Origin of the sequence: Rhodococcus sp. SMB37, from assembly GCF_004345605.1 — a bacterium.
Lineage (GTDB): Bacteria > Actinomycetota > Actinomycetes > Mycobacteriales > Mycobacteriaceae > Rhodococcus.
On record NZ_SLVY01000015.1, the window covers coordinates 115343 to 173013 of the forward strand.

The 57671-nt window shown below is 66.0% G+C and carries 53 protein-coding genes, 1 tRNA gene and 1 pseudogene (2 of these 55 running past the window's edge); 37 read left to right on the forward strand and 18 right to left on the reverse strand.

Translation table 11 applies throughout. The annotated features are described in order from the left end of the window. From nuoI to nuoN, 6 genes are all read left to right on the forward strand, one after another. Nucleotides 1–509, forward strand: partial view of an NADH-quinone oxidoreductase subunit NuoI gene (gene nuoI / locus EV641_RS22020; protein WP_054719372.1) — the 3' portion only. It extends 46 nt beyond the left edge of the window; 509 of the gene's 555 nt are visible here — the last part of the coding sequence; its start codon lies beyond the left edge, outside the window; it ends in the stop codon at nt 507–509. Then, complete coding sequence (locus EV641_RS22025; protein WP_132474547.1) at nt 506–1339, forward strand: NADH-quinone oxidoreductase subunit J; 834 nt, start codon at nt 506–508, stop codon at nt 1337–1339. The genes nuoI and EV641_RS22025 overlap by 4 nt, the downstream gene beginning before the upstream one ends. Beyond that, nucleotides 1336–1635, forward strand: a complete 300-nt coding sequence (gene nuoK / locus EV641_RS22030) for an NADH-quinone oxidoreductase subunit NuoK (RefSeq protein WP_054719375.1) — start codon at nt 1336–1338, stop codon at nt 1633–1635. The genes EV641_RS22025 and nuoK overlap by 4 nt, the downstream gene beginning before the upstream one ends. A gap of 124 nt (nt 1636–1759) precedes the next feature. Beyond that, on the forward strand, nt 1760–3652 hold the full coding sequence (gene nuoL / locus EV641_RS22035) for an NADH-quinone oxidoreductase subunit L (protein WP_132474549.1): 1893 nt from the start codon (nt 1760–1762) through the stop codon (nt 3650–3652). A gap of 15 nt (nt 3653–3667) precedes the next feature. After that, entirely contained in the window at nt 3668–5368 is a 1701-nt protein-coding gene (locus EV641_RS22040; protein ID WP_132474551.1) for an NADH-quinone oxidoreductase subunit M, read from the forward strand. Then, nucleotides 5365–7005, forward strand: a complete 1641-nt coding sequence (nuoN, locus tag EV641_RS22045; protein WP_132474553.1) for an NADH-quinone oxidoreductase subunit NuoN — start codon at nt 5365–5367, stop codon at nt 7003–7005. Before EV641_RS22040 ends, nuoN begins: the two co-directional genes overlap by 4 nt. A gap of 136 nt (nt 7006–7141) precedes the next feature. Here the strand turns inward: nuoN and EV641_RS22050 are convergent, their stop codons facing one another. After that, nucleotides 7142–7813 (reverse strand): hypothetical protein, encoded by a 672-nt coding sequence (locus tag EV641_RS22050; RefSeq protein ID WP_054717829.1) that lies wholly within the window; start codon nt 7811–7813, stop codon nt 7142–7144. A gap of 150 nt (nt 7814–7963) precedes the next feature. On the opposite strand from EV641_RS22050, the pseudogene EV641_RS30295 reads away from it, so the two are divergent. Both EV641_RS30295 and EV641_RS22060 read left to right on the forward strand, forming a co-directional pair. Beyond that, a pseudogene (locus EV641_RS30295) lies at nt 7964–8062 on the forward strand (helix-turn-helix domain-containing protein); the annotation flags it as partial. 179 nt (nt 8063–8241) lie between these two features. After that, the gene (locus EV641_RS22060) at nt 8242–9522 is read left to right on the forward strand and encodes a hypothetical protein (protein ID WP_132474555.1); all 1281 of its coding nucleotides are present in this window, start codon (nt 8242–8244) and stop codon (nt 9520–9522) included. Nucleotides 9523–9568: 46 nt separating this feature from the next. On the opposite strand, the gene EV641_RS22065 is transcribed toward EV641_RS22060, so the two are convergent. Then, nucleotides 9569–9645, reverse strand: a tRNA-Leu gene (locus tag EV641_RS22065). A 111-nt stretch (nt 9646–9756) separates the two neighbouring features. Here EV641_RS22065 and EV641_RS22070 point away from each other — a divergent pair. After that, nucleotides 9757–10368 (forward strand): response regulator, encoded by a 612-nt coding sequence (locus tag EV641_RS22070; protein WP_054717835.1) that lies wholly within the window; start codon nt 9757–9759, stop codon nt 10366–10368. 66 nt (nt 10369–10434) lie between these two features. After that, entirely contained in the window at nt 10435–13167 is a 2733-nt protein-coding gene (gene polA / locus EV641_RS22075; protein ID WP_132474632.1) for a DNA polymerase I, read from the forward strand. Nucleotides 13168–13224: 57 nt separating this feature from the next. Here the strand turns inward: polA and trxA are convergent, their stop codons facing one another. From trxA to EV641_RS22090, 3 genes are all read right to left on the reverse strand, one after another. Then, nucleotides 13225–13596: a thioredoxin gene (gene trxA / locus EV641_RS22080; protein WP_054715998.1), complete on the reverse strand. Its 372-nt coding sequence runs from the start codon at nt 13594–13596 to the stop codon at nt 13225–13227. A gap of 111 nt (nt 13597–13707) precedes the next feature. Further along, nucleotides 13708–14721 carry a helix-turn-helix domain-containing protein gene (locus EV641_RS22085; RefSeq protein ID WP_054715995.1) on the reverse strand — a complete coding sequence of 338 codons (1014 nt, stop codon included), beginning with the start codon at nt 14719–14721 and terminating at the stop codon, nt 13708–13710. Nucleotides 14722–14796: 75 nt separating this feature from the next. Beyond that, nucleotides 14797–15315: a 2'-5' RNA ligase family protein gene (locus EV641_RS22090; protein WP_054715992.1), complete on the reverse strand. Its 519-nt coding sequence runs from the start codon at nt 15313–15315 to the stop codon at nt 14797–14799. Here EV641_RS22090 and EV641_RS22095 point away from each other — a divergent pair. The 4 genes from EV641_RS22095 to EV641_RS22110 all read left to right on the forward strand — a co-directional run bounded on the left by EV641_RS22095 (nt 15314) and on the right by EV641_RS22110 (nt 19246). Then, nucleotides 15314–16447, forward strand: coding sequence for an isocitrate/isopropylmalate family dehydrogenase (locus tag EV641_RS22095; RefSeq protein WP_132474557.1), 1134 nt, complete (start codon nt 15314–15316; stop codon nt 16445–16447). The two genes, EV641_RS22090 and EV641_RS22095, sit on opposite strands and share 2 nt — an antisense overlap. A gap of 178 nt (nt 16448–16625) precedes the next feature. Further along, nucleotides 16626–17462 (forward strand): ABC transporter substrate-binding protein, encoded by an 837-nt coding sequence (locus EV641_RS22100; protein WP_132474634.1) that lies wholly within the window; start codon nt 16626–16628, stop codon nt 17460–17462. A gap of 12 nt (nt 17463–17474) precedes the next feature. Then, nucleotides 17475–18452 carry an amino acid ABC transporter permease gene (locus EV641_RS22105; protein WP_132474559.1) on the forward strand — a complete coding sequence of 326 codons (978 nt, stop codon included), beginning with the start codon at nt 17475–17477 and terminating at the stop codon, nt 18450–18452. 38 nt (nt 18453–18490) lie between these two features. Further along, a complete protein-coding gene (locus EV641_RS22110; protein WP_132474636.1) occupies nt 18491–19246 on the forward strand; it encodes an amino acid ABC transporter ATP-binding protein in 756 nt (251 codons plus the stop codon). Nucleotides 19247–19262: 16 nt separating this feature from the next. Here EV641_RS22110 and EV641_RS22115 read toward each other — a convergent pair whose 3' ends face one another. Continuing rightward, on the reverse strand, nt 19263–20159 hold the full coding sequence (locus tag EV641_RS22115) for a class I SAM-dependent methyltransferase (protein ID WP_132474561.1): 897 nt from the start codon (nt 20157–20159) through the stop codon (nt 19263–19265). A 177-nt stretch (nt 20160–20336) separates the two neighbouring features. Between EV641_RS22115 and EV641_RS22120 the strand changes: the two genes are divergently transcribed. From EV641_RS22120 to rpsA, 3 genes are all read left to right on the forward strand, one after another. Continuing rightward, on the forward strand, nt 20337–21866 hold the full coding sequence (locus EV641_RS22120; RefSeq protein WP_132474639.1) for a hypothetical protein: 1530 nt from the start codon (nt 20337–20339) through the stop codon (nt 21864–21866). Beyond that, entirely contained in the window at nt 21863–22528 is a 666-nt protein-coding gene (locus EV641_RS22125; RefSeq protein WP_241997400.1) for a DUF305 domain-containing protein, read from the forward strand. Before EV641_RS22120 ends, EV641_RS22125 begins: the two co-directional genes overlap by 4 nt. Before the next feature lie 182 nt (nt 22529–22710). Beyond that, nucleotides 22711–24177, forward strand: coding sequence for a 30S ribosomal protein S1 (gene rpsA / locus EV641_RS22130; protein ID WP_132474563.1), 1467 nt, complete (start codon nt 22711–22713; stop codon nt 24175–24177). 187 nt (nt 24178–24364) lie between these two features. Here rpsA and EV641_RS22135 read toward each other — a convergent pair whose 3' ends face one another. After that, complete coding sequence (locus tag EV641_RS22135) at nt 24365–24577, reverse strand: hypothetical protein (protein WP_132474565.1); 213 nt, start codon at nt 24575–24577, stop codon at nt 24365–24367. Nucleotides 24578–24791: 214 nt separating this feature from the next. Between EV641_RS22135 and coaE the strand changes: the two genes are divergently transcribed. The 3 genes from coaE to EV641_RS22150 all read left to right on the forward strand — a co-directional run bounded on the left by coaE (nt 24792) and on the right by EV641_RS22150 (nt 27953). Beyond that, complete coding sequence (gene coaE, locus EV641_RS22140; protein ID WP_199233352.1) at nt 24792–26009, forward strand: dephospho-CoA kinase; 1218 nt, start codon at nt 24792–24794, stop codon at nt 26007–26009. 127 nt (nt 26010–26136) lie between these two features. After that, on the forward strand, nt 26137–27276 hold the full coding sequence (locus EV641_RS22145; RefSeq protein WP_132474568.1) for an LLM class flavin-dependent oxidoreductase: 1140 nt from the start codon (nt 26137–26139) through the stop codon (nt 27274–27276). Then, entirely contained in the window at nt 27273–27953 is a 681-nt protein-coding gene (locus tag EV641_RS22150; protein ID WP_132474570.1) for an FMN reductase, read from the forward strand. Before EV641_RS22145 ends, EV641_RS22150 begins: the two co-directional genes overlap by 4 nt. A gap of 85 nt (nt 27954–28038) precedes the next feature. Here the strand turns inward: EV641_RS22150 and EV641_RS29930 are convergent, their stop codons facing one another. The 3 genes from EV641_RS29930 to EV641_RS22160 form a co-directional block, all read right to left on the reverse strand. Beyond that, nucleotides 28039–28170, reverse strand: a complete 132-nt coding sequence (locus EV641_RS29930) for a putative transporter small subunit (RefSeq protein ID WP_241997401.1) — start codon at nt 28168–28170, stop codon at nt 28039–28041. Beyond that, nucleotides 28167–29864 carry a sodium:solute symporter family protein gene (locus EV641_RS22155; protein WP_132474572.1) on the reverse strand — a complete coding sequence of 566 codons (1698 nt, stop codon included), beginning with the start codon at nt 29862–29864 and terminating at the stop codon, nt 28167–28169. Before EV641_RS22155 ends, EV641_RS29930 begins: the two co-directional genes overlap by 4 nt. A gap of 495 nt (nt 29865–30359) precedes the next feature. After that, nucleotides 30360–30869 carry a DUF402 domain-containing protein gene (locus tag EV641_RS22160; RefSeq protein WP_054715657.1) on the reverse strand — a complete coding sequence of 170 codons (510 nt, stop codon included), beginning with the start codon at nt 30867–30869 and terminating at the stop codon, nt 30360–30362. A gap of 93 nt (nt 30870–30962) precedes the next feature. Here EV641_RS22160 and uvrB point away from each other — a divergent pair, with 93 nt between their 5' ends. From uvrB to EV641_RS22175, 3 genes are all read left to right on the forward strand, one after another. Next, nucleotides 30963–33122 (forward strand): excinuclease ABC subunit UvrB, encoded by a 2160-nt coding sequence (gene uvrB / locus EV641_RS22165; RefSeq protein WP_054715665.1) that lies wholly within the window; start codon nt 30963–30965, stop codon nt 33120–33122. 89 nt (nt 33123–33211) lie between these two features. Continuing rightward, nucleotides 33212–34084, forward strand: coding sequence for a hypothetical protein (locus tag EV641_RS22170; RefSeq protein WP_132474574.1), 873 nt, complete (start codon nt 33212–33214; stop codon nt 34082–34084). A gap of 158 nt (nt 34085–34242) precedes the next feature. Beyond that, entirely contained in the window at nt 34243–34695 is a 453-nt protein-coding gene (locus EV641_RS22175; RefSeq protein WP_054715656.1) for a universal stress protein, read from the forward strand. Between the two features lies 1 nt (nt 34696). Here the strand turns inward: EV641_RS22175 and EV641_RS22180 are convergent, their stop codons facing one another. The 7 genes from EV641_RS22180 to EV641_RS22205 all read right to left on the reverse strand — a co-directional run bounded on the left by EV641_RS22180 (nt 34697) and on the right by EV641_RS22205 (nt 41581). After that, on the reverse strand, nt 34697–35071 hold the full coding sequence (locus EV641_RS22180) for a DUF732 domain-containing protein (RefSeq protein ID WP_241997402.1): 375 nt from the start codon (nt 35069–35071) through the stop codon (nt 34697–34699). 50 nt (nt 35072–35121) lie between these two features. Beyond that, nucleotides 35122–37482 (reverse strand): ATP-binding domain-containing protein, encoded by a 2361-nt coding sequence (locus tag EV641_RS22185; protein ID WP_132474576.1) that lies wholly within the window; start codon nt 37480–37482, stop codon nt 35122–35124. A gap of 132 nt (nt 37483–37614) precedes the next feature. Further along, on the reverse strand, nt 37615–38640 hold the full coding sequence (locus tag EV641_RS22190) for a DoxX family membrane protein (protein ID WP_199233353.1): 1026 nt from the start codon (nt 38638–38640) through the stop codon (nt 37615–37617). A 307-nt stretch (nt 38641–38947) separates the two neighbouring features. Then, nucleotides 38948–39364: a TIGR03667 family PPOX class F420-dependent oxidoreductase gene (locus EV641_RS22195; protein ID WP_054713657.1), complete on the reverse strand. Its 417-nt coding sequence runs from the start codon at nt 39362–39364 to the stop codon at nt 38948–38950. 79 nt (nt 39365–39443) lie between these two features. Next, nucleotides 39444–40610 (reverse strand): N(5)-(carboxyethyl)ornithine synthase, encoded by a 1167-nt coding sequence (locus EV641_RS22200; RefSeq protein ID WP_054713655.1) that lies wholly within the window; start codon nt 40608–40610, stop codon nt 39444–39446. Nucleotides 40611–40656: 46 nt separating this feature from the next. Continuing rightward, nucleotides 40657–40791, reverse strand: a complete 135-nt coding sequence (locus EV641_RS30195) for a hypothetical protein (protein WP_277874517.1) — start codon at nt 40789–40791, stop codon at nt 40657–40659. A 100-nt stretch (nt 40792–40891) separates the two neighbouring features. Continuing rightward, nucleotides 40892–41581, reverse strand: a complete 690-nt coding sequence (locus EV641_RS22205) for an MBL fold metallo-hydrolase (protein ID WP_054713654.1) — start codon at nt 41579–41581, stop codon at nt 40892–40894. Between the two features lie 126 nt (nt 41582–41707). Here EV641_RS22205 and uvrA point away from each other — a divergent pair, with 126 nt between their 5' ends. Then, nucleotides 41708–44641, forward strand: a complete 2934-nt coding sequence (gene uvrA / locus EV641_RS22210) for an excinuclease ABC subunit UvrA (protein ID WP_132474580.1) — start codon at nt 41708–41710, stop codon at nt 44639–44641. A gap of 27 nt (nt 44642–44668) precedes the next feature. Here the strand turns inward: uvrA and EV641_RS22215 are convergent, their stop codons facing one another. After that, the gene (locus tag EV641_RS22215; RefSeq protein ID WP_132474582.1) at nt 44669–45025 is read right to left on the reverse strand and encodes a DUF1844 domain-containing protein; all 357 of its coding nucleotides are present in this window, start codon (nt 45023–45025) and stop codon (nt 44669–44671) included. Nucleotides 45026–45373: 348 nt separating this feature from the next. Here EV641_RS22215 and infC point away from each other — a divergent pair, with 348 nt between their 5' ends. The 13 genes from infC to EV641_RS22280 form a co-directional block, all read left to right on the forward strand. After that, on the forward strand, nt 45374–46072 hold the full coding sequence (gene infC, locus EV641_RS22220; RefSeq protein WP_132474584.1) for a translation initiation factor IF-3: 699 nt from the start codon (nt 45374–45376) through the stop codon (nt 46070–46072). A gap of 73 nt (nt 46073–46145) precedes the next feature. After that, a complete protein-coding gene (rpmI, locus tag EV641_RS22225; RefSeq protein WP_054807968.1) occupies nt 46146–46340 on the forward strand; it encodes a 50S ribosomal protein L35 in 195 nt (64 codons plus the stop codon). Between the two features lie 63 nt (nt 46341–46403). Further along, nucleotides 46404–46784 carry a 50S ribosomal protein L20 gene (rplT, locus tag EV641_RS22230; RefSeq protein WP_132474587.1) on the forward strand — a complete coding sequence of 127 codons (381 nt, stop codon included), beginning with the start codon at nt 46404–46406 and terminating at the stop codon, nt 46782–46784. A 38-nt stretch (nt 46785–46822) separates the two neighbouring features. Further along, on the forward strand, nt 46823–47635 hold the full coding sequence (locus EV641_RS22235; protein ID WP_132474589.1) for an RNA methyltransferase: 813 nt from the start codon (nt 46823–46825) through the stop codon (nt 47633–47635). An 81-nt stretch (nt 47636–47716) separates the two neighbouring features. Then, nucleotides 47717–48787 (forward strand): phenylalanine--tRNA ligase subunit alpha, encoded by a 1071-nt coding sequence (gene pheS / locus EV641_RS22240; protein WP_132474591.1) that lies wholly within the window; start codon nt 47717–47719, stop codon nt 48785–48787. Nucleotides 48788–48902: 115 nt separating this feature from the next. Beyond that, the gene (gene pheT / locus EV641_RS22245; RefSeq protein ID WP_132474594.1) at nt 48903–51389 is read left to right on the forward strand and encodes a phenylalanine--tRNA ligase subunit beta; all 2487 of its coding nucleotides are present in this window, start codon (nt 48903–48905) and stop codon (nt 51387–51389) included. A gap of 40 nt (nt 51390–51429) precedes the next feature. Then, the gene (locus tag EV641_RS22250; RefSeq protein ID WP_054720954.1) at nt 51430–51846 is read left to right on the forward strand and encodes a hypothetical protein; all 417 of its coding nucleotides are present in this window, start codon (nt 51430–51432) and stop codon (nt 51844–51846) included. Between the two features lie 56 nt (nt 51847–51902). Further along, nucleotides 51903–52976 carry an N-acetyl-gamma-glutamyl-phosphate reductase gene (argC, locus tag EV641_RS22255; RefSeq protein ID WP_132474596.1) on the forward strand — a complete coding sequence of 358 codons (1074 nt, stop codon included), beginning with the start codon at nt 51903–51905 and terminating at the stop codon, nt 52974–52976. Further along, the gene (gene argJ, locus EV641_RS22260) at nt 52973–54229 is read left to right on the forward strand and encodes a bifunctional glutamate N-acetyltransferase/amino-acid acetyltransferase ArgJ (RefSeq protein ID WP_054717198.1); all 1257 of its coding nucleotides are present in this window, start codon (nt 52973–52975) and stop codon (nt 54227–54229) included. Before argC ends, argJ begins: the two co-directional genes overlap by 4 nt. Before the next feature lie 41 nt (nt 54230–54270). Then, nucleotides 54271–55182, forward strand: coding sequence for an acetylglutamate kinase (argB, locus tag EV641_RS22265; protein WP_054717195.1), 912 nt, complete (start codon nt 54271–54273; stop codon nt 55180–55182). Beyond that, on the forward strand, nt 55179–56369 hold the full coding sequence (locus EV641_RS22270) for an acetylornithine transaminase (protein WP_132474598.1): 1191 nt from the start codon (nt 55179–55181) through the stop codon (nt 56367–56369). Before argB ends, EV641_RS22270 begins: the two co-directional genes overlap by 4 nt. A 2-nt stretch (nt 56370–56371) precedes the next feature. Continuing rightward, nucleotides 56372–57301, forward strand: a complete 930-nt coding sequence (gene argF / locus EV641_RS22275) for an ornithine carbamoyltransferase (RefSeq protein WP_132474601.1) — start codon at nt 56372–56374, stop codon at nt 57299–57301. Nucleotides 57302–57303: 2 nt separating this feature from the next. After that, on the forward strand, nt 57304–57671 hold the 5' portion of the coding sequence (locus EV641_RS22280) for an arginine repressor (RefSeq protein WP_054717193.1). It continues 142 nt past the right edge of the window; only the first 368 of its 510 coding nucleotides appear in the window; the start codon lies at nt 57304–57306; the stop codon falls past the right edge of the window.

Genomic DNA, 57671 nt, shown 5'->3' on the forward strand with positions numbered 1-57671 from the left:
CGACGATGTTCAAGAAGCCGAACACCGAGTTCTATCCCGAGGTGAAAACACCCACCGCACCCCGCTATCACGGTCGGCACCAACTCAACCGCTATGCCGATGGACTCGAAAAATGCATCGGCTGCGAGTTGTGTGCCTGGGCGTGCCCCGCCGACGCGATCTTCGTCGAGGGCGCCGACAACACCGATACCGAACGCTACTCGCCGGGCGAAAGGTACGGCCGGGACTACCAGATCAACTACCTTCGCTGCATCGGGTGCGGCTTGTGCATCGAAGCGTGCCCGACGCGCGCGCTGACCATGATCAACGACTACGAGATGGTCGACGACAACCGCACCGACCTCATCTACACGAAGGACCGGCTGCTCGCGCCACTCGAACCCGGAATGCAGACCCCACCGCATCCGATGGCACCGGGAACGACCGACGACGACTACTACCGCGGCACCGTGCCGGCGCCCGACGCTCCCCGAAGCGGAGCCGGCAGCGACGAAGAGCAGGCGTCGTGACCGCCGCCGTGCTCGCGGCCGACGCGACGTCGACCGGTGAAGCGGTGCAGTTCTGGATTCTCGGCACCGTCGCGGTGATCGGGGCGCTCGGTGTCGTGGGAGCAGCGAAAGCGGTCTATTCCGCGATCTTCCTCGCCATGACCATGATCGTGCTCGCCATCTTCTACATCGCGCAGGGTGCGCTGTTCCTCGGCGTCGTCCAGGTGGTTGTCTACACGGGCGCCGTCATGATGCTGTTCCTGTTCGTGCTCATGCTGGTCGGCATCGACTCGTCCGACTCGCTCGTGGAGACCCTCCGGGCGCAACGCGTGCTCGCCATCGTGGTCGGACTCGGATTCGGGATCCTGCTCATCGGCGGTCTCGGTAATGCTGCGACCACCGCAGTAATCGGTCTCGACGACGCGAACGCGGCGGGCAACGTCGAAGCGCTCGCCGAACTCCTCTTCCTCGACTACGTGTGGGCCTTCGAACTCACCGGCGCGCTCCTGATCACCGCAACGGTCGGCGCGATGGTGCTCGCACACCGCGAACGCGTCAGGCCTCGGGAAACGCAACGGGAACTCGCAGAGCGCCGGTTCCGGGAGGGCGGTCGGGTCACACCGCTGCCCTCGCCCGGCGTATATGCACGGCACAACTCGGCCGACGTCCCGGCCTTGTTACCCGACGGTTCCTTCTCCGACGAGTCCGTCGGCCCACTGCTTCAACGGATCGGCCGCGACTGGGGGCCTACGGATCTGGGAGTTCCCGGTCCGGCGGAGCCTCGTGATGCGGAAGGCGCGAAGGCGGACGGCCCGGCGCAGACGACCACGGGGAAGGGGGATCGGGTGTGAACCCGGAGAACTACCTGTATCTGTCGGCACTGCTGTTCACGATCGGTGCATCCGGAGTGTTGCTGAGGCGCAACGCTATTGTCGTGTTCATGAGCATCGAGTTGATGCTCAACGCCGCCAATCTGGCATTCGTCACGTTCGCCCGGATGCACGGGAACCTGCACGGCCAGGTTTTTGCGTTCTTCACGATGGTCGTCGCCGCCGCAGAAGTGGTGGTGGGACTTGCGATCATCGTCACGATCTTCCGGAGCCGCCGTTCGGCGTCCGTCGACAACGCCAACCTCCTCAAGTACTGACCGTCAGGACGGTGAGTGTGACCGCGACAGCGTGTGAAGCAGCAACAACCGAAGTAGCCACAACCGAAGCAGTGACAGCCTACGAATCGGTAGCGGACCCCGCGATGGTGAGAGGACGTGCGTCATGAGCTCGTCGATCTCCTCGATCATCTGGCTGATTCCGGCGCTTCCGCTCGCCGGTGCGGTGGTGCTGCTGCTGGCCGGGCGACGAAGCGATCCGTGGGGGCATCTGCTCGGATGCGCCACGGCGATCGCTTCGTTCGTGCTCGGACTCGTCGCCTTCGCCGATATGCTCGGCGCCGCCACCGCCGAAAGGACGGTGCAGGAGACCCTGTTCGTGTGGGTGCCCGTCGAGAGCCTGCAGGTCGACTTCGGGCTGCAGCTCGATCAGCTGTCGATGTGCTTCGTCCTGTTGATCACGGGGGTCGGCTCGCTGATCCATCTCTACTCGATCGGCTACATGGCGCACGACGCCGCCCGTCGTCGCTTCTTCGCCTACCTGAACCTGTTCCTCGCCGCGATGCTGCTCCTCGTGCTTGCCGACAACTTCCTCGGCCTCTATCTCGGCTGGGAAGGCGTCGGATTGGCGTCGTACCTACTCATCGGGTTCTGGCAGCACAAACCCACCGCTGCGACCGCCGCGAAGAAGGCGTTCGTCGTCAACCGAGTGGGCGACATCGGTCTACTCGTCGCCCTCATGGTCATGTTCACGACCTTCGGCACGCTGTCGTACGACGAGGTGTTCGCCGCAGTGCCCGCGGCGGGCGAAGGCACGACCACCGCACTCGGGTTGGCGCTGCTGCTCGCCGCATGCGCGAAATCCGCGCAGCTGCCGCTCCAGTCGTGGCTCGGCGACGCGATGGAAGGCCCCACACCGGTGTCGGCGCTCATCCACGCCGCGACGATGGTCACTGCAGGGGTCTACCTCATCACCCGCGCGCATGCGATCTTCGACGCAGCACCCGTGGCGCAGCTCGCCGTCGTCATCGTGGGCACCGCGACGCTCCTGTTCGGTGCGATCATCGGCTGCGCGAAGGACGACATCAAGAAGGCGCTCGCCGCGTCGACCATGAGTCAGATCGGGTACATGGTCCTCGCAGCAGGCCTCGGTCCAGCCGGCTATGCCTTCGCGATCCTGCACCTGCTCACCCATGGATTCTTCAAGGCCGGGCTCTTCCTCGGCGCCGGATCGGTGATGCACGGGATGAACGACGAGACCGACATGCGACGCTACGGCGGCCTGCGCGCATTCATGCCCCTCACCTTCATCACGTTCGGGCTCGGGTATCTCGCGATCATCGGTATCCCACCGTTCGCGGGTTTCTTCTCCAAGGACAAGATCATCGAAGTGGCATTCGCCGAGCCCGGCGCGAAAGGCGTGACCCTCGGCGTTGCCACACTGCTCGGCGCCGGCCTGACCGCCTTCTACATGAGCCGCGTGATGATCATGACGTTCTTCGGGGAGCGTCGCTGGCGCGGCGATGCCGATCCCCACGAATCCCCGGGCATCATGGTGTGGCCGATGATCCTGCTTGCGGTGGGCTCCGTCGCCGCCGGTGGGCTGCTCGTTCTCGGTGGTTCGCTGCAGCATTGGCTCGAACCGGTCGTCGGATCCGTGCATCACGAAGGTGGCCTCCCGGTGTGGCTGATCACGCTCATGACGCTCGCGGTGGTCCTGGTGGGTGTCGGGTTCGCCTACCGCGAGTACGCGACCCGGGAGATCCCCGGCACGGCTCCCGATGATGTGTCGGCGCTGACCGTCGCCGCGCGCAACGATCTCTACGGCGATGCATTCGACGAGGCCGTGTTCATGCGTCCCGGTCAGGGGATGGTGCGCACGCTTGTCGCAGTCGAGAACACCGGTGTGAACGGCGTCGTCTCCGGAGTTTCGGGTGTTGTCGGGGCGCTGTCGAGCTCGCTGCGACGCCTGCAGACCGGCTTCGTCCGGTCGTATGCCCTGTACATGTTCGCCGGTGCGGCCGTTGTGGTCGCAGCGCTGATGCTGGTGCGGTTGTGAGGGGGTGAGCCGAGCATGAACGAATTTCCGTGGTTGACGATCCTGTGGGTGCTCCCGGTTGTCGGTGCCGTCGTCGTTCTCGCGTTGCCGGCGCGGATGCGGACCCTCGCCAAGAGCGTCGCCGTCGTCGCCGGGCTGCTGACCCTCGCGGTTGCGGTGGTGCTCGCGGCGTTGTTCGAACCCGGTGGCGAGCAGTTCCAGTTCGTCGAATCGCACACGTGGATCCCCGCGTTCGGCGCCGGCTACACGCTCGGCGTCGACGGCATCGCGCTGGTACTCGTGCTGTTGACCGCGGTGCTGGTACCGCTGCTCCTCGTCGCCGGATGGCACGACGACCGGCATGCCATAGCGGAAGCCGCCCCCGCTTCCCGCCCCCGCGCCGCGCACACCTACACAGCGTTGATCCTGCTCGTCGAGGCGATGGTGCTCATCTCCTTCGTCTCCCTCGACATCCTTCTGTTCTACGTCTTCTTCGAAGCGATGCTCATCCCGATGTACTTCCTCATCGGCGGGTTCGGTGGTCGCGGCAGTGAACGGGCCCAACGCTCCAGAGCCGCGGTGAAGTTCCTGATCTACAACCTGTTCGGCGGTCTGATCATGCTGGCCGCGGTCATCGGCCTGTATGTGGTCACAGCGCAGGCCGGGCTGGGGGAGTCGGGCACCGTCGGCACGTTCGACTTCCGGCGCATCGTCGAAGCAGCATCGTCGGGTGAGCTCGGCGCGACCCCCGCCGTCCTCAACGCGCTGTTCCTCGGTTTCATGTTCGCGTTCGCCGTCAAGGCCCCGCTGTGGCCGCTGCACAGCTGGCTTCCCGACGCGGCGGTGCAGACCACTCCCGTATCCGCGGTGCTGATGATGGCGGTGGTCGACAAGGTCGGCACATTCGGGATGCTGCGGTACTGCCTGCAACTGTTCCCCGACGCCTCGGTCTTCTTCGCACCGCTTGTCGTGACGCTGTCGGTGATCGGCATCGTCTACGGCGCGATGCTCGCGATCGGGCAGACCGACGTGATGCGACTGATCGCGTACACCTCCATCTCGCACTTCGGGTTCATCATTCTGGGGATCTTCGCGATGACCAGTCAGGGCCAGGCCGGGTCGACGCTGTACATGGTCAACCACGGCATTTCCACCGCCGCGCTGTTCCTGATTGCCGGGTTCCTGGTGTCGCGGCGGGGATCCCGGGCGATCGCCGCGTACGGCGGAGTCCAGAAGATCGCACCGATCCTCGCCGGCACGTTCCTCATCGCGGGGCTCGCCACGCTCTCACTACCGGGCCTCGCGCCGTTCGTCAGCGAATTCCTCGTCTTCGTCGGCACCTACCCGCGGTATCAGGTCGCAGCGATCATCGCGACCATCGCGCTTGTCCTGTCCGCGCTCTACGTGCTGTGGCTCTACCAGCGCATGATGGGCGGACCGGTACGCACAGACCACGGATTGGCACCGAGCGATCCTCCGGACGAGGGGTCGGGCGAGGGGCACGGAACCTCGATCACCGATCTCGTCCCCCGCGAAATCCTCGTGGTCGCACCGTTGATCGCCCTGCTGATCGTCCTCGGGGTCTATCCGAAACCGATGCTGGACGTGATCACTCCCGCTGTGGACCACACCCTCATCACCGTCGGCGAAGAGGATCCCACACCACGCGTCCCAGCCGAGACACCGGTCGCCGACGGTGACACCGCCGTCGGCTCCGGAGGAGGTGCCCACAGATGAAGAATCTGGACAGCAATGTCGTTCTTGCGCAGGCGCTTCCCGCACCCGACATCGACTACGGTGTGCTCAGCCCGATGCTCATCGTGTTCGGGGTCGCGGTGGTGGGTGTCATCGTCGAGGCGTTCGCACCCGCCCGCGCCCGCTACGTGAGTCACCTCGTGCTGGCCTTCGCGGGCCTGATCGCGGCGCTCGTGGCGGTCATCCTGCTCGCGGGAACCGAGACCACCACCGCCGCCGGCGCGGTCGTGATCGACGGCCCGGCCCTCTACCTGCAGGGCGCGATATTGGTCGTATCGATCCTCGCGGTCGCGCTCATCGCCGAACGCGGTGTCGAGGGTGCACGAACGACGGTGGATGCCGCGGCGGCCTTGGATACCGCAGGAGCCGCAGTCGGTACGGGATCGACCCGGACGAGAACCGACGCGTTCGCTCCGCAGGCTGCGGCGGTACCCGGAAGCGCCGCCGAACGTGAAGCCACCGATGCGGGTATCACACGCACCGAAGTGTTCCCGCTGGCGTTGTTCGCAGTCGGTGGCATGATGCTCTTCCCCGCGTCCGATGACCTGTTGACGATGTTCATTGCACTCGAAGTGCTCTCCCTGCCGCTGTATCTGCTGTGTGGGCTGTCGCGTCGACGTCGTTTGCTGTCGCAGGAGGCGGCACTCAAGTACTTCCTCCTCGGCGCGTTTTCGTCGGCGTTCTTCCTCTACGGTGTCGCGTTGCTCTACGGCTACGCGGGAACCATCTCGCTGGCGGGTATCGCCGACACTGTGGAGTCCGGTGGCGGCAGCGACATCACCGCCCTGATCGGTGTCGGTCTACTGTCCGTGGGCCTGCTGTTCAAAATCGGTGCGGTGCCGTTCCATTCGTGGACACCCGACGTCTATCAAGGCGCACCCACCGCGGTGACCGCGTTCATGGCCGCGGCGACGAAGATCGCGGCGTTCGGAGCGCTGCTCCGCGTGCTCTACGTCGCGGTGCCGGGACTGAGCGACGAGTGGCGCCCGATCCTCTGGGCAGTGGCCATCGCCACCATGCTGGTCGGCGCCGTCCTCGCGGTGACACAGACGGACGTCAAACGAATGCTGGCGTATTCGGCGATCAGCCATACCGGCTTCGTGCTCACCGGTGTCGTCGCCGCCAATGAGCAGGGCATCTCGTCGACGCTGTTCTATCTGGTCGTCTACGGGATCGGCACCATCGGAGTGTTCGCGGTGGTCACCCTGATCCGCGACCCCGACGGCGAAGCCTGGGACCTGTCGCGCTGGGAGGGAGTGGGACGTCGTTCACCGGTGCTGGGAGGCATCTTCGCACTGTTTCTGCTGTCGATGGCGGGGATCCCGCTCACCGGCGGATTCATCGCAAAGCTGAGCGTGTTCAGCGCCGCGATCTCGGGCGGTGCGGTGCCGCTGGTGATCGTCGGCGTGGTCGCGAGCGCGATCGCCGCCTACTTCTATGTGCGGGTGATCGTGCTCATGTTCTTCCGCGATCCACCGTCCGATGCGCCCGCGATCGTGCTGCCGAGCGTGCTCACAACGGTCACTATCGCGGTGACCGCCGTGATCACGCTGCTGCTCGGTATCGTGCCGCAACCGTTGCTCGATCTGGCCGGGCAGGCAGCCGTCTTCCTGTCCTGAGCGGTCCGGCCACGTGACAGATCGGTCCGAGGACTCCTCGCGGTCCTGCGTCAGCCGCTCGACACGCGCGAGATCGGAGCTCGGTGGGCAGGACGGAGTGAGACCAGGTGTGGCGCAGCCGGTCACGCTGCAGACGTCATTCTTCGCGGCCGAGTGGATTCCGATACACGGTGGAGCAGCCGCTCTCGCGTACGAGAACATCGTCGAATGCAGCGATCAGTCCGTCCGGGAACCACCGCGCGCCATGATCGCTGCTGGTCGCGACGACGGTGAGGTTGCGGGTTCGTGCCGTGGTCACCAGTCTGGTCAGACGCTCACGGTCGGGGAGATCCAACTTCGCGATCGTCGTGGAGAGTCCTGCGAGGAGCAGTAGTCGTTGGGGCCCGGCGCCTGCTGAGTCCAACTCGGCGAGCATACGACCGATCTCATCCGGGGTAGCTGCCCAGGATGAGACCCCGTCTCCTGCGTCGCGATACCCGGCGAGCCAGTGGTGGCGATGATGCGGATCGGCGACGAACAACTCGTGGGTGCGTCTGGACAGGACGCCCGTTGCCATGAGGGTGAGCGGCAGATTGGGGAAGTTCTCCGTGTCGCGTTGGTGCACGAGGAGGTTGCGTCCGGCAGTCACTGTCCACGCCACGGTGTTGCCCTCGCCGTCGCGCCCGAACGGGATGACGAGACTGTCCGCCCGATCCTGTGAGCGGCACACCGTGTTGATCCGGGCGTTGTCGGCGCGGGGCCGGCCGGAATGCGACCGAACCGCGTTTGAACAGCTTCGATGCGTGGGCGGGATGACGGGATGCGCCATGTCGTGGTCCGTTCCATGTCGGCGATGTCCGAATCTGTGTTCGATACCGCAGTCAGGCTAACCGTCGCCACCGACATGCAGGTGCGCCAGGCTCGAGGGCGGATTCCAGCGATCGTCGCAACACTCATGGTTCGGCAGAAGTATGGCCGTCCCGGTGCTACGGCCAAGGAGATCGCCCGCTTCGCGGGTGTCGCACCCACCGCCGCCTATCGGATGCTCAACCTGCTTGCCGCAGAGGGTTTCCTGGTGCCGAGGTGGTCGGGGGCCTGTGTCTGCAGGGCTCGCCGCTTCGGGTATCGCCGTCGGATTTCGAGCAGTTGCGGTTTCTCTACGAGGGGTCTCGTAGGCTCACCGGCCTGCGGTAGGTGCGACCCGTGAGTTCCGGCGTGTCGGCGACGTGTGTGCGCGATGCTCGGCGAAGGTGAGGTGTGGCAGCGTGGATCAAGGTCGTACTGCTCATTGTCGGCGGCTACACAGCGGCGGTCGTCCTCGGAGCTCCCACCGTCGACACCTATCCGATGGCGACAGGATTCGGCCCCGCGCCCGTGATGGCATCCGCGATCGCTGCCTCGGCAACCGGGGCGATCGTGGCGGCCCTGGTCGCGGCAGGAACTCGTCAGCGGTCTCTAGTGATCGCGGCAGTCCTGGCGGGTGCGCTCCTCGTGGCAATGGTGGCCTTGCCGGGCGCGTGGCGGTACGACACGTACATCTCGGCGGTCGGCGCCGGCTCGCTGCTCGGCGGCCTCGTGGTCATGTGTATCGGACCGCGACGAGTGCAGCTGCAGGCGGTGCTGGCCGCTGCGGGCGTTGCGGGCCTGCTGACTGCCGAACCGATCGCGGAGTTCCGGAACTTCGCCTCGGCACCGAGACGGTACGCGGACTACGTGGACGTCGGTTCCCCACCTGTCAACACCGTGTGGTTGCTTCTGGCGGTCGTCACGTTGGTTGCAGGGGCATCGATGTGGGTGATCGGCCGTGGCGATACGGCACCGATCGGTGAACGGAGGGGAAGCGGGCGAGAGGTGCTGGTCGGCATCGGCATTCCGGCGGTCGGGATGGGGCTGCACTGGTCGTTCGAGCGTGCCGTGATGTCGTCACGTGCGGAAACGCAGGAAGCGGGCAGATGGCTCCTGGGGGTCGTGGCGGTGGTGCTCGTGATCGCTGCTGCGTTGTGGTTGCGCGGGCGCACGGGAACGGTTCTTCTGGCGGCGATGGTACTGGCCGTGGTCGGGCGCGAGGCGGTCTCGTGGTCTCCCACGGTGTGGCCGCTGCTCCTGGTTCCGGTCGTCCTCGCCGGCGTCGGTGCCTGGCTCGGCCACCGTTCGCCCCGACCGCTGGTAGGTGTCGGTGTACTGGCGCTGATCGCAGCAACGGGGGTCGTCGCCGGTCGACCATGGGACGACATGAGCATTGCAGCGAATCTGTTCATGGTGCCACTTGCGGCTGCCTACACGATCGCCGCATCTCTGCCGTCCACCCCGCCGGTGGTGGCGACGTCGATGACGCTGCCGGCCGCGCTGGCGTTACCTCTTGTCGCGCAGTACGGGTGGACCGCCCACACCCCGCTCACGAGCGAGTCGGTCGGGTGGTCGTCGAACTCCTGGACGTGGATGTCCTCGGCCGTATCGGTGGCGGCGGTGGTGGCAATCGGGAGCGCGATGGCGTGGATTCGGTACCGCAGGCCGACCGATGTGCGCCGGCCGACGTGACGGAGTGACGAGCAGGACGATGCACGAAACTGCGATTGTTCGGCGGTGGTGCCCCCGGTGAGACTCGAACTCACACTGGACGGGTTTTGAATCCGTTTCCTCTGCCAATTGGGATACGGGGGCGTGGTGCGGAGACCACTGTAAGGGATGGATGGACCGAGCGTGAACACCGGTACCCTTCTAACGTTCGATTCCCTCACGAGGGCATCCGCAGCGAGATGGGAAGGGCCCGCCATGACAGCCGTGCCGCAAAACGACAACGCCGGGGCGAAGCGAGTCGTCGTCGCCGAAGACGAGGCGTTGATCAGGCTCGATCTGGTCGAAATGCTGCGCGAAGAGGGGTACGACGTGGTCGGCGAGGCCGGCGACGGGCAACGCGCGGTGGAGCTCGCCGAAGAGTTGGGACCCGACCTCGTGATCATGGATGTGAAGATGCCGCGCCGAGACGGAATCGACGCCGCATCGGAGATTGCGCAGAAGCGCATCGCCCCTGTGGTTATTCTCACAGCGTTCAGTCAGCGTGAACTCGTCGAACGTGCACGCGACGCAGGAGCCATGGCGTACCTGGTCAAGCCGTTCTCGAAGAGCGATCTGGTCCCGGCCATCGAGGTGGCGGTGAGCCGGTTCACCGAGGTCCGCGAACTCGAACGTGAGGTCCAGGGGCTGTCCGAGCGGTTCGAGACCCGCAAGCTCGTCGACCGGGCAAAGGGAACGTTGATGGACAAGCATGCGATGACCGAACCGGAGGCCTTCCGCTGGATTCAGCGTGCGGCAATGGACCGGCGGACCACGATGAAGCAAGTCGCCGAGGTGATCATCGAGACACTGGGGGAGACCGCCGGCTGACCATCACCGGGGTCCGATCGCCCAAGTTCGTCGGGGTTGTCGTGGACGTCGTACCCGGTCCCTAGACTGACACCCGTGACCCGTGCATCCGCTTCGCCCTCGACCACCCCGGCCGCCGACGACCGTCCGACCCTTCTGCTCCTCGACGGACATTCGCTGGCATTCCGCGCGTTCTACGCGCTCCCGGCCGAGAACTTCAGAACTACCAGCGGACAGACCACCAATGCGGTCTACGGGTTCACCTCGATGCTGATCAACCTTCTGCGCGACGAGAAGCCCACACATGTGGCAGCGGCGTTCGACGTGAGCCGCAAGACATTCCGCGCTGAAATGTATGCCCCCTACAAGGCGCAGCGCAGCGCAGCTCCGGACGAGTTCAAGGGACAGATCGATGTCACCAAAGAGGTGCTCGGCGCCATGGGCATCCCGGTCATGGCCGAGGAAGGGTACGAGGCCGACGACATCATCGCGACCCTCACTACCCAGGCCACGGCACTCGGCTACAAGGTGCTCGTCGTCACCGGCGACCGCGATGCACTGCAGTTGGTCACCGACGACGTCACTGTGCTCTACCCGAAGCGGGGCGTCTCCGAGCTGACGCGTTTCACCCCTGAGGCCGTGGAGGAGAAGTACGGGCTCACCCCGGCGCAGTACCCGGACTTCGCCGCGCTCCGCGGCGACCCGAGCGACAATCTCCCGGGCATCCCGGGTGTCGGTGAGAAGACCGCCACCAAGTGGATCCGCGAATTCGGCAGCCTCACCGAACTGGTCGATCGGGTCGACGAAGTGCGCGGCAAGACCGGCGACGCGCTGCGCGAGAACCTGTCGAACGTGCTCATGAACCGCCAGCTCACCGAGATGGTGCGGGAAGTGCCGCTGCCGTACGCGCCGGAGGCGCTGGCGCTGGCCCCGTGGGACCGCGACAAGATCCACCGGCTTTTCGACGACCTCGAATTCAAGGTCCTGCGCGATCGACTCTTCGAGACCCTCGCGTCCGCGGAACCCGAAGCCGACGAAGGATTCGAGGTGCGCGGCGGCATCGTCGAACCGGGTGCGCTCACCGCCTGGCTCGCCGAGCACGCGGTGTCCGGGCAGCGGCACGGCCTGTCCGTCGCCGGCCCCGGCACTCCGTACGGCGGGGAGGCCACAGCTGTCGCGATCGCGGCTGCCGACGGCGAGGGCGCGTACGTCACGACGGTGTCGCTGACCCCCGAGGACGACACCGCGCTTGCCACGTGGCTCGCCGACCCCACCGTGGAAAAGACTCTGCACGAGGCGAAGTCGGCGATGCACGCGCTGGGCGGTCGCGGTTGGAACCTTGCCGGCGTCACCAGCGATACGGCACTGGCGGCCTATCTCGTGCGCCCCGGACAGCGCAGCTTCAAACTCGACGACCTGTCGCTGCGCTACCTCAAGCGCGAACTGCGCGTCGAAGACACCGGCGCCCAGCAACTGTCGCTGCTCGACGACGAGGACGCCACCGACCAGAAGGCCGCCGAAGGTGAGATCCTGCGGGCACGCGCCGTCGTCGATCTCGCTGCGGCTCTCGACTCCGAACTCGTCGACATCGAGTCGGTGCAACTGCTCACGGACATGGAGTTGCCACTGCTCGAGGTGCTGGCCGCACTCGAATCCACTGGCATCGCCGTCGATTCCGAGCACCTGCACGACCTGCAGGCGGGCTTCGCCGCCGACGTCGCTGCCGCAGCGAACGCCGCATACGAGGTGATCGGTAAGCAGATCAACCTCGGCTCACCGAAGCAGCTGCAGGTGGTGCTGTTCGACGAACTCGAGATGCCGAAGACCAAGAAGACGAAGACCGGCTACACCACCGACGCCGATGCTCTGCAGAACCTGTTCGAGAAGACCGGGCACCCGTTCCTCGAACATCTGCTGGCACACCGCGAATCAACCAAGATGAAGACGACCGTCGACGGTCTCATCAAGTCGGTGGCCGACGACGGTCGCATTCACACCACGTTCAATCAGACGGTCGCGGCGACTGGACGATTGTCGTCCACCGAACCGAACTTGCAGAATATCCCGGTGCGCACCGACGCCGGCCGTCAGATCCGCAATGGCTTCGTCGTCGGCACCGGATACGACCTGCTCCTGACCGCCGACTACAGCCAGATCGAGATGCGCATCATGGCGCACCTGTCCGGCGACGAAGGTCTGATCGAGGCGTTCAACACGGGTGAGGACCTGCACAGTTTCGTCGGTGCCCGCGCATTCGGCGTACCGATCGAAGAGGTCACCCCCGAGCTGCGTCGACGGGTCAAGGCGATGTCGTACGGTCTGGCGTACGGTCTGAGCGCCTACGGTCTCGCGCAGCAGCTGAAGATCTCCACGGACGAGGCCCGCGAGCAGATGGAGGCATACTTCACCCGCTTCGGTGGCGTGCGCGACTACCTGCACAACGTCGTCGAGGAGGCCCGCAAGGTCGGCTACACCTCCACGCTCTACGGGCGTCGGCGCTACCTGCCGGACCTGACGAGCGACAATCGGCAGCGTCGTGAGGTCGCCGAGCGTGCCGCGCTCAACGCGCCGATCCAGGGCACGGCGGCCGACATCATCAAGGTCGCGATGATCGACGTGCAGAAAGCGCTCGGCGATGCCGGACTGCGGTCGCGGATGCTGCTGCAAGTCCACGACGAACTGGTCCTCGAGGTCACCACCGACGAGCGTGAGCGTGTCGAGGAGCTCGTCCGCGACAAGATGGATTCGGTGATCGATCTGTCGGTGCCGCTGGAGGTGTCCGTCGGCTACGGCCGTAGCTGGGACGCCGCCGCCCACTGACAGCCGACGCGGCTCGATCCCCGGAAAAGGAATCGAGCCGCGCTGTGGTCGGTCGGGTCAGCCCTGGGCGTTCGACGCTTCGTCGATCTGCTTGCGCACGTCGTCCATGTCGAGAGCCTTGACCTGCGAGACGAGGTCTTCGAGCGCGGCCGGCGGCAGCGCGCCTGCCTGGTTGTAGACCAGGATGCCTTCGCGGAAGGCCATGATCGTCGGGATCGAGCGAATGTTGGCGGCTGCCGCGATCGACTGCTCGGCCTCGGTGTCGACCTTCGCATGCACGACGTCGGGATGCTGCTCGGATGACGATTCGAAGGTGGGTGCGAACTGCTTGCAGGGGCCGCACCAATCGGCCCAGAAGTCGACGAGCACGATGTCGTTGTTGGTGACGACCTCGTCGAAGGTCTGCTGGGTGAGAGCTTGGGTTGCCACGGTGGTCCTTTCGGTTCGGTCGTGTCGACGGGTGCAACAGCGAGCCGCCCCCATTTCTTCCGCCACGCTACGCGAGACAGGCCGTACAGGGGCCGCTGTTCCGCGGTCTCGTCACTCGACCAGGGTCGGCTCCGCGGAGCGGAAGGTCCGGCGGTACGCCTGGGGCGTGGTACGCCGCAGGCGCAGGAAATGCTGCCTGAGCACCGGCGCGGTCCCGAATCCGACACGGTCCGCGACCACGTCGATGGGTAGATCGGTGTTCTCGAGCAGGTGCTGCGCCGCGAGCACCCGTTGGTCGCGGATCCACCGCGCCGGTGTCGTGCCGGTTTCCTCCGCGAACCGTCGTGCGAAGGTCCGCGACGACATGTGTGCCTGCTCCGCGAGGACGGTCACCGACAGGTCGCGGTGCAGATTCTCGGTGATCCAGTCGAGCAGCGGGGCGATCGAATCGTCGGTGCACTCGGGAAGCGGTGTGGCCACGTACTGCGCCTGCCCGCCGTCGCGGTGTGGTGGAACGACCATGCCCCGCGCGATCGTGTTGGCGACCTGCGCACCCTGTGCGGTCCGCACGATATGCAGGCACAGATCGACGCTCGCGGCGGTGCCCGCGCTCGTCAACACCGGATGGTCGTCGACATAGAGCACATCGCGATCGACCCGGGCCGACGGGTACATCGCGGCGAGACGGCCTGCGTATCGCCAATGAGTGGTGCAGCGTCGGGCGTCGAGAATGCCGGCCGCGGCGAGGACGAATGCGCCCGTGCACAGGCTCGCGACCGGAACGCCACGGTCGACTGCGGCCCGCAGTTTCTCGAACAGCGGCTCGAGGACGCCGAGATCGGTGTTGCCGCTGCGTACGAATTCTGGATCGGTCAGTGAGCCTGCTCCGGTGCCGCCGGGCGGAACGATGATCAGGTCGGCATCGTCGAGGCGGTCGAGGTCGTACGGCACATCTATGGAGTAGCCGTACCTCGTGGCGATGGGCTCGGGACTGCCTGCGACGAGCGTGAAGTCATAGGCAGGCAGGCCATCGGCCGCGAGGTCGCTGCCGAAGACCTCGCAGGCGACGCCGAGTTCGAACACTTCGATGCGCGGGAGGAGGGGGACAACCACGTTGCGGAGCATGCAACTCAGTCTCCTCGCCGAGTGGCAGAAGATCGAGAATCTACGGTGATTCTGCCACCGAGACTGTTCGTGGTGTCAGATGAGCAGCCATTCCTGTTTCGCGGTGCCGTCCCACCGCCGAATGTGATGCGCGGTACCTGCCGGGTCACCGGGCGTGTGGTGAGCGGCGATCGTCGCGGCGCCGATCCGGTCGGCGGGGACCCGCCGCGCCAGAGTCACGTGCGGAGTCCATTCACCCGGGCGGAGGTGCGCCGGAATCCCGGGACACTGCGAGAACGCGGCGAAAATCCGGGCCTGCAGTTCCAGTAGCGGCGCAGAGGGTACGACGAGTCGCGCCACCGTCGCGTGGCGCCCCCCGAAGAGGACCACACCACCGAGGCGCATCGGTATCTCGACGGTCGAGATAGCTTCACGCGCAGCTTCCTCCACGTCCGGTGGGATCGATTCCGCCACGAACAGCGTGATGTGTGGCCGATTCGATTCGGTCCGGATCCGGGTCTGACTGTCGATACCGGCTGCGCGCAGGCTCTCCCACTGCTCGCGGATGTGACCGTCGAGCCGATCATCGAGTAGTAATTCCACCGACTGCACCATGATGCGCAATGATGGCGCGGTGACCCACGAGACTGCAACGGCGACCCATGAGACTGAACTCTCGCAGCCTCAGCGCATCGGCCTGATCGAAGGTGACGGCATCGGTCACGAGATCGTTCCCGCAACACGCCGCGTCGTCGACGCGGCGATCGCGGCGACAGGTGGGCCGGGACTCGAATGGGTGCCTCTGCCGCTCGGCGCCGACGCCATCGGCACCTACGGCACTCCTGTGCCGGAGTCGACGCTCGATGCACTCGCGGGCCTCGACGGCTGGATTCTCGGGCCACACGACAGCGCGTCGTACCCGGAGCCGTTTCGTGCGGCGCTGACACCGGGCGGACAGATCCGCAAACATTTCGACCTGTACGCGAACATCCGTCCCGCACGGGCACTGCCGGGCACCCGCGCGATGGCTCCCGACATGGATCTGGTCGTCGTCCGTGAGAACACCGAAGGATTTTACGCCGACCGCAACATGGCGGTCGGTAGCGGTGAATTCATGCCGACTCCCGACGTTGCCCTCGCTGTCGGGGTCATCACCCGTGCCGCGTGCGAACGCATCGCACATACCGCCTTCGATCTCGCCTCACGTCGCCGCAAGCGCGTCACCATCGTGCACAAGGCGAATGTGCTGTCGAAGACGACCGGTTTGTTCAGGGACGTATGCCGCGAGATCGGAACCTTGTATCCGAGCGTGGACGTCGACGACGAGCACGTCGACGCGATGGCCGCCCTGCTCGTGCGTCGCGGCGGTGATTTCGACGTCATCGTGACCGAGAATCTGTTCGGAGACATCCTGTCGGATCTCGCCGGCGAGCTCTCCGGCTCGCTCGGAAGTGCGCCATCGATCAATGCGTCCGCGAGGAAGACGATGGCGCAGGCGGTCCACGGCGCCGCACCCGACATCGCCGGACTCGGCCGTGCCAACCCGACCGCCCTCCTTCTGTCCTCGGCGATGCTCCTCGACCGCCTCTCCGTCAAAGGGGACCCGTTCCTCGGCGGTGCGGCGCGAGCCCTCGAGCGGGCAGTGGCCGAGACGATCGGGGACGGTATCGCCACCGCAGATCTCGGTGGGAGCGCATCAACTAGCGAGTTCACCGCTGCGGTGGTCGACCGGATCACCGCCGCGTGACCATACAGCTGTGGCGAGAGCGTCTTCACCCGGTTTGGTCCAGAGCAGCGGACCGCACAGATCTGCAGACAGACAGGCACCTCCGGTCTAAGGTTCGACTGTGGATGGACCAGCTCACTCCCGTCCGCTGCGGCCTCGGCTCGTGGGTGCTGTAGCCGCAGTGCTGCTCATCCTCGCGATGGTGACAGGCTGCGTGGTCAACACCGAATCCACCGTGCCCCCTGGCGACCGGGTACGCGCGGAGCGCGTCGATGCACTCGCTGCTCAACTCCCGCCGGCAGCGACGTCGGCAGGCCTGCTGAAGGTCGGCACGAATGTGCCCTACGCCCCCAACGAATTCAAGGACGACGACGGCACGATCGTCGGATTCGCTGTCGAACTCGTGCAGGCGCTCGGCGACGTGCTCGGCATCGACGCGGTGTTCTACGAGGCCGACTTCGACCGGATCATCCCCGCCGTCCAGTCCGGCACTTTCGATCTCGGTTCGTCCTCGTTCACCGACACGCTGGAGCGCGAACAGTCCGTCGACTTCGTCACCTACTTCAGCGCGGGAATACAGTGGGCGCAGCGCGTCGGCGAATCGGTCGACCCCGACAACGCATGCGGACTGCGAGTGGCGGTACAGACCACGACCATCGAGGACATCGACGAGGTTCCGGCAAAGAGTCAGACCTGCGTGGATGCGGGACTTCCCCCGATCGAGAAGATCAAGTACGACAGCCAGGACGAAGCAGCCAACGCGCTGATCCTCGGCCGGGTCGACGCGCTGTCCGCCGATTCTCCGGTCACCGCTTACGTGATCGAACGCAGCGAAGGTCGTCTCGAATCCGCCGGCCCGCTGTTCGACGCCGCACCGTACGGTTTCGTCGTCGGCAAGGGCGCTCCTATCGGTCCGGTCCTGCAGCAGGCGATGCAGTACCTGATCGACTCGGGGACATACCAGCAGATCGCCGACCGCTGGGGTGTGACAGAGGGAACGATCACCGAGTCGCAGATCAACGCGGCGACGAGCTGAGGAAGGGCCCCGATGAGCGAGAACACGCATTCCGGCGCAGCCGAGACCGAACCGGAACCGATTCAAGCCGTGCCGCTGCGTCGTCCCGGCCGGTGGATCGCGGGGGCCATCGTGGTGATCGCGTTGGTGCTGATCGTGTGGGGCGCAGCCACCAATGAGGCCTACCGCTGGGACATCTACGGCCAGTACCTGTTCGATCGGCGCATCAGTGAGGCGGCATGGAACACGGTGCAGTTGACCGTGCTCGCCATGCTCATCGCTGTAGTGCTCGGAGTGGTCCTCGCGGTGATGCGCCTGTCGCCGAATCCGGTGCTCAAATCCGTGGCGTGGGTGTACCTGTGGGTCTTCCGCGGCACCCCCGTGTACGTCCAGCTCGTGCTGTGGGGACTGTTCCCGTCGATCTACAAGCAGCTCGACATCGGAATCCCGTTCGTGCACCAGTTCTTCCACATCGATCTGCAGTCGCTCAATGCGGCGTTCCTGTTCGCAGTGATCGGACTGGCCCTCAACGAGGCCGCGTACATGGCCGAGATCGTCCGCGCCGGAATCGGATCGGTGCCCGATGGTCAGATCGAAGCCTCCACCGCGCTGGGAATGTCGTGGGCGCAGACGATCCGGCGGACGGTGCTCCCGCAAGCCATGCGCGTGATCATCCCGCCGACCGGCAACGAACTCATCAGCATGCTCAAGACGACCTCGCTGGTTGCGGCCGTGCCGTACACCGCTGAGCTGTACGCCCGTGCACGCGATATCGCCGGCTCGAACTTCCAGCCGATCCCGCTGTTCCTCGTCGCCGCGACCTGGTACCTGGCGATCACGAGCATTTTGATGGTGGGCCAGTACTTCGTCGAGAAGCACTATTCGAAGGGCATGACCAGACACTTGACGGCACGCCAGTTGCAAGCACTCGCCGATGCCGAAGGCAAGGCCGTCGTCATCCAACCGACACCGCCGACAGACCCCACCATCCCCGGAGGTGAGCGCAAATGACCGCACCAGGCCAACCGACCGAGCCGGACGACGCGCCCATGGTGCGGGCCGACCGGGTATGCAAGAACTACGGCGCCGTCAAAGTGCTCAAGGGCATCTCACTCGAGGTACAGCGCGGGCACGTCGCGTGCCTGATCGGCCCGTCCGGCTCCGGCAAATCGACGTTTCTGCGGTGTATCAACCATCTCGAACGCGTCGACGCGGGACGTCTCTACGTCGACGGGACACTCGTCGGCTACGCCGAACGCGGCGGCAAACTCCACGAACTGCATCCGCGCACGGCAGCGAAACAACGCCGCGAGATCGGGATGGTCTTCCAGCACTTCAACCTGTTCCCACATCGGACCGTGGTCGCCAATGTCATCGAAGCGCCGATCCTGGTGAAGAAGATGCGTCGCAGCGAGGCCACCGAGATGGCCCGCGACCTCTTGGCGAAGGTGGGGTTGGGCAACAAGGCCGATGCGTATCCGGCCCAGCTGTCGGGCGGGCAGCAGCAGCGCGTGGCCATCGCACGGGCGCTGGCGATGGAACCGAAACTCATGTTGTTCGACGAGCCCACCTCGGCGTTGGACCCCGAACTCGTGGGGGAGGTGCTCTCCGTGATGCGCGACCTCGCCGACGGCGGAATGACCATGGTGGTCGTCACCCACGAGATGGGGTTCGCGCGGGAGGTCGCCGATCAGCTGGTGTTCATGGACGGCGGAGTCGTCGTCGAGGCGGGGTCGCCCCGGGATGTGCTCAGCAATCCGCAGCAGGAGCGGACCCGCGAATTTCTCGCCCGTGTGCTGGGCTGACGACGAATAGTGTGGATCAGAGCCCGGAATCCGGGTTCGAATCCACACTGTTCGCGATGCGGGCGCAGAAAATCGCGGTGCCAGGGAAGATCTCACCTCGCAGTGGGCTCCACTGACCCCACTCCCGGTCGAGATGCTCGGGCCAGTCGGGTTCGACGATGTCGTAGACCTCGAAGCCCGCCGCGACGAGTTCCCGTACCCGGTCGCCGATGGTGCGGTGATGCTCGACGTAGGTGGCCACTCCGTCGTCGTCGACCTCGACATACGGGGTGCGGTCGAAATAGGGGAACATCGCGACCAGTCCGCGCTCGCCCGGATCGTCGGGGAATATCCACCGCATCGGGTGGTTGACCGAGAACACCCACCGTCCACCGGGACGCAGCACCCGTCCGACCTCACGCATCACCTGCGCCGAATCGGCGACGAACGGGACGGCACCGAATGCCGAGCACGCGATATCGAAACTGTTGTCGGCGAACGGCAGATTCTCCGCGCCGGCCTGCACCAGAGGCACGCGCGGTCCACCCCGGTCCATCGCGTCGACGCCCCGCGAGAGCATGCCCATCGACAGATCGAGCCCGACGGCGCGGGCACCCTCTCCTGCGAGCCAGCGTGCGCACGGCGCAGACCCGCAACCCAGTTCGAGGATGTCCTTACCGCGGACGTCACCGAGGAGATGGACGTCGCCTTCGTGCAGGCCTTCCGGACACCAGACGAACTCGCCCGCGACCGAATCCACTCCGAGGAATTCACCGTGGGTGCGGTGGTAGTCGCCGGCGTCGGCGTCCCACCACGTGCGGCTTGCGTGTTCACTGTCGCGACTGCCCACGCCTGCTCGACCGGCCTTCGACGTGCCGAGCAGGGCATTGGCGGTGGCGTGACGAGGATCGGGCGGCAGCGGCGCGTCGGACATGGAAACAGCGTAGGACGTGCGGTACAGGCGGTTCTCGGCCGGGACACGTCGGCGGAAGGCGTTGACGCGAATGTGTGATCTCGAACATACTCACCGCGGGGTCCGGGCATCGATGTCCGGTGGCAGAGGGGGAATGTCGTGTGGGGGATTGTGTCGACTCGCTGTGGCTACGCCGCGATGGTCGTGGCGGTGGCGATTCTGGTGACGGCGGGGATCGCTGCGGCGGGTCCACCGCCGCAGGACTCGTCCGGCGTGGTCCACGAAGCCGGTGAGGTCGGGCGGCATGCGGCTGCGCGCGCCGAATGCGGGCCCGGTTCGCGGCCCGAGTCCGGGCTGCAGGGCGACGTGCCGGCAGCCGACCGCGACAGCGGGCGCAGCGCCGAGGGCTACGAATGCAATATGACCCGGCTCGGCGGGTTCGCGGGCGACGGCGCGGGCATCGTCTCGGCGAGCCACGACCATTGCGCCTATATGGGAAGTCTGTTCCCGGGCAGTCTCGTCGGACCGGAAACGGGCGTCCAGGTTGTCGATGCTTCGGATCCAGCCCATCCGACGCCGACCGTGACGCTGACCGAACCGGCGATGCTCGCCGGCACCTGGGAGAGTCTGAAGGTACATTCCGGCCGAAAGCTGTTGGTGGGAACCGGTGTCCCGGCGCTGTTCGGTGCGGGGCTGCTCTCGGTGTACGACATCTCCGACTGTGCCCACCCGCGATTGCTCAACCCCGGTGCGGGCACCGACCCGCGTATGCCGCTTCCGGTCACCGCGCACGAAGGCGGATTCTCGCCGGATGGCCTCACCTACTGGTCGTCCGGTACCGAAGGGGTGCTCAGCGCTGTCGACCTGACCGACCCGGCGCAACCGACGGTCATCTGGCAAGGCTGGATGGGGATGTCCGCCCACGGGTTCGGGATCTCACCCGACGGCAACCGGCTGTACCTGTCCAACAATTTCGGCGGCCTGACGGTTCTCGACACCAGCGCCGTGCAAGATCGTGACGTAGGCGCACAGGTGCGGCAGGTCGCCTCGATGTCGTGGACGGACGGCTGGGCTACCCAGCACAGCGTCCCCGTCACGTACGACGGGCATCCCTACCTGTTCACGGTCGACGAAGGCGGGTCGGGTGGGATCAAGCTCATCGACGTCGCGGACGAGACGAATCCGGCGATCGTGAATTCGATCAAACTCGAGATCAATCTGCCGGAGAACATCGACAGTCAGGTCGCGTCGGGAATGGGAGGATCGGCCTTCGCCTACGAATCGCACTACTGCTCGGCGGACCGGCCGGTGGATCCCACAGCCCTGGCCTGCGGGTGGGTGTCCTCCGGGGTCCGGGTCTTCGATATCAGTGACCCGTTCGACGTGAAGGAAATCGCCTATTACAACCCGCCGGCCCAGACCTCCCGCAACCTCGAGCTGCCGAACTCGCCGCACGCAATGGCGTCTGTGATCGGCGTTCCGATTCTCAGTGCGCCGGCGGTGTTGCAGGCCGTGATCGGCGGGCAGTTCGACCTCGACGAGGCAGGATCGCCCCGCAGCGGCATGGTGGTCGCCGGCGACCTGTCGAGCGACTGGTGCTTCTCGCCGCCGGAATGGCGCGGCAACGACCTGTGGGTCAGTTGTTCGGACAACGGTTTCATGACACTGCGTCTGAGCGAGGACGTCTACACCCCACCGGCCGACCAGCGGTCGACGATCGGATCATGAGCGGAGCGGCCGGTACCACCGGGGCGCCGAACATCATGATCCGGGTGCTGGCCTTGGCGTCGCTGTCGGTGCTGCTGTTGGTGGTCGGTGCGGCGTTGCGGCCGCTGGTGGATCCGCCGACGGCGAGTCGCCCGGTGTTGACCGACGTCGAGGTCGGGTTCGTGCAGGACATGGCGGCCCATCATCAGCAGGCGCTGCAGATGACGGCGCGTCTGTCTCCGGAGCTCGATCCCGCCGTCCTCGCGTTCGCCGATCGGATCGATGCCGCGCAGCGGATCGAACTCGGGACTCTGCTCGGTTGGCTGACCCTGGCGGGAGCGGCTCCGACCAATCCCGACCCGATGTGGTGGCACCGCCCCGCGCACGCGAACGAGCACGGAGTCGCGCTCGGCCGAGATGTCGAGGTGCCTATGCGAGGGATGGCCACAGTCGCCGAGCTCGATGCTCTCTCGACAGCGCCGGGACCCGACGCCGAGGTGCTGTTCCTGCAGTTGATGAAGCGGCATCACGACGGTGGAGTGGCGATGGCACGGGCGGCGGATCTTCTGCTCGACGACGGGCCGGTGAAGCGGTCGGCGCGCGCGATGATGCAGGAGCAGAGCAAGGAATCGGGTCTGATGACGATGATGCTCGCCGAACGTGAGGTGGTTCCTGCCGGGTGAGTTTGCCGGGGTCATACCGGACCGCGTAGCCTAGGGCACGCGAGTGTCCCGAGTTCTGCCCCTCACCGGTCCGTCCGAGGGTCCTCGTGGTGGAACGCGCGCGATGTGCACGTCTGCGCCGGTCCGCCTGCCCGAAAGCGTTAATCAACCGACTATCAACCCGTCCGGAGCAACTCAAACACATGGCCTCCACCACCGTCACCTCGCCGCAGGTAGCCGTCAACGACATCGGCTCCGCCGAGGATTTCCTCGCCGCCATCGACGCCACGATCAAGTACTTCAACGATGGCGACATCGTCGAAGGCACCATCGTCAAGGTCGATCGTGATGAGGTGCTGCTCGACATCGGTTACAAGACCGAAGGCGTCATCCCGTCCCGCGAGCTCTCGATCAAGCACGATGTCGACCCCAATGAGGTCGTGTCGGTGGGCGACGAGGTCGAGGCCCTGGTCCTCACCAAGGAGGACAAGGAAGGCCGCCTGATCCTGTCCAAGAAGCGTGCGCAGTACGAGCGCGCCTGGGGCACGATCGAGGAGCTCAAGGAGAAGGACGAGGCCGTCAAGGGCACCGTCATCGAGGTCGTCAAGGGCGGCCTGATCCTCGACATCGGCCTGCGTGGCTTCCTGCCCGCGTCGCTCGTCGAGATGCGTCGCGTCCGCGACCTCCAGCCGTACGTCGGCAAGGAGATCGAGGCCAAGATCATCGAGCTCGACAAGAACCGCAACAACGTGGTCCTGTCGCGCCGTGCATGGCTCGAGCAGACCCAGTCCGAGGTCCGCAGCGAGTTCCTGCACCAGCTCCAGAAGGGCCAGGTCCGCAAGGGCGTCGTGTCCTCCATTGTCAACTTCGGCGCCTTCGTCGATCTCGGCGGTGTCGACGGCCTCGTACACGTCTCCGAGCTGTCCTGGAAGCACATCGACCACCCGTCCGAGGTTGTCGAGGTCGGCACCGAGGTCACCGTCGAGGTTCTCGACGTCGATCTCGACCGCGAGCGCGTGTCCCTCTCGCTCAAGGCGACGCAGGAAGATCCGTGGCGTCAGTTCGCCCGTACCCACGCGATCGGCCAGATCGTTCCGGGCAAGGTCACCAAGCTGGTGCCGTTCGGTGCGTTCGTGCGCGTCGAAGAGGGTATCGAGGGCCTCGTCCACATCTCCGAGCTGGCCGAGCGCCACGTCGAGGTCCCGGACCAGGTTGTCGCAGTCGGCGACGACGCGATGGTCAAGGTCATCGACATCGACCTCGAGCGCCGTCGTATCTCGCTGTCGCTGAAGCAGGCGAACGAGGACTACACCGCAGAGTTCGATCCGTCGAAGTACGGCATGGCCGACAGCTACGACGAGCAGGGCAACTACATCTTCCCCGAGGGCTTCGATCCCGAGACCAACGAATGGCTCGAGGGCTTCGAGAAGCAGCGTGAGGAGTGGGAGTCCCGCTACGCGGAGGCCGAGCGTCGTCACAAGATGCACACCGCTCAGATCGAGAAGATGGCTGCTGACGAGGCTGCCGAGGCTGCTGCCGGCGTGTCCAGCAGCAACTACTCTTCGGATTCGGCTCCCGAGTCCAGCGAGGTCGAGACCACCGGTGGCGGCTCGCTCGCCAGCGATGCTCAGCTCGCTGCACTGCGCGAGAAGCTGTCGGGCAACGCCTGATAGAGCGCTTATACGGAAGACCCCGCACCGCGTCCGGTGCGGGGTCTTCCGCATTTCGCGGATCGTTCGGGGCATTGCCGTAGGGCTGTGGGGAGTGATCGGGTCGAACGACCGACGGCCCCTCCTGGGAGGGGCCGGGTCGTGTCGTGTTCGGAATCCGTGGTGGTACGGACGCTTTCCGGGGTGGTCAGCCCACAGCGGGCGTGGCCCATTGCGTCGGCAGTCCGGCTGCGCGCTTACGGATGGCGGCCTGGCTGTGGCGTGCATTACTCAGGAGCATCGTGAACCAACTGCGTCGGTGCTCCGAGAGTGCGGCGGCCACCTCGGGGATGAGGATGCAGTGAACACCGTTTTCCATGCCGAGGCGATGCCGACCGGGTGATGATTGGGAGGATCGCATTCTTGCCTTCTCGAGTGGACTGGACTCCGTGGTCGGACGCTTCTGAACGACGATATCCGACCGAGAGACTCGAATGCCGCATTTGACGCAGGTGAGAGGCGTGTTTCACTCGTGGCCAGAGACTTGCGATCGGCCTGTGACCCGCTCGTGACCGCGATGTGACTGCCGCGGCCCGAGTTTCGAGACCGGGGTCGATGATGCAAGACTGGGCGGCGTGTTGCGAATGGGGTTGACCGGAGGCATCGGCGCGGGGAAGTCGACCGTGGCGAAAGAGCTTGTCGAACTCGGGGCGGTTCTCGTCGACGCCGACGTGATTGCGCGGGAGATCGTGGCGCCGGGATCGGAGGGGCTAGCGGAACTGGTCGGCGCGTTCGGCGACGATATCCTGCATCCCGACGGCTCACTGAATCGTCCGGTGCTCGCCGAGAAGGCATTCGTGACCGACGAAGCGCGCGGCGTGCTCAACGCGATCACTCATCCCCGGGTCGGTCGTCGCACCGCCGAACTCGTCGAGGCAGCCGCAGACGATGCGATTCTCGTGCAGGACATTCCGCTGCTCGTCGAAGGCTCCATGGCCCCGGCATTCCATCTCGTCGCGGTCGTGCACGCCGGCGAAGAGGAACGCCTGCGCCGGCTCGTGGAGCTGCGGGGGATGCCCGAGTCCGACGCAAAGGCCCGGATCCGTGCGCAGGCCACCGAGGAGCAGCGTCGTGAAGTCGCCGACGTGTGGCTCGACAACACCGGTGAGCCCGTTGCCGTTGTCGAGGCCGTCCGGCAGTTGTGGGAACAGCGACTGGTGCCGTTCGAGCAGAACATCCGTACTCGCACGGCGGTGCACGCCGACCCGGTTCTCGGACCGGCCCAGCCTCGATGGGATGAGCAGGCTCAGCGTCTCGTGGCGCGACTTGCGCTCGCATGCGGCGGACATGCGGTGCGCATCGATCATGTGGGATCGACGGCCGTGCCCGGACTCGACGCGGTGGACATGCTCGATCTCCAGGTCACCGTCTCCGATCTTGCGGCCGCCGATGCGCTCCTCGAGCCGCTCGCAGCGGCTGGGTTCCCCCGGATCGAGCAGGTCGACCACGACATCCCGAAGCCGTCCTATGGAGTGGGCGGCGAGACCGACCCTGCGGTGTGGTCGATGAGGCTGCACGGCAGTGCCGACCCCGGTCGCCCCGCGCGGGTGGCGCTGCGGGTCGATGGGTGGCCCGGACAACAATTCTCTCTGCTCCTGCGCGATTGGCTGCGGGCCGACGCGGACGCGGTTGAGGAATTCGCGGTGGTCAAGCGCGCCGCTGCTCGGTCGGCGTCCGATGAGACCGATCCGCTGCGTGCTGCGTCGGTGTACCGAGAGGCCAAGGCGCCCTGGTTCGACCGGGCCTACCATCGAGCGTGGGACTGGGCGGAAGCGACCGGCCGGTCGATCTAGGCTCTCCTGCCCTGCGGCCAGGCGGGTTGTTGCTCCTGGTGAGCTCTGTCGCGAGACCGTGGGAATACCTCGGCGCGGCAGTCCGTTAATATAGTTGACTATTCAACAACATGACGGAGGTTCGGACGTGCAATTCGGCATTTTCACCATCGGAGATGTGACCCGCGATCCCACGACGGGGCGCATTCCCACGGAACACGACCGCATCGTCGCCATGACGAAGATCGCCCTCGCGGCAGAAGAGGTCGGGCTCGACGTCTTCGCCACCGGAGAGCACCACAATCCGCCGTTCGTGCCGTCATCGCCGACGACGATGCTCGGCTGGATCGCCGCCAAGACCGAGAACCTCATCCTCTCGACAGCGACGACACTGATCACGACCAACGATCCGGTCAAGATCGCCGAAGACTTCGCGATGCTGCAGCACCTCTCCGGCGGCCGCGTCGATCTGATGATGGGCCGTGGCAATACCGGACCGGTCTACCCATGGTTCGGCAAGGACATCCGTCAGGGCATCCCGCTGGCAATCGAGAACTACCACCTGCTGCGCCGCCTGTGGCGTGAGAAGGTCGTGGACTGGGAAGGGAAGTTCCGCACCCCGCTGCACGGATACACCTCCACTCCGATGCCCTTGGACGAGACCCCGCCGTTCGTCTGGCACGGGTCGATCCGTTCTCCCGAGATCGCCGAACAGGCCGCCTTCTACGGTGACGGGTTCTTCCACAACAACATCTTCTGGAACAGGGAACACATCCAGCAGATGATCACGCTCTACCGCAACCGGTTCGAGGAGTACGGGCACGGCGCCGCGGATCAGGCCATTGTCGGGCTCGGCGGGCAGGTCTTCATGGCCGACACGGAAGCCGAGGCCAAACGCCGGTTCCGGCCATACTTCGACAACGCACCTGTGTACGGGCACGGACCGTCGCTCGAGGAGTTCGGGGCGATGACCCCCTTGACGGTAGGCACTCCCGAGCAGGTCATCGAGCGCACCCTCGGCTTCGCGGACTACGCCGGGGACTATCAGCGCCAGCTCTTCCTCGTGGACCATGCAGGTCTGCCGCTCGATGTCGTTCTCGAACAGATCGAGATACTCGGTCGTGAGGTCGTGCCCGTGCTTCGCGCCGAGTTCGAGCGTCGTCGTCCCGCGCACGTACCGTCGGATCCGCCGACCCACACCTCGCTGGTGGCGGAGGGACCGGACTCGCCGCATCGACTCGTCGTGCCGGCCACGATCGACACAGAGGCCGTGGGAGCATCGAGATGAACCGCCGCCTGATCGTCGTCACCGGAGGACTGTCGCAACCGTCGTCCACGCGACTGCTGTCCGATCGGATCGCCGATGCGGTGATCGCTGCGATCGGAGCGCGCTGTGAGGCAGTCGACGTCGAGGTCGTGGAACTACGCGAACTCGCCGGTGATCTCGCGACCATCATGACCACGCAGATTCCGACGCCCGCACTGGCGGAGGTCCGCGAGCGAGTGTCGCGGGCGGACGGGTTGATCGCAGTGACACCCGTGTTCACGGCGAGTTACAGCGGGCTGTTCAAGATGTTCTTCGACGCCCTCGACACCGATGCCCTGCGCGGCATGCCGACGATCATCGCTGCCACCGCGGGGTCAGCACGCCACTCACTCGTACTCGACCACGCGATGCGCCCGTTGTTCGCGTTCCTGAGCGCGGTCGTTGTGCCCACGGGAATCTTCGCTGCCACCGAAGACTTCGGGGGTGTGGAGAGCACAGGCGAGGAAGGGCTGTCCGGACGTATCCGCCGCGCAGCCGACGAGCTCGCGGCGCTCATGGTGGCCGAGACGGTAGGTGTGGACGGATTCGTCCCCACGAGTACGACCCGGCCACGGAGATCCGGCAACACCGTGCCCGGTGTGTCGTCGGGAACCGGTGGCTCCGCGTTCGAGGTGCTGCTGCAGCCCCATCTGAAGTGACCGCATGGAGTGCTCGGTGCAGATCGGCCCGTAGGACGACGAATATGTCGCTCCTGCGGGCCGATTCGTATGCCGCGAGTGCGGGTCAGATGAGATCTTCGCCATTTCGGCGGGCTTCGAGCCACTCCTTGATGAAGCCGCGGCCGAGGACGAACAACACGAGCGCCACCAGCGCAGGCCAGATCAGAACGTAGAGGGTCAGGGCAAGGGTGTTCATGCGCGGTCCTTCGTCAGAGTCGGGTCGTTGTCGGAATCTCCGTCCGGGTCGCTCTCGACCGGGTCGAAATCACCGACGCGCTGCGCGATCACGTCGAAGTCGAACTCTTCCTTGCTGTTCACCGACATCGCCCAGCACACCACTGTGCTCACCGCGTACGCCACCAGCGACGCGCTGAGGACGGCGTAATCGTGCAGGAAGCCGATCGAGAACGGAGCCGCGATCAGTGCCGCCGCGACCGCGACGATCCGCGCGATACGCAGTCCGAAGAACCCGAACGCCATCAACCCGGCGATCACACCGACACCGACTACCGAGACGACATCGACGAGGTAGCCGACCATGCCGTCCATCGAGAACCAACCGAATCGCACCGGCAGGAACAGGGCGAGTGCGAGCAGCACCGACGTGGTGAACGCCTTGTTGGTGACCTTGCGCCAGTAGAAGCTGGCGATCACGGGGAAGACCAGCGCACCCCACAGCGCGCCGACGAACACCAGCAGATCGAGGATGTTCAAGCGCATACTGGCGAATCCGACTGCCGCCGCGGTGGCGAGCACCATGGTGGCTCGGCCCACGAACAGCATGCGCTTGGGGTCTGCGTGTTCCTTGCCGCCTGCGATGTTCTGGCCGTAGATGTCGGCCATCACGATCGACGACAGGGCAGCGAGATCGGAGTCCGCCGTGGACGACAGCGCGCCGATGATCATGACGAAGAACAGGACCACCAGGACCGCCGGCAGGTATGACGCCACCATCTGCGGAATGATGTTGTTGACGTCCCCGTCCATCGGGTCGATTCCGAGGTACAGCGCGAGCACGCCGAACATACCGACGCCGATGACCGTCGCGCCGTATCCGACGGTCGCCGTGATGAATGTCGGTTTGATGAGATCCTCACGCACCGCGAACAGGCGCTGGGCGATCGTCTGGTTGCCGATCGCGTAGGCCAGGACCGCCGCGATGTACGGCGCGCCCTGATTGAGGAATGCGTCGCTCGAGAAGAAGTTGCTCTGCTGCTCGGTGAGGTTGCTCGCGCCGGTGTCGAAGGCGTCGGGGAAGCCGGTGATGAAGAAGACGGCCGGGATGATGACCACGACCGCGCCGAGCATGGCGACCACCTGGACGAAGTCGGTGAGCACCGACGCCCGGAATCCGGACCACAGCGTGTACAGGAGTACGCCGGCGGCGACGAACACCACACCTTGCACGAAGGAGAACGGTGAGAGCATCGAGATGAGTACGCCGCCCGCGATGAAGTTCGACATCAGGCTGATGAGGCTGCCGACCACATTCGATCCGGCGAGCATCAACTGGCTCGACGCGCCGTGCCGCGCGTACATGACCTCGGCGAGGGTGTGCGCCTTGGGTGCAACCGCGCGAATCCGCTTGCCGAAGGGGTAGATGAACAGAATCATCAACGCACCCCAGAGCCCGTAGTGGATGGGGCCGGAAATGCCGTAGGTATATCCCGAGGTTGCGGATGCATAGAGCGAGGACGCCCAGATCCACGTTGCAGTCATACTTGCTGCTGAGACACCGAACCCGATTTTGTTTCCGGCGGTCATGTACCCGTCGGCATTTTCGTTCTTCTTGCCGATCCGGGTCGAAATGAGAAATGTTCCACCATAGAATAAAACAAGCAACAGAACAACTGTCACGGCACTGAACTGAACGAGCTCGGTGCTGTCCAATGCAACCTCCTTCGTATTCGTGTGGTTCCCGGCGCCGGGCGCAGCGCGACACGAATTCGGTTTCGGCTGTGACGACCGGTGGGCGGGCGGGTAAACCCGAGCGACTCGGCACTGCGACGCTGCAGCCGGTCGTTCCGGACACGTGGGTACACGTATCCTGCTGGTCAACGCCCATTTGTGGGCGCACGTCGGCGGGGCAGCAGCGGCGCTGCTGCGCGCTCACGACGGTGTTCGGGCGCCAAGTATATCGGCAGGGAGGGGTTTCCTCGTCCTGCCGACATCCATTACCCTCCGGACCGCTGGTCCGGAGTTGCTTTCATGTGTAATGCAAATGCTCGCCGACCGCGAAACAGTAACATACCGTGAGTACGGGTAATTACATGGGTGGCGCCGGAGGCGCAGAATTATGCGATATCCAGGATTTTTTCGACGTGGTCAACCCGATATCTCCGCAGGAAATGCGAGCGAATCGTTCGTCGTCCGTCCCGAATTGTCTCAACGCCATTCGACGGGAAAACCCTGGGACGCGAGCCAAGCGTCGAGGTCGTGACTGTGGGAGGCGATTCCGTCGACCGCAGTGAGGGCGGTGGCCACCGCCCGTTCCGCGTCGTCGGTATCGAGCACCCCGGCAGCCACCGCTGCGAACAACTCGTCGATGTCCTCGACTCGGGTGCCGCGGCCCGTCGAGACCACCAGGTCGAGGTAGTGATCGCGAGAGTGCCATATGTCGCCGTCGCGCCAGAAGATCCCGACGTCGACGTAGCGGTCCTGGTCGCGTTCGTGTCCCGGCCGGAAGTGGAAGATCGATGCGCGCAGATGAAGGGACGGCAGCAACCAGGATTCGAGGTAGTCGAACTGGGGATGATCTGCGGGCCGGCCCATGTACAGACCCCACGGGAGCACTCGGAAGTGCTCGACCGGTCGCACCATTCCCTTCGGATCCGTGTTGGTCCGGGCGGTCACGTCGAATCGTTCCACCTTGATCGGATGAAGACGGTGCGGCATGAGGGCACGCTACCGCGATCCAGTGCTGCGAGTACCGAGACGGTCGGCTCGGAGGAGCGGGGGATTTCGGTGGCAGCGCCTACCCTGGATCGCATGGCGTTCGCAAGCGAGCATCCGGTTGTTGCCCATTCCGAGTTCCGCCCGGTCGGTGAGATCGAGCGCACCGACGCACGCTTCGAAGTCGTCAGCGAGTTCGAACCCGCGGGCGATCAGCCCGCCGCCATCGACGAACTCGAGCGCCGCCTGAAGTCTGGCGAGAAGGACACCGTCCTGCTCGGTGCCACCGGCACCGGTAAGTCCGCGACCACCGCGTGGCTGATCGAGCGGGTCCAGCGACCCACGCTGGTGATGGCACCGAACAAAACCCTCGCCGCGCAGCTTGCCAACGAGTTGCGCGAGATGCTTCCCAACAACGCCGTCGAATACTTCGTCTCCTACTACGACTATTACCAACCCGAGGCATACATCGCGCAGACCGACACCTACATCGAGAAGGACTCGTCCATCAACGACGATGTCGAGAGACTGCGGCACTCCGCCACCTCTGCCCTGCTTTCACGTCGCGACGTCGTGGTCGTCGCATCCGTCTCGTGCATCTACGGACTCGGCACACCGCAGTCCTATCTCGACCGATCGGTGCAACTGGAGGTCGGCGTCGAAGTGCCACGCGACGCTCTTCTACGCCTGCTGGTCGACGTGCAATACACCCGCAACGACATGGCCTTCACACGTGGCTCTTTCCGCGTGAAGGGCGATACCGTCGACATCATCCCTGCATACGAGGAACTCGCCGTCCGCATCGAGTTCTTCGGCGACGAGATCGACGCCCTCTACTATCTGCATCCACTCACCGGCGACGTGATTCGCAAGGTCGACTCGCTGCGCATCTTTCCGGCAACGCACTACGTGGCGGGTCCCGAACGTATGGAACGCGCCGTGAACTCGATCGAATCGGAACTCGAGGAACGCCTCGCCGATCTCGAGAACCGCGGAAAGCTCCTCGAGGCGCAACGGCTTCGGATGCGCACCCAATACGATCTCGAGATGATCCGTCAGGTGGGCTTCTGTTCGGGCATCGAGAACTATTCGAGGCATATCGACGGGCGCGGGGCCGGATCGGCGCCCGCCACACTCATCGACTACTTCCCGGAAGACTTCCTGCTCGTCATCGACGAGTCCCACGTGACAGTGCCGCAGATCGGCGCGATGTACGAGGGCGACATGTCGCGCAAGCGGAACCTCGTCGAATTCGGCTTCCGGCTGCCGTCGGCCGTCGACAACCGTCCCCTGACCTGGGAAGAATTCTCCGGCCGGATCGGTCAGACCGTGTATCTGTCGGCGACCCCCGGCGACTACGAACTCGGGCAGGCCGGCGGCGAGTTCGTCGAACAGGTCATCCGGCCCACCGGGCTCGTCGACCCGAAGGTCGTCGTCAAACCCACGAAGGGGCAGATCGACGATCTGCTCCACGAGATCCGCGGGCGGGTCGAGCGCGACGAACGCGTTCTCGTGACCACTTTGACGAAGAAGATGGCCGAGGACCTCACCGACTACCTTCTCGAACTCGGGGTCCGCGTTCGGTACCTGCACTCCGATATCGACACCCTGCGCCGCGTCGAACTGCTCCGTCAGCTTCGTCTCGGGGAGTACGACGTCCTCATCGGTATCAACCTCCTGCGTGAGGGTCTCGACCTCCCCGAGGTGTCGCTTGTAGCGATCCTCGATGCCGACAAGGAAGGGTTCCTGCGCTCGACCCGGTCGTTGATCCAGACGATCGGTCGTGCGGCCCGCAACGTCTCCGGCGAAGTCCACATGTACGCCGACAAGATCACCGACTCGATGGCACGCGCCATCGAGGAGACCGAACGTCGCCGTGAGAAGCAGATCGCGTACAACGTCGAGCGTGGAATCGACCCGCAGCCGCTGCGCAAGAAGATCGCGGACATCCTCGACCAGGTCTACGAGGAGGCCGAGGACTCGGAGAAGATCGAGGTGGGCGGTTCGGGTCGCAACGCGAGCCGCGGGCGTCGAGCCCAGGGCGAATCCGGTCGGGGCGGTAGTGCAGGTGTCGTCGAGGGACGCGACCCGAAATCGATGCCCCGCGCGGAACTCGCCGACCTCGTACAGCAACTGACCGATCAGATGATGCAGGCCGCCCGCGACCTGCAGTTCGAACTCGCCGCGCGCCTGCGTGACGAGATCTCGGATCTGAAGAAGGAGCTGCGCGGTATGGACGCCGCCGGGCTCCAGTAGGCGGATTCAGGATCGGGTGCCGCAGGGCCTGGTCGTGTCCGCACACACACGCCTGATGTCGCCCTGCGGTTGCCGTAATGTCCCCGTACATGGATTCCGCTGCCGCCGGTCGCGCCGCCCGCGCCCTCGATCTACTTCATTCCTTCACGTATTTCGCTCCGGAAGTGCATTCGGAACTGGGGGAACTCGGTCTCGAGGGCGCCGCGATGAAGTACGTCGCGTCGCGGGTCGCGCCGATGGGCAAGGTCGGGCCAGGCGTCGCGACCGCGACGTTCTACAACTTCGCGCCGCGTCTGATCGAGGCGGCATTGCCTGCCGCGTGGGAGATCGCCACACCCTCTGAAGTGTATGAGGCTCGCGTCCGTGGAGTCGATGCGGCGATGACTCGGTGGCTCGGAGCAGACGTCATTGCTTCACCGGAGATGGCGGAGGCTGCGGAACTGGCCGCGACCGTCGCACGGTCGATTCCTGGCGTCGACGGTCGGGCACTCTTTGCGGGATACACCGATCAACCGTGGCCCGAGGCGCCACACCTGGTTTTCTGGCACGCATTGACCCTTCTCCGCGAATACCGCGGGGACGGGCACGTCGCAGCGTTGCAGGGTGCCGGCCTCTCGGGGCTCGATGCGCTCGTCACGCACACCGCGAGCAGGATCGGGTTCAGCGCGGAATTCGCGAAGGCGAACAGGGGTTGGACCACCGACGAATGGGACGAGGCCGAGACCGCATTGCGCGCGGGAGGGCTGATCAACCGTGCCGGCGAACTGACCGGCGACGGATTCGAAGTGCGCGAACTGGTCGAGGATCTCACCGACGATCTCGCAGTCGGGCCGTGGGCTGCGGCAGGGGAGGAGACGGTCGAGAGGCTGCTCGACCTCGCAGTGCCGTGGCGCGACACGCTCGCCGACGGTGGACCACTCCCCGGCAGGATGTTCGGACCGCGTTTCGGTGACGCGAGGTAACACACACAGTGGTGGTCGATGAGGTGTCCACCCCAAACGTCCCATCAGTACCGCCGCGACCGCTAGTGTCTTTGCCAGCATCAGGTGTGGGGGATCGCCTGTTCGATCCGTCGCCACCGATCGGCCACCGCGCCGACACATCATCGATGGAGGACTGAATGACCGCTTACCGGACCATTGTCGTCGGCACCGACGGCTCGGAGTCGTCGTACCGCGCCGTGGAGAAGGCTGCCGCACTCGCCTCGGACGCCGGTGCCAAACTGGTGATCGCGTGCGCGTACTACCCGGCGGATGCCCGCGACACCGCCCAGGCGGCCGACGTCCTCCGCGACGAGGCATACCAGGTCACGGGGTCGGCGCCGACCTACGACATCCTCCGTACCGCCCGGGAGAAGGCGACCGTGGCGGGCGCGAAGGACATCGTCGAGCGTCCCATCGTGGGTGCTCCCGTCGATTCCCTGCTGACTCTCATCGGAGAGGTCGAGGCAGACCTCGTCGTCATCGGCAATCGCGGACTCAACACCCTGACCGGCCGGCTCCTCGGGTCGGTGCCGTCGGACGTGGCCCGCAAGTCCACCTCCGACGTGCTGATCGTGCACACGGTGCGCTGAGTCAGCAGAACTCCTCGCGTGCGACCACGATGAAATGCCGGGCGGCATCGTCGCCCGGCATCATCGTGTCCGAGACCGTCGTGGCGTACGCCGCGATCGGCCGGACCGCCTCGATCATCTCCTCCTCCTGAGCACCGGCCGCCAGTCGGCTGCACAGGCCCCGACCCACCGCGAGCAGTGTCTCGTCGGGCACCCCCGCAGCCAACCCCGAGTCGGCCAACGCGTTCTTGAATCGCATCGCGTGCGAATCGAGCAACGGCGCCTTCTGCTCCGGGCGAGCAGTCGTCGAGGTCGTCGCCGCGACCATCGACTGTTCCACGGTGGCGGTGCCGGAGGCACACGACCCCGCCGCGGCGACGGCCCCGACCAGCACCATCGTTCGCACTGCCCGACGGCCGGACCTCCGGCTGGGCAACCACCCGCGGGTCAGCACGGCGCCGGATTCCCCGTCGCTTCGCTCGCCCCGAGCGGGGTCGCAAGTCCCCTGAGTACCTGCGGAAGCGGTGCGGTGTGGAGGACGCAGAGGCGCTGGGTCGCGCGCGTCAACGCCACATACAGGTCGTTGAGTCCGCGCGGCGACGCTTCCCGGATCTCCTCCGGTTCGACGAGCACCACTGAATCGAACTCGAGTCCCTTCACGTCCTTGACGGTCGTCACCCGCACCGATTCCGATTCCAGATGCGCCCATTCGTGCACCAGGCGCGGTGGAACGATCACCGCGGTGAGGCCTGGGCCGATCTCGGCATCGACGACCTCACGGACCGCATCGACGAGCTGATCGTCATCGATCTGTCGCGCCCACGGCTCGAAACCGGAGTCGCGCACCGAGCGAGGTGGCACCTGCTCGGGATCGATCTCGGCGAGCACATCGTGCGCGATCCTCATGATCTCGGCGGGCGTCCTATAGTTGACCGTCAGTTCTGCCTTGCGCCAACGGTTCTTCACGTACGGCTCGAGGATCCGTTGCCACGACGAGGTTCCGGCAGGGGCACCCGTTTGCGCAGTGTCTCCCACCAGGGTCATCCACCGGTTCGGGATCCGGCGCATCAGCATGCGCCACGCCATGTCCGACAGCTCCTGCGCCTCATCGACGATCATGTGCCCGTACGTCCAAGTACGGTCACCTGCAGCCCGTTCGGCCGTGGTCCGGTACTGCTTCATGTCCTGCCGCTCGGCGAGTTGCGACGCATCGATCAGGTCGTACGCCATCAACAGCTCGGGATCGAGGTCGTCTTCCAGATCCTGCGGTGCGGATCCGGTGAGGATGTCCAGGGCGCCCTGGGCATCGGCGATCTGCTTGCGCCACCGCTTGGCGGCACCTTCGCGTTCTGCCGCGTCGTCGATGCCCAGCAGCTCGGCGAGCTCGTCGAGCAATGGTGCATCCGCGGCGCTGAAACCGGCGTGCGGGCCTGGTCGATGCAGGGTGTCGATCTGGCCGTCGGTGAGGTTCGGTGCTGCGGTTGCCAGGCGCTCTTTCGACGCCAGCAGATCCGACAGCACCCGCTGCGGTGACAGCGTGGGCCACAACGAGTCGATCGCGGCCACGATGTCGGCATCCGCCCGCATCTCCGAGCGGATGTCGTCGATGTCGTCGCGGCTCAGGAGATTTCCGCCGTTGACGAGATCGGCGCCGATGATCTCCGCCATCTGGTCGGCAAGCGCTTCGATGACACCGGACACGAAGATCGGCCGTGCCAGGTTGTGCGGGCGACGTGACGACCGCGCGCGGCCACGGGCGCGGGTGACCATCTTGCGGTCGAGCGTGAGCCGGTAGGTGTCGAAGGCGATGGGCACCGGCTTCGACGGCACCTCCTGGCGGTCGCGCACCGCCTTCTTCAAGATGTCCACCATGCCGAGGGACCCCTTGATCTCACCGGCCTCGAAGTCGTCGTCGAGCGTGGCAGTCACTCCAGGGTAGAGATCGCCGACAGTGGACAGCAGCACGCCCGTTTCACCCAGCGACGGCAGCACCTGGCCGATGTAGTCGAGGAACGTCGAGTTGGGTCCGACGATGAGCACGCCGCTCTTCGCCAGTTGTTTGCGATAGGTGTAGAGCAGATAGGCGGCTCGGTGCAGAGCGACCGCGGTCTTGCCGGTGCCGGGTCCGCCCTGCACCACGAGCACGCTCTTGTGCTCGGAGCGGATGATCGCGTCCTGCTCCGACTGGATCGTCGCGACGATGTCGTGCATCTGCCCGGTGCGGGCTGCATTGAGGGCGTCGAGGAGCGCGGACTCTCCGGCGACGCCCCCTGCGGAGCCGACGTTCGCGTGCTCCCGTGCGGTGTCGAGGTCGAGATACTCGTCGTTGAGGGCCGTCACGGTGCGGTTACGGCTGCGGATATGGCGGCGTAGCACCACTCCGTCGGGTGCTGCGGGTGTGGCCAGATAGAACGGCCGGGCGAGGGGAGCACGCCAGTCGAGCAGCAGCGATTCGTAGTCGTTGTCCTCGTCGAGGATGCCGATGCGTCCGATGTACCGGGCCTCAGTGCGGTTGCCGTCGGTGTCCGGGTCGTCGGTGTGTTCGGTTTCACGGACGTCGTCACGGACATCGACGCGGCCGAAGCACAGTCCGTGTTCGGCCGCGTCGTACTTGGCGAGGTCCTCGGTGTACATCTGGGTGAACGATTCGCGTTCGCTGCGTGCCTGGGGCGTGCCGCCCGTTTCCAGCAGTACCCGCTTCAAGCGCGTCTGGGTGTACTCACGCAGTTCGTCGAGGTGCGTATACAGCGTCGACAGGTAGCGCTGCTCGTGCTCGAGGTCGGGATGGGGCGCGCCATCATCCGGCACATGAACTCCTCGGGTTGGAACGATTCGAACGCGCAGGCACGTCGAGGAAAGTGTCCAAGGAGTCTAGTTCGGCCGGGGCCGCTGTGCAGAAATCAGGCGCATCCGCCGATGTGTCCGATAAGACCCGGGCCCCTACCGGAGCTTCTTCTCGAGTTCCTTCTCGGCCTTCGCCCGTGCCTTCGCCGCCTTCTTCCCAGCTTTCTCCGCGCGTGCCCGGGCCTGCTGCGCGTTCTCGAGTGCCTTCGCATTCAGTTCCGAGGACCGTTCTTCGGCCAGGTGTGCCAGCTCGGTCCCTCGATCAAGGGTGGTCTCCCACCACTTCGAGCCGCGTCGACGCGCAACCTCGGCGTACTCGGGGGCGCGGTTCCGGGCACGTTCGAGGAGTTCGGTGCTGCGTTCCTTTGCGGTGTCCGTGAGTTCGGGGGCGTGCTCCTTGGCTGCGTCGAGCAACTCGGTGCCGCGGTCGCGCGCGACCGCGGCCAGTTCGGGTCCGCGTTCACGGGCGACCTCGAGGATCTCCGTGCCGCGGTCGCGTGCGACCTCGGCGAATTCGGGTGCCCGTTCCTTGGCCTTCCCGAGAAGGGTGCTGCCCTGCTGGCTTGCCTCGTCGGTGAGGGATTTCACGCGTTCGGAGACGGTGTGCAGGGCGTCGCCGGTCGCGTGATCCGACGTCGATCCGGGCAAGGCTGCCACCACGGCTTCCTGTGCGTGGCGTGCCGCGCGTCGGCCTCGCCATCCGAGGGACGGCTTGCCTTCGGTGTCGACGGATGCGAGCAGTAATCCGCCGAGCAGTCCGACATTCTTGAGGAACTGTGTGCGGTGCTGGGCGCGCGCGGCGGGATCGTCGTAGTTCCAGAAGTCGTGGCCGGCCACGGTGGTCGGTACCACCGTCCCGGCCAGTGCGAGGGCCGAGATCCGCGGCCATTTACCGATCGCAAGAAGCGCGCCGGCACCGACCTGCACTGCGGCGTTGATCTGCACCAGCGTCTCCGGATTGCTGGGTAGCCGGTCGGTGACCGAATCGGGTGCGACGCCGATCATCTGGTCCAACCCGGTCTGGGCCGCGGCGGCCTTGGGCGCGGGATTTCGCAGGGCGTCGATTCCCCCTGCGATGAAGATGGACGCGAGCATCGGACGAGCAATCCTTCGGACGATCATGTGCAGCCTCTTTCTCCGCTGTCGCTGTGTGTTCAGACCCTGCCACGTGTACCCGAATCGGACCCGAAATATGCGAGATCTTCGCGCAGACTTGATCAGGAAGAGAATTCGGGCGAGACGGAACTCATCGATATACCGAAGGTCTTCCTTCCGTCGAGCTGTTCTCAGGAACTCCGGCCGGACCGCCGCGTATCGCCCCCGCGAGTCCTCTCGCACGCATCAGCGCCGCTCACCGAAGCCCGGACGGCCGCTTTGTTCACCGACGGAGGCGGACCCGGGAGAGCCCCACCTCCGTCGACGTGAACAGCTACCAGCCCCGGAATCGCTCAGGTGTGAACCGGATCGGCACCGCGTAGTCGGCGCGGAAGCTTTCCGGGGTCATGCCGAGGGACTCGATATCGCGGTCGTACTTGGCGACGAAGCGGTCCCACTCGGCAGCATCGACGGCAGTATCGGCTTCAGCACTGGCGGTGAACACCGCCACCTGGCCGCCATGGGTGTCGCTGTTGAGATTCAAGCTCACACGCGGTTGACCAGCGATGTTGCGCAGCTTGGCTGTGCCGGGCTGAGAGAACATCAGGACGGTGCCGTCGGACCAGAGGAACCAGACCGGCGTCGGTACCGGGGACCCGTGTTGATCGACGGTGGTGAGCCAGACGACTCGCTCCCCGTCGAGGCGGTCGGTGACGGACGTGGGAATGGACGGTGTCGCAGTCCGGGGCATGGTGCTGTCCTTTCGTCGAGGCAGTGCCGTGAGGTGCAACACAGGCGACGGCCCCGATCTTCCGGAATGCGGTGTCCCTCTACCGTGGCTCGGACGAACTCGTGGTGTGTGCAGTCATCTCGTGGGGGTACTCGGCCGAGCGCTGCTGGAATGCGGTGATACTCGGATTCCGGATCACCCCGTCGCGGATCTCGATCGCACGCGCGATGGTCTGATCGTCGAGCCAGGCATCCGGCCCGTAGAGAACTGTCCGTATGTGGGGGAGCAGCGCCTCACTGATTTCCCAGGTCGCGGAATTCCACAGATACGACGGACTGTGGTCGACGGCGTAGTAGTGAACGTGATTGCCGACCATGAATGTCGGTTCGGTGAAAGACGTGGGCCGCGCCCAGCTGAAACCCATGCCGGCATCACAGGAAACATCGACGATCAAGCTGCCCGACCTGAAGGCCGGCAGATCGTCCTCGACCAGGAACATCAGCGGGTCGGCGGTGTCCTGTAATACGCAGTTCACGACGATGTCGTTCTCCGCAAGGTATGGGGCCAAGGGCACCTTACCGTCATCGGTGAGCGCGTAACTTCGATGCGGATCGGTGGCGTCGTGCTCGAATCGGACGATTCGCGCCGAGTGGATCGGAGATCCGACCGCGGCCACATCGCGGTTGGTGAGCACCCGGACGTCGTCGACTCCGTGCGCGTTCAGTGCGGTGATCGCGCCACGCGCGGTCGCGCCGAACCCGATCACCACCGCACGTAGCCGCCGTCCGTAGTCGCCGGTGGTGCCGATCGTCTGCAGGGCGTGTATCACCGAGCTGTAACCGGCGAGCTCATTGTTCTTGTGGAACACATGCAGCCCGAAACTTCCGTCGCTGCGCCAGTGGTTCATCGCTTCGAACGCGATGAGAGTCAGGCGGCGATCGATCGCCAGTTGCGTCACTTCGGCGTCCTGGACACAGTGCGGCCACCCCCACACCGTGTGCCCCTCGCGGAACTCCTCGAGGTCACTTGCCTGGAGCTTGGGGAGAGCGATCACATCGCACTCGGCGATCAGTCGGTCTCGGGAGCGGAAGCCCGCGATGAACGGTTCCAGCTCGGAATCGGACACGCCGAACGGCTCACCGTACCCCGGCTCGAGGAAGATGTGCCCGCGCAGATCGTCGTCGATCCGATGGAAGTGACCTGGATGGATCGGCAGACGGCGCTCGTTCTTCTTCCGAGAATGCGCCAAGACACCGAGATCAAGCATATGTAGTTGTGCTCCTGCAGGATTGGGGGACAGTGGGCGGGCCGCGTCAGCGCTTCTTGACGTGGGCGACGATCTCGGGGTCCGCGTTGGTGCCTGTTCGGGACTTCTTGTCGGCGCGCTTTTCCTTCAGCGACTTGCCGGACTTCTTGGACATGGAACTACGAGGAGATTTGTCGGCCATGCTGCCACCCTCAATTGAGGACCTGAACGGTCCTGATGCCCTGACAGTACGGCATCCTCGGCGTGATTCACGCCTCACCTCGTGTAGGGGCCTCTCGGCATCACCAGCCGCGCTCGCGCCACTCCTGAAGATGTGGACGCTCGGCACCGAGCGTGGTGTCCTTGCCGTGGCCGGGATAGATCACCGTCTCGTCACTGAACCGCCCGAAGAGCTTCGTCTCGACGTCATCGAGCAACGATGTGAACTTCTCGTTGTCCGCGGTCTTTCCGATACCGCCGGGAAACAGGCAGTCACCGGTGAAGACATGGTGCTGTCCGGTGCCGTCCTCCTCGAGCACGAGGGCGATCGAGCCGGGGGTGTGCCCGGACAGGTGCAGGACCTCGAGGCTCAGCTCGCCGATCCGGACGGTGTCGCCTTCTTCGAGAAGGTGCTGCGGGGTCACGGGCAAAGGTTCGGCGTCGAGCGGATGCGCGGCGGTCGGTGCCTCGGTCGCGGCAGCGACCTGCTCGAGTCCCTGCCAGTGGTCCCAGTGCTGGTGTGTGGTGACGATGAGCTCGAGGTTCGGCGCGTGCTCGGCGAGATAGGGCACGAGCAGGTCCGGTTCGTTGGCCGCGTCGATGAACAGCGACTTGCCCGTCGCCGTGTCGGTGATGAGGTAAGTGTTGTTGTCCATCTGGCCGACCGAGAGCTTGACGATGGTGGCGCCGGGAATCGTGCGGCGCTGCGCGGGACCGCCGGGGGAGACCGCGCCGGTGTAGTGGTCGTCGATGATGAGGGGCTGCTGCGTCATGTGCCGCACGTTACCGCTGTGGCGCATCGTCCGAGGTGGAGTGGCCGCAGACCGGAACGTGTCGGTGGGCGCGCCTACGATGGGCCAGGGCCCGAATGAGGCCTTGTCGACTAGGAAGGAACTGGCGTGGCGGATCGCCTGATCGTACGAGGGGCGCGCGAGCACAACTTGCGCGGTGTCGACCTGGATTTGCCGCGCGACAGTCTGATCGTGTTCACCGGCCTCTCCGGGTCCGGCAAGTCGAGCCTCGCGTTCGACACGATCTTCGCCGAAGGTCAGCGGCGCTACGTCGAGTCACTGTCTGCCTACGCACGGCAGTTCCTCGGCCAGATGGACAAGCCCGATGTCGACTTCATCGAGGGCCTGTCCCCTGCGGTCTCGATCGACCAGAAATCGACGAACCGGAACCCGCGTTCGACCGTCGGCACCATCACCGAGGTCTACGACTATCTCCGACTGCTGTATGCGCGTGCCGGCGCACCGCACTGCCCGGTCTGCGGCGAGAAGATCGCACGGCAGTCACCGCAGCAGATCGTCGACCAGGTCCTCGAAATGGATGAGGGCCTCCGCTTCCAGATCCTCGCCCCCGTGGTGCGGACCAGGAAAGGCGAGTTCGTCGACTTGTTCGAGCACCTCACCGTGCAGGGGTACTCCCGCGTCCGGGTGGACGGGGTGGTGTACCCACTCTCCGAGCCGCCGAAGCTCAAGAAGCAGGAGAAGCACGACATCGAGGTGGTCGTCGACCGCCTCGCCGTGAAGTCCGCCGCCAAGCAGCGCCTCACCGATTCCGTCGAGACTGCGCTTCGCCTCGCCGAAGGCATCGTCGTACTCGACTTCGTCGACCGCGACGAGAACGCCCCCGATCGCGAACGCCGATTCTCCGAAACCCTGGCCTGCCCGAACGCGCACCCGCTCGCGATCGACGACCTCGAGCCGCGCTCGTTCTCCTTCAACTCGCCGTACGGTGCGTGCCCCGACTGCGCCGGTCTCGGCGTGCGCAAAGAGGTCGACACCGATCTGGTGGTGCCCGACCCCGACCGAAGCCTGGCCGAGGGCGCAATCGCGCCGTGGTCGATGGGGCAGAGCTCCGAATACTTCACCCGGCTGCTGACCGGGTTGGCCGGCGTCATGGGCTTCGACATCGATACCCCGTGGAAGAAGCTGCCTGCGAAGGTCCGTAAGGCCGTGCTCGAGGGCAGCACCGAACAGGTGCACGTCCGCTACAAGAACCGCTACGGTCGGGTCCGCTCCTACTACGCGGAGTTCGAGGGCGTCATGCCGTTCTTGCATCGCCGCATGGAACAGACCGAGTCGGAGCAGATGAAGGAACGCTACGACGGGTACATGCGCGACATTCCGTGCCCGACGTGCAATGGCACCCGACTGCGCCCCGAGATCCTGGCGGTCACGATCACCGCGGGTGACCGCGGCGCAAAGTCGATCGCCGAGGTGTGCGAGTTGTCGATCGCCGAGTGCGCCGACTTCCTGAACAGCCTCACTCTCGGCCCCCGCGAAGCGGCGATCGCCGGTCAGGTCCTCAAGGAAGTGCAGGCACGGCTCGGCTTCCTGCTCGACGTGGGCCTCGATTACCTCACCCTCGCTCGCGCCGCCGCCACCCTGTCCGGTGGTGAAGCCCAACGTATCCGCCTCGCAACCCAGATCGGCTCCGGGCTCGTCGGTGTCCTCTACGTGCTCGACGAGCCGTCGATCGGTCTGCACCAGCGCGACAACCGCCGGTTGATCGACACCCTCACCCGGCTGCGCGATCTCGGCAATACGCTGATCGTCGTCGAACACGACGAGGACACCATCCGTGCGTCGGACTGGGTGGTCGACATCGGCCCCCGCGCCGGAGAGCACGGCGGGCATGTGGTCCACAGCGGCACCTACAAAGGGCTCCTCGACAATTCGGAATCGATCACCGGTGCGTTCCTGTCGGGTCGCGAGACGATCCCGGTCCCACTCGTGCGCCGACCCGTCGATCCGAAACGCCAGGTCACCGTGATCGGTGCCCGGGAGAACAACCTCCGCGGAATCGACGTCGCATTCCCTCTCGGGGTGCTCACCTGCGTGACCGGAGTGTCGGGCTCAGGCAAGTCGACCCTCGTCAACGAGATCCTCGCGACCGTGATGGCCAACAAGCTCAACCGCGCGCGGCAGGTGCCCGGCCGGCACACCCGCATCAACGGTCTCGATCAGCTCGACAAGCTTGTGCAGGTCGATCAGTCACCGATCGGACGGACACCGCGGTCGAACCCTGCGACCTACACCGGGGTGTTCGACAAGATCCGCACCCTCTTCGCCGCGACCACCGAGGCCAAAGTCCGCGGCTACCAGCCGGGACGTTTCTCGTTCAACGTCAAGGGCGGCCGCTGCGAAGCATGCTCGGGCGACGGCACCCTCAAGATCGAGATGAACTTTCTGCCCGACGTGTACGTGCCGTGCGAGGTGTGCCACGGTGCCCGGTACAACCGGGAGACACTCGAGGTGCATTACAAGGGCAAGACGATCGCCGAGGTGCTCGACATGTCGATCGAAGAGGCCGCCGAGTTCTTCGAGCCGGTCACCTCGATCCACCGATACCTCGCGACCCTCGTCGAGGTGGGTCTCGGTTACGTCCGCCTGGGTCAGCCTGCAACGACGTTGTCCGGCGGTGAGGCGCAGCGCGTCAAGCTCGCCGCCGAACTGCAGAAGCGTTCCAACGGACGTACCGCCTACATTCTCGATGAACCGACGACCGGTCTGCATTTCGACGACATCCGGAAGTTGCTCGGGGTCATCAACGGGCTCGTCGACAAGGGCAACACGGTCATCGTCATCGAACACAATCTCGATGTGATCAAGACGTCGGATTGGATCATCGACATGGGCCCGGAAGGTGGCTCGGGCGGTGGCACCGTGGTTGCGGAAGGCACCCCGGAGGACATCGCGGCGGTCGAGCGCAGCTACACCGGTCGGTTCCTTGCGGAATCTCTCGCCGAGTCCGCTCCGGCCCCGCAGAAGAAGGCCGCTCGTCCCGCCCGCAAGCGTGCGCCCCGGAAGAAGGCCGCTGCCGGCTGAGCCGGCGGGACGAACACGCGCCGAACGTCAGTAGACAGGACCGGTGTATTTCTCGCCGGGGCCCTGACCGGGTGAATCCGGCACCGAGGATGCTTCCCGGAATGCCTTCTGAAGCGCCTGCAGGCCCTCACGGATCGGGCCGGCGTGTGGGCCGAGGTACTCCACCGAGGCGGTCACCAGCCCGGCGAGAGCGGTGATCACTCGGCGCGCCTCGTCGAGGTCGAGGCGGTCGCTCGCGTCGGGATTGTCGTCGGCCAGGCCAAGCTTCTCCGCAGCGGAACTCATCAGCATCACCGCAGCGCGGCTGATCACCTCGACTGCAGGGATGTCGGCGAGGTCGCGGACATCCGCGGGCTGGTCGGTGTGGTCGGGGGTATCGGTCATGTCCTCGAGGATCCCACCAGGGGCACGGTGCTCGGTTCCCGGGTGTGCGCTCCGACGTCCGATTGGGTGCCGACGTGCATCTCTTGCTAAACTGGATCTCACGACCGCCCTCGTGTACTCACGTGGGCAGCAAGTGGAGTCCGACTCCCACCTCTGGCCGGGTAGTTCAACGGCGCAGTGGTCCGGTCCTTCGAACGCTCCGGCGTACGAAGAGTTCATACCCATAAGGGTGTGGAACGTGGTTGCGGTAATAGCGCGGCGCGTCGACCGGTCGGTACGGACCCCGCGAGGTATAAGCACCGCAGCGGGGTTTTTTCGTCGAGGAATCGCCGGGCCCCGCGTGCTGCGGTGCGGTCAGAAGAGACCACACCGCATTTCTACCTAGGAGGCCCCATCAGCGCTGAGACCCGCATCAACGAACGCATCCGTGTTCCCGAGGTCCGGCTCGTCGGACCGGGTGGTGAGCAGGTCGGAATCGTGCGTGTCGAAGATGCACTCCGCCTGGCCATCGAAGCCGACCTCGACCTCGTCGAGGTGGCCCCCGACGCCCGCCCGCCGGTCTGCAAGATCATGGACTACGGCAAGTTCAAGTACGAAGCCGCGCAGAAGGCGCGCGAATCGCGCAAGAACCAGCAGCTGACCGTGATCAAGGAGCAGAAGCTCCGCCCCAAGATCGACGACCACGACTACGAGACCAAGAAGAAGAACGTCGTTCGCTTCCTCGAGGCCGGCTCGAAGGTCAAAGTGACCATCATGTTCCGTGGTCGTGAGCAGTCGCGGCCCGAACTCGGATTCCGTCTGTTGCAGCGTCTCGGCGCCGATGTCGCCGACCTGGGATTCATCGAGACGTCTGCGAAGCAGGACGGCCGCAACATGACGATGGTCCTGGCCCCACACAAGGGCGCGAAGACCCGCGCCAAGGCTCAGGAAGCTGCGCACGCCGCTCCGGCCAAGTCTTCCCGGCCTGCCCCCGCAGCACCTGCAGAACCCGCCGCGCCTGCGGCGCCGGAGCAGCAGGATCAGCCGGGAGAGGCACAGACCAGCTAGCCGCTCCGGCAGCACATCCGGTGCTGCGCGCGAGCACCGCACCGATGTATCCACGACAAGAACTGAGGACTCCATGCCCAAGTCGAAGACCCACAGCGGCACCGCGAAGCGTTTCAAGGTGTCCGGTAGCGGAAAGATCCTGCGCCAGAAGGCCGGTCGCCGCCACCTGCTCGAGCACAAGTCCTCGCGCGTGACGCGCCGCCTCGACGGCACCGCTGTCGTCGCGCCCGCCGACGCACCGCGCATCAAGCGCCTGCTCGACATCTGAGCCTTCCCGACCGACCATCCTGGGGGCCGAGTACCAGCCCCCCGAACCTGACAGGACATATCAGTGGCACGCGTGAAGAGGGCCGTCAACGCCCAGAAGAAGCGCCGTTCGATTCTCGAGGCCTCCAAGGGCTACCGCGGGCAGCGCTCGCGTCTGTACCGCAAGGCCAAGGAACAGCAGCTTCACTCGCTGACCTACGCCTACCGCGACCGTCGTGCACGCAAGGGCGACTTCCGCAAGCTGTGGATCACGCGCATCAACGCTGCGGCTCGCGCGAACGACATCACCTACAACCGGTTCATCCAGGGCCTCAAAGCTGCAGGTGTCGAGGTCGACCGCAAGAACCTCGCGGAAATCGCCGTCTCCGACGCCGAGGCATTCGCCGGCCTGGTCGCCGTCGCGAAGGCTGCGCTGCCGGCCGACGTCAACGCTCCTGCTGCCTGAGCGCGACGCTGAACGAGAATCCAGCACCGGAACGGCCCGTGGACCCGCTCACCGAGCGCACCCCACGGGTCGTTTCTGCTGTCAAACTGCTCCGTGCCGCAGAGCGGCGCAAAACCGGACGCTTCCTCGCGGAAGGTGAGAACTCGGTCACCGAGGCACTCGAGACCGGCGTCGTCCACGACGTGTTCGTGACCGAAGCTGCCGCCGAGCGTTACCGAGACCTCGTCACCATCGCGCAGGGCAGCGGCATCCGCGTCGGCATCGTCACCGACCGTGCCGCCGAGCGGTTGTCCGACACCGTCTCCCCGCCCGGTCTCGTCGCGGTGTGCAACACCCTCGACGTGCCTCTCGACTCGGCACTCGACTCCGGGTCACGGCTACTCGCGATCCCTGTCGAGATGGGGGAGCCCGGTAACGCAGGAACCCTCATCCGCGTCGCCGACGCCGTCGGGGCCGACGCGGTGATCCTCGCGGGCGACAGCGTCGACCCCCACAATGGGAAGTGCGTGCGTTCGTCCGCCGGCAGCGTGTTCCACCTGCCCGTCGTGCGGGAACGCGACACCACTCGCGTGCTCGACGCCGTGACCGCCGGTGGCATCCTCATCCTCGCAACCGCGGCCGACGGTGAGGTCGACCTCGACGAGGCCGACGAACTGCTCGCCGGTCCCACCGCCTGGCTGTTCGGCAGCGAGGCCCACGGACTACCCCCCGAGGTGGCCGCCCGCGCCGACCACCGGATACGGATCCCGATCCGCGGTCGTGCCGAATCCCTCAACCTGGCGACAGCCGCTGCGATCTGCATGTACGCAAGTGCCAGGGTGCAACACCGGTCCGCTGAGCGCCTAACCTAGGATTTCTATGGTGCGGCCTCGCTGCACCGGCTTCACCCACCAACGAAGAACCGTTCGCCCGAAGAAGGAGTTGCACCGGTCGTGGCCAAGAAAGAGGGCGGCACCCCGCCGGAAGTCGATCCCCAAGCGCTGACCGAGGACGCACTCGCTGCGGCAGAGAAAGCAGCCCTCGAAGGATTCGGCGCGGCCCGCGACCTCGACGAACTCGCCCAGGCGAAGATCGCTCACCTCGGGGACAAGGCACCCATCTCGCTTGCGAAGCGGGCCCTCGGCTCCCTACCCGGCCCAGAACGCGCCGACGCAGGAAAACGCGTCAACGCACACCGCACCGCAGTGCAGGCCGCCTTCGACGCGCGCCGCGAAGAACTGCAGACACAGCGCGACGCCGCGGTCCTCGTCGCCGAATCGATCGACGTGACCCTCCCCGCGACCCGCCGCCCGCTCGGCGCGCGGCACCCCATCACCATCATCTCCGAGCAGGTCTCCGACGTGTTCGTCGCGATGGGCTGGGAGATCGCGGAGGGACCGGAAGTCGAAACCGAGCACTACAACTTCGATGCCCTGAACTTCCTGCCCGACCACCCGGCCCGGACGATGCAGGACACTTTCCATATCGCGCCCGAGGGATCCCGCCAGGTGCTGCGCACGCACACCTCTCCGGTGCAGGTCCGCACGATGCTCAGCCGCGACATCCCGATCTACGTGGTGTGCCCAGGCCGAACCTTCCGCACCGACGAACTCGATTCCACGCACACCCCGGTGTTCTCGCAGATCGAGGGACTCGCGGTCGACAAGGGCCTGACCATGGCGCATCTCAAGGGCACCCTCGACGCTTTCGCCCGCGCCCTCTTCGGCCCCGAGACCACGACCCGGATGCGGCCGAACTACTTCCCGTTCACCGAACCTTCCGCCGAGGTCGACGTGTGGTTCCCGAACAAGAAGGGCGGCGCAGGCTGGGTCGAATGGGGCGGCTGCGGCATGGTCAACCCCAACGTGCTCCGCGCGAGCGGCATCGATCCCGACGTGTACGGCGGATTCGCGTTCGGCATGGGCCTCGAACGCACACTGCAGTTCCGCAACGGCATCTCCGACATGCGCGACATCGTCGAAGGCGACATCCGCTTCACCCTGCCCTTCGGGGTGCAGGGCTGACGCCCTGACCCGTGCCCTTCGGGGTGCAGGGCTGACGCCCTGGACCGTTGACCGACGGGATCCGGCGCCGACGCTCCGACCCGAGACCGACATCGAACGAGAAAGCTGAGCTCAAGTGCGAGTAGCGCAATCCTGGCTGGCGGAAATCCTGCAGCGCGCCACCCCCGAGTGGAACGTCACCCCGGAGGAACTCGACGCGGGCTTCGTGAGGGTCGGTCTCGAGGTCGAGGACATCGAGACCCTCGAGCGCGTCGATCATCTCGTCGTCGGCCGTGTCGAACAGATCACCGAGCTCGAGGGCTTCAAGAAGCCCATCCGGTTCTGCCAGGTCGATGTGGGAGAGGACGCGCCCCGCGGCATCGTGTGCGGTGCCCGCAACTTCGCCGAAGGCGACCTCATCGTGGCTGCATTGCCCGGTGCAGTGCTGCCCGGAGGTTTCGCCATCGCGTCGCGAAAGACGTACGGGCAGGTCTCCGACGGCATGATCTGCTCGGTCGCCGAACTCGGTATCGGCAAGGACCATTCCGGCATCCTCGTCCTGGAACCCGGCTCCGGTGAGCCCGGCGACGACGCGAACGACCTGCTCGGGCTCGGCGACACCGTCATCGAACTCAACATCACCCCGGATCGCGGCTACTGCTTCTCGCTGCGCGGTCTGACCCGCGAGCTCGCCTGTGGTTTCGACCTCGAGTTCATCGACCCGGCACATGTCCCGTCGCTGCCGTCCGATGGTGGGGAGAGCTACCCGATCCGCCTCGAACCGGAGGCCGGCGCGACGCGATTCGCGGCGCGGAAGGTCACGGGTATCGACCCGACCGCGGTCACGCCGTGGTGGATGCAGCGTCGCCTGCACACCGCCGGGGTCCGCCCGATCTCACCGGCCGTCGACGTCACCAACTACGTGATGCTCGAATTGGGCCAGCCGCTGCACGCGTTCGACGCTGCCACCCTGCAGGGTGAGATCGTGATCCGTCGCGCCGCAGTGGGGGAGAAGCTCGTCACGCTCGACGGTGTGGAACGCGACCTCGATCCCGAGGACGTCGTCATCACCGACGACAGCGGTGTCATCTCCCTGGCCGGAATCATGGGCGGCGCCACCACCGAGGTCGGCGACGGCACCACCGAGATCCTCCTCGAGGCAGCCACTTGGGATCCGCTCGCGGTGTTCCGCGGCAATCGCCGACACAAGCTCAGCAGCGAGGCCGGTAAACGATTCGAACGTACCGTCGATCCCGAGGTTGCGCTCGCGGCGCTCGATCGCGCGGCATCGCTGCTCGCATCGATCGCCGGCGGACGAGTCGAGCCGACCCTGACCGACATCTCGGTACCCACCGAGACCGTCTCGGTCCACATGGACATCGACCTGCCCGACCGCACCGCGGGTGTCACCTACGCGAACGGCACCGCCGCGCGCCGTCTCACCCAGATCGGCTGCGCGGTCGAGGTCGGTGTCGGTGACGACGGGCACGGTCAGCTCGTCGTCACACCCCCGTCGTGGCGTCCGGATCTGCGCCAGCCCGCGGATCTGGTCGAGGAGGTCCTCCGTCTCGAGGGCCTCGAGCAGATCCCCTCGGTCGTCCCGGCCGCGCCGGCCGGACGTGGACTGACCCCGAGTCAGCGTCGCCGTCGTTCGGTGGGCCGCGCGCTCGCCTCCGACGGCTACATCGAGGTCCTCGCCCCGGTGTTCCTGCCCGCCGGCGTGTTCGACACGTGGGCGCTCGACGCCGACGACCCGCGCCGCACCACCACCAAGGTCCTCAACCCGCTCGAGGCGGATCGACCGGAGTTGGCGACGACGCTGCTGCCGGGACTGCTCGAAGTGCTCTCCCGCAACATTTCGCGCGGACAGCGCGACGTCGCGCTCTTCTCGGTCGCGCAGGTCGTTCATCCCGGTTCCGAGACCACCTCGGTCGCGGCGCTGCCCGTCGACCGGCGCCCCACCGACGATGAGATCGCCCTCCTCGAACGGTCCCTGCCCGAGCAGCCCGTGCACATCGGCGGTGTCCTGTCGGGCCTGCGGGAACCCGCCGGCCCCTGGGGGCCGGGCCGGGCCGCTGAGGCGGCCGACGCGTTCGCCGCAGCCGAGACCGTCGCCCGGGCCGCGGGTGTGCAGCTCGAGCGTCGCGCGGCGCAGTACCTGCCGTGGCACCCGGGCCGCTGTGCCGCGCTGCTGGTCGACGGTGTCGTCGTCGGACATGCCGGTGAGCTCCACCCGGCCGTTGTCGAACGCGCCGGACTGCCCGCGCGGACATGCGCCTTCGAACTGAACCTCGATGCGCTGCCGATCGTGGAGCTGCTGCCCGCTCCGGTCGTGTCGCCGTTCCCGGCGGTCCTGCAGGATGTCGCGGTCGTGGTGTCGGACGAGGTGCCGGCCGCGCGGGTGGAAGCGGCCCTGCGTAGCGGTGGCGGCGAGTTGCTCGAGGACATCCGTCTGTTCGATGTCTTCACGGGTTCCCAGGTGGGCGAGGGGCGCAAGTCGCTCGCGTTCGCGCTGCGGTTCCGTGCGTACGACCGCACCCTCACCGAGGACGAGGCGAGCGCGGCTCGCGACAGCGCAGTCGCTGCGGCCTCGGCCGCCGTGGGAGCGGAACTTCGGGCGTGACGCGGCAGCGTCAGGTGGATGTGCGACGTAGCCTGGGAAGATGAGCACGCATGAATCGTCTCCCGGGCGGGTACCGGATCCCGACAAGCCGGAGGAACCCGCACCGGACGTGACCCCCGCCGGACCGGACACGCCGTCGGTGCCCGACGTGCCGCCCGGCCCATCGATACCCGACGTCCCACCGATCGATCCGGAGCCGACGCCCGATCCCGACATCACACCCAGCGGGACTCGGGCACCGACGATCGAGGAGATCACCGGATACACCGAAGGTGGAGTGCCGACCTTCGACTCGGTGCGCGACAAGATCGAGCGGCGAGCGGGGACAGCGATCGGTATGGAGGAACTGGCCCACGAGAGTGCGGCCGGTCGGACCCTCGACGAGAAGTACGAGGATCGGAAGAAGGCCGCGGCCGACAAACTCGACGAGATCCGGCGGGCCCTGAAGAACACCTGAGCCTGATCCCACCCCCGGTGATGAAATAAGTTGCACAACGGTGCATAATCAATCGCATGGGTAACTCACCGGCATTCACAGCGACACCGCAGTCGCCTCTCCGGGTCGCGGTCGCGGGCGCCAGCGGCTACGCGGGCGGCGAGGTCCTGCGCCTGCTCCTCACGCACCCCGCCTATCTGGACGGCTCCCTGGTCATCGGCGCACTCACTGCAGGCGGCAACGCCGGCGCCACCCTGCGCGAGTTCCACCCGCACCTGCACCCCCTCGCGGAACGAGTGCTCGCGCCGACCGACCTCGACTCCCTCGCCGGGCACGACGTGGTCTTCCTCGCGTTGCCGCACGGACACTCCGCTGCACTCGCCGAGCAGCTCCCCGACACCACCGTCGTGATCGACTGCGGCGCAGACTTCCGGCTCGAGGACGCCGACGACTGGCAGCGCTGGTACGGCACCGACCACGCCGGCACCTGGCCATACGGGCTTCCGGAACTCACCGGAAAGCGGGAGCAACTCACCGGTGCCACCCGCATCGCGGTTCCCGGCTGCTACCCGACGTCCGCGACTCTCGCGCTGGCGCCGGCCGTCGCAGCGGGGATCGTCGAGCCTACGGTCCAGATCGTCGCGGTCTCCGGCACCTCCGGCGCCGGCAAGTCCCCGCGGGTCGACCTGCTCGGTTCCGAGGTGATGGGCTCGGCCCGCGCCTACGGCGTCGCGGGCGCACATCGGCACACCCCCGAGATCAAACAGAACCTGTCCGCGCTCGCGGGCACACCCGTGACCGTCTCGTTCACACCCGTGCTGGCGCCGATGCCCCGCGGCATCCTGGCGACGTGCACAGCACCGACCACCGCGTCGGTAGCAGAGGTGCGCGCCGTCTACGAGAAGGCCTACGCCGACGAACCGTTCGTGCATCTGCTTCCGGAAGGAGCGCTGCCTGCGACCGGCGCCGTAGTCGGATCCAACGCCGTACAGATCGCCGTCACCGTCGACACCGACGCCGGACTACTGATCGCAATCGCCGCGATCGACAACCTCACCAAGGGCACCGCGGGTGGCGCCGTCCAGTCCATGAACCTCGCCGTCGGTCTCGCCGAGACCGCAGGCCTGCCCACCGTGGGAGTGGCACCGTGACCGACAACACCGACAAGCACGCCGAGCACGTATACGCCGATGCCGTCGAGATCGCCGGGGGCCGGCTGATCCGCGCCCAGGGCGTGACCTCGCCCGCCGGATTCCGGGGCGCCGGGATCCGGGCCGGTATCAAGGCCAGCGGAAACCCCGACCTCGCGCTCGTCGTCAACGAAGGCCCCGACCTCGCTGCCGCCGGTGTGTTCACCACCAACAAGGTCAAGGCCGCACCGGTCCTGTGGTCGCAACAGGTGCTGGCCTCGCACGCCCTGCGTGCCGTGGTCCTCAATTCCGGGGGCGCCAACGCATGCACCGGCCCCGGCGGTTTCCAGGACACCCACGCGACCGCTGAGGCCCTCGCCGCCGCGCTCAGCAATTGGGGCACCGACACCGGCGCCGGTGAGGTTGCCGTGTGTTCCACCGGTCTGATCGGTGACCGCCTGCCCATGGACAAGGTCCTCGCCGGTGTCGAGGAGATCGTGCACGAACTGGCCGGCGGAATCTCCGGTGGAACCGATGCCGCCTACGCGATCATGACCACCGATACCGTCCCCAAGCAGGTCGCGTTGCACCACGCCGACAAGTGGAACGTCGGCGGGATGGGCAAGGGCGCCGGCATGCTCGCCCCCGCGCTGGCCACGATGCTCGTCGTCCTCACCACCGACGCCGTCGCGACCGCCGAACAACTCGACGAAGCGCTGCGCGGAGCGACCCGCATGACGTTCGACCGGCTCGACATCGACGGTGCCACCAGTACCAACGACACGGTTCTGCTCCTCGCGTCCGGCGCCAGCGGCGTCACCCCGAGCCAGGACGAGCTCAACGCCGCCGTCCTCGCCGTGTGCGACGATCTTGCAGCGCAGATGATGGCCGACGCCGAAGGCGTCACCAAGCGTGTCACTGTCACGGTGCGCGGTGCCGCCTCCGAATCCCACGCACTGATCGGTGCCCGCACAGTCGCCCGCGACAGCCTCGTCAAGACCGCGCTGTTCGGCTCCGACCCCAACTGGGGTCGCGTCCTCGCTGCGATCGGTATCGCCCCCATCGAGCTCGACCCCGACAAGATCTCGGTGACGTTCAACGGAAGCCCGGTGTGCATCGACGGTGTCGGCGCACCCGGTGCCCGCGAGGTGGACCTGTCCGGCATCGACATCGCATTGGAGATCGACCTCGGTGTCGGCGACGCCGAAGTGTCCATCCGCACCACGGACCTCTCCCATGCCTACGTCGAGGAGAACTCGGCCTACTCGTCCTGATCGGGCGGCCCCCACCTTCCCGGTCGATACAGGAGAACCTCATGACCGACGACCTCATCGCGAGTCTGACCTCGCACCAGAAGGCGTTCGTGCTCGCTGAAGCCCTGCCGTGGCTGCAGAAGTTCCGCGACAAGATCGTCGTCGTCAAGTACGGCGGCAACGCCATGACCGACGACATCCTCAAGGCTGCGTTCGCCGCCGACATGGCGTTCCTGCGCACGGTCGGCATCCACCCCGTCGTGGTGCACGGCGGTGGCCCGCAGATCAACGCCATGCTGAAGCGGCTCGGCATGGAAGGCGAGTTCCGTGGCGGCTTCCGCGTGACCACACCCGAGGTCATGGATGTCGTACGCATGGTGCTGTTCGGACAGGTCGGCCGCGAACTCGTCGGCCTGATCAACAGCCACGGGCCGTTCGCGGTCGGGATCTCCGGTGAAGACGCGCAACTGTTCACCGCAACCCGTCGCACCGTCGTCGTCGACGGAAGCGACACCGACATCGGACTCGTCGGTGACGTCACCACTGTCGACCCCGCAGCGGTGCTCGACCTCATAGCGGCGGGCCGCATCCCCGTGGTATCGACGATTGCGCCCGACGCCGACGGCGTCGTGCACAACATCAACGCCGACACCGCCGCCGCGGCCCTCGCCGAGGCGCTCGGCGCGGAGAAACTCGTCGTCCTCACCGACGTCGAAGGTCTCTACACCGACTGGCCCGACCGCAGCTCGCTCACCTCGTCGATCGACACTGCCGCGCTCGAGACGCTCCTGCCGTCACTCGACTCCGGCATGGTCCCCAAGATGGAGGCGTGCCTGCGCGCCGTGCAGGGCGGAGTTCCCACAGCGCACGTCATCGACGGACGCCAGCCGCACTCCGTGCTGCTCGAACTGTTCACCGAAGAAGGCATCGGCACCATGGTGGTGCCGGCCCCCGACAAGGAAGGCGCCGCATGACCGGCACGTCCGAGCTCCAGCAGCGCTGGTCCGGCTCACTCATGAACAACTACGGCGTACCCAAGGTCGCACTGGTCGCCGGTAACGGTGCCGTTCTCACCGACGCCGACGGCAGGCAGTATCTCGATCTGCTCGGCGGAATCGCGGTCAACAGCCTCGGTCACCGCCATCCGGCTGTCATCGAGGCTGTGACCGGGCAGCTCAACCAGCTCGGGCATGTGTCGAACCTGTATGCGTCGCAGCCGGTGCTCGACCTCGCCGAGCAACTCCTCGGACTCTGGGGGCATCCGGGCCGGGCGTTCTTCTGCAACTCCGGCACCGAAGCCAACGAAGCCGCGTTCAAGATCGCGCGGCTCACCGGCCGCCCCAAGATCATCGCCGCCGAGAAGGCATTCCACGGCCGCACCATGGGCGCCCTCGCACTCACGGGCCAACCGGACAAGCGCGCACCGTTCGAACCGATGCCCGCAGGCGTCGAATTCGTCCCGTACGGCGATCTCGACGCGCTCGCCGCTGCGATCGACGACACCACCGCCGCTGTATTCCTCGAACCGATCATGGGCGAGTCCGGTGTCGTCGTACCGCCCGAGGGATACCTTGCCGGCGCACGTCGCCTCACCTCCGAACACGGCGCGCTGCTCGTGCTCGACGAGGTGCAGACCGGTGTCGCCCGCACCGGTACCTTCTTCGCGCACCAGGCGGCGGGCATCGTTCCCGACGTGATGACCCTCGCCAAGGGACTCGGCGGTGGCATGCCCATCGGTGCGGTCCTCGCGACCGGACCCGCTGCAGACCTGCTCACGCCCGGCAAGCACGGCACAACCTTCGGTGGCAATCCTGTGTGCGCGGCTGCCGCGCTCGCGGTGCTGCGCACGATCGACGAGCAGAACTTGCTCGACCACGTCGATTCGGTGGGCAAGACCCTCTCCGCCGGAATCGAAGAACTCGGTCACCCACTCGTGGAACACGTGCGCGGTTCGGGCCTACTCCTCGGTGTGGTGCTCACCGACACGAAGGCCGCTGCCGTCGAAACCTCCGCGCGCGACGCAGGATTCCTGGTCAACGCGGCCGCACCCGACGTGATCCGGCTCGCGCCCCCGCTCATCCTCACCGAGGAGCAGGCGAACGGGTTCGTCACTGCGCTTCCGGAGATTCTCGACGCCGCATCCCGGGAAGGGAACCAGTGAAGATGGTCAGGCATTTCGTCCGCGACGACGACCTCACGCCGACGGAACAGAACGAAGTCCTCGAACTCGCCGCAGAGCTGAAGAAGAACCCGCTCTCGCGTCGCCCCCTCGAAGGCCCGTACAGCGTCGCTGTCCTGTTCGACAAGACGTCCACGCGGACCCGCTTCTCGTTCGATGCGGGCATCGCACAACTCGGAGGGCACGCGATCGTCGTCGATGCCGGCGCCACCCAGATCGGCAAGGGCGAAACCCTCGACGACACAGCCCGCATGTTCTCCCGCTTCACGAAGGCGGTGGTGTGGCGCACGTACGGACAGGACCGCGTCGAGACGCTCGCGGCCCACTCCGAGGTACCTGTGGTCAACGCGCTCACCGACACGTTCCACCCCTGTCAGGTCCTCGCAGACCTGCAGACCATTCGCGAGAACAAGGGCAGCACTGCCGGCCTGCACATGACGTACTTCGGTGACGGTGCCAACAACATGGCGCACTCGCTGATGCTCGGAGGCGTCACCGCCGGTATGCACATCACGATCGCGACACCGGACGGGTTCGTACCGGATCCTGAGGTCGTCGAGGCCACCCGCGTTCGCGCCGAGCAGACCGGCGGAAGCATCACCATCATCGGTGACCCCCGGGCCGCGGCGGAGGGCGCCGACGTCCTCGTCACCGACACGTGGGTGTCCATGGGACAGGAGAACGACGGCCTCGACCGCGAAGCGGTGTTCCGGCCGTTCCAGCTGAACGACGAGATCGTCGCATTGTCGAAATCCGATTCGATCGTGCTGCATTGCCTTCCTGCCTACCGCGGCAAAGAGATCACCGCCGAGGTCATCGACGGCCCCCGTGCGGTGGTGTGGGACGAGGCCGAGAACCGTCTGCACGCGCAGAAGGCTCTGCTCGTGTGGCTGCTCGAACAGAGTCGGAGCTGACGATGAGCACCGTGCACGGCCGAGACGACATCGCGGTGAGTGCCCCGACGCGAGCCGCCCGGCAGGCACGCATCATTGCGCTGCTGGCCACCCGCGCGGTGCGTAGTCATACCGAGCTCGCGACCCTGCTCGCCGATGAGGGCATCGAAGTCTCGACCGCCACATTGTCCCGCGACCTCGAGGAGCTCGGAGCCGTCAAGCTCCGGGCGGCCGACGGGGGAGCGGGCGTGTATGTGGTCCCGGAGGACGGTAGTCCGGTACGCGGGGTCACCGGCGGCACCGACCGCCTGTCGAAACTCCTCGGTGAGCTTCTGGTCTCGACCGACTCGAGTGGCAACATCGCGGTGTTGCGGACCCCACCCGGGGCAGC

What these genes read in the sequence shown, in the direction of transcription:
- nuoL (WP_132474549.1), top strand. Translation starts at nt 1,760, where the DNA reads ATGAGCTCGTCGATCTCCTCGATCATCTGGCTGATTCCGGCGCTTCCG.
- EV641_RS22040 (WP_132474551.1), top strand. Translation starts at nt 3,668, where the DNA reads ATGAACGAATTTCCGTGGTTGACGATCCTGTGGGTGCTCCCGGTTGTC.
- nuoN (WP_132474553.1), top strand. Translation starts at nt 5,365, where the DNA reads ATGAAGAATCTGGACAGCAATGTCGTTCTTGCGCAGGCGCTTCCCGCA.
- EV641_RS22050 (WP_054717829.1), bottom strand. Translation starts at nt 7,813, where the DNA reads ATGGCGCATCCCGTCATCCCGCCCACGCATCGAAGCTGTTCAAACGCG.
- EV641_RS22070 (WP_054717835.1), top strand. Translation starts at nt 9,757, where the DNA reads ATGACAGCCGTGCCGCAAAACGACAACGCCGGGGCGAAGCGAGTCGTC.
- EV641_RS22085 (WP_054715995.1), bottom strand. Translation starts at nt 14,721, where the DNA reads ATGCTCCGCAACGTGGTTGTCCCCCTCCTCCCGCGCATCGAAGTGTTC.
- EV641_RS22095 (WP_132474557.1), top strand. Translation starts at nt 15,314, where the DNA reads ATGATGCGCAATGATGGCGCGGTGACCCACGAGACTGCAACGGCGACC.
- EV641_RS22090 (WP_054715992.1), bottom strand. Translation starts at nt 15,315, where the DNA reads ATGGTGCAGTCGGTGGAATTACTACTCGATGATCGGCTCGACGGTCAC.
- EV641_RS22100 (WP_132474634.1), top strand. Translation starts at nt 16,626, where the DNA reads ATGGTGACAGGCTGCGTGGTCAACACCGAATCCACCGTGCCCCCTGGC.
- EV641_RS22105 (WP_132474559.1), top strand. Translation starts at nt 17,475, where the DNA reads ATGAGCGAGAACACGCATTCCGGCGCAGCCGAGACCGAACCGGAACCG.
- EV641_RS22110 (WP_132474636.1), top strand. Translation starts at nt 18,491, where the DNA reads ATGGTGCGGGCCGACCGGGTATGCAAGAACTACGGCGCCGTCAAAGTG.
- EV641_RS22115 (WP_132474561.1), bottom strand. Translation starts at nt 20,159, where the DNA reads ATGTCCGACGCGCCGCTGCCGCCCGATCCTCGTCACGCCACCGCCAAT.
- EV641_RS22120 (WP_132474639.1), top strand. Translation starts at nt 20,337, where the DNA reads ATGGTCGTGGCGGTGGCGATTCTGGTGACGGCGGGGATCGCTGCGGCG.
- EV641_RS22125 (WP_241997400.1), top strand. Translation starts at nt 21,863, where the DNA reads ATGAGCGGAGCGGCCGGTACCACCGGGGCGCCGAACATCATGATCCGG.
- rpsA (WP_132474563.1), top strand. Translation starts at nt 22,711, where the DNA reads ATGGCCTCCACCACCGTCACCTCGCCGCAGGTAGCCGTCAACGACATC.
- EV641_RS22135 (WP_132474565.1), bottom strand. Translation starts at nt 24,577, where the DNA reads ATGCGATCCTCCCAATCATCACCCGGTCGGCATCGCCTCGGCATGGAA.
- EV641_RS22150 (WP_132474570.1), top strand. Translation starts at nt 27,273, where the DNA reads ATGAACCGCCGCCTGATCGTCGTCACCGGAGGACTGTCGCAACCGTCG.
- EV641_RS29930 (WP_241997401.1), bottom strand. Translation starts at nt 28,170, where the DNA reads ATGAACACCCTTGCCCTGACCCTCTACGTTCTGATCTGGCCTGCGCTG.
- EV641_RS22160 (WP_054715657.1), bottom strand. Translation starts at nt 30,869, where the DNA reads ATGCCGCACCGTCTTCATCCGATCAAGGTGGAACGATTCGACGTGACC.
- uvrB (WP_054715665.1), top strand. Translation starts at nt 30,963, where the DNA reads ATGGCGTTCGCAAGCGAGCATCCGGTTGTTGCCCATTCCGAGTTCCGC.
- EV641_RS22170 (WP_132474574.1), top strand. Translation starts at nt 33,212, where the DNA reads ATGGATTCCGCTGCCGCCGGTCGCGCCGCCCGCGCCCTCGATCTACTT.
- EV641_RS22175 (WP_054715656.1), top strand. Translation starts at nt 34,243, where the DNA reads ATGACCGCTTACCGGACCATTGTCGTCGGCACCGACGGCTCGGAGTCG.
- EV641_RS22180 (WP_241997402.1), bottom strand. Translation starts at nt 35,071, where the DNA reads ATGGTGCTGGTCGGGGCCGTCGCCGCGGCGGGGTCGTGTGCCTCCGGC.
- EV641_RS22190 (WP_199233353.1), bottom strand. Translation starts at nt 38,640, where the DNA reads ATGATCGTCCGAAGGATTGCTCGTCCGATGCTCGCGTCCATCTTCATC.
- EV641_RS22195 (WP_054713657.1), bottom strand. Translation starts at nt 39,364, where the DNA reads ATGCCCCGGACTGCGACACCGTCCATTCCCACGTCCGTCACCGACCGC.
- EV641_RS22200 (WP_054713655.1), bottom strand. Translation starts at nt 40,610, where the DNA reads ATGCTTGATCTCGGTGTCTTGGCGCATTCTCGGAAGAAGAACGAGCGC.
- EV641_RS30195 (WP_277874517.1), bottom strand. Translation starts at nt 40,791, where the DNA reads ATGGCCGACAAATCTCCTCGTAGTTCCATGTCCAAGAAGTCCGGCAAG.
- EV641_RS22205 (WP_054713654.1), bottom strand. Translation starts at nt 41,581, where the DNA reads ATGACGCAGCAGCCCCTCATCATCGACGACCACTACACCGGCGCGGTC.
- EV641_RS22215 (WP_132474582.1), bottom strand. Translation starts at nt 45,025, where the DNA reads ATGACCGATACCCCCGACCACACCGACCAGCCCGCGGATGTCCGCGAC.
- rpmI (WP_054807968.1), top strand. Translation starts at nt 46,146, where the DNA reads ATGCCCAAGTCGAAGACCCACAGCGGCACCGCGAAGCGTTTCAAGGTG.
- EV641_RS22250 (WP_054720954.1), top strand. Translation starts at nt 51,430, where the DNA reads ATGAGCACGCATGAATCGTCTCCCGGGCGGGTACCGGATCCCGACAAG.
- argC (WP_132474596.1), top strand. Translation starts at nt 51,903, where the DNA reads ATGGGTAACTCACCGGCATTCACAGCGACACCGCAGTCGCCTCTCCGG.
- argB (WP_054717195.1), top strand. Translation starts at nt 54,271, where the DNA reads ATGACCGACGACCTCATCGCGAGTCTGACCTCGCACCAGAAGGCGTTC.
- EV641_RS22270 (WP_132474598.1), top strand. Translation starts at nt 55,179, where the DNA reads ATGACCGGCACGTCCGAGCTCCAGCAGCGCTGGTCCGGCTCACTCATG.
- argF (WP_132474601.1), top strand. Translation starts at nt 56,372, where the DNA reads ATGGTCAGGCATTTCGTCCGCGACGACGACCTCACGCCGACGGAACAG.